This window comes from Vibrio sp. 10N.261.54.A5 (assembly GCF_041471145.1).
Classification (GTDB): domain Bacteria; phylum Pseudomonadota; class Gammaproteobacteria; order Enterobacterales; family Vibrionaceae; genus Vibrio; species Vibrio crassostreae_C.
The window spans coordinates 1,762-50,953 of the sequence record NZ_JBFRNU010000062.1 but is presented as its reverse complement, the minus strand read 5'-3'; the positions used below and the strand labels follow the sequence as shown (position 1 = coordinate 50,953).

Genomic DNA, 49,192 nt, shown 5'->3' with positions numbered 1-49,192 from the left:
ACCTTGCTGACCTTGCTGATTTTGGTCATTCTGGTCTTTGGAGTCAGAATCGCCTTGCTGTTGCTGTTGCTGTTGCTGTTGCTGTTGCTTCTGAGCCTGTTCGACAATCTCTAGGTTCTTCTTCGCATAAGCATGTTCAGGGTTGCTTTCAAGAATACGTTGATACTCTTGGATCGCTTGGTCGTACTTACCTTGTTGGGCTTGAGCGTTAGCAAGGTTGTAGCGAGCATCTTCACTAGAAAGCTCTTGCAGCGTCTGCTCTGCGGCTTCGAAATCACCGGCTTTGTATTGAGCAATGCCTTTCCACTCTTGTTGGGTGAACTGTTCAGCAGCTTGTTGGAAGTCCTCGTCCTGATACAGCTGATAGCCTACTTGATCATTGGTTTTCCACGGGTTCGCAAACGCAGTATTTGGTTGGCTAAAAGAGATAACTCCAGCTAAGGCACACCAAATAACCCCTTTCCTGAATAATCCAAGTGCCGGAAGTAATAGCAAAGGCAGTAACCAGAAACCGTTGTTCACTCTGGTGTTGAGTGAGTTCTTGGTCTTGGTTACTTCCGATGTTGTTGCAACGCGGTCGAGGTAGCTCGCGATGTGTTCAACATCTGAGTTATCAAATTGAACTTCAGTGAACGTGCCACCATAGCTGCGTGTAAGCTCGCGCATGTTCTTCAAGTTGGTTCTTGCCACCACGGCTTGTCCTGAGTCGCTTTGCAGCATCGACCCCGTAGGTAACGAGATTGGCGCACCGTTTTCACTCCCTACAGCTAGAATCGACAATGTCCAATCGTTGCAAGAGAGTAGGGAGTCGATCTGCTTCTTCTCTTGGTCATCGATGTCATCAGCAATCAATACCAAATCACCTTGGTAGATCTTCGCGCGAGTCATCATATCAATCGCAAGCTTAACGGCTGATGCGGCATCACCACCTTGATAAGGCATGATATCTGGCGATAGGTTAGGCACTAGGTTTTTGATGGTGTTGATGTCTGACGTTAGCGGGCTAATGGTGTAAGCATCCCCAGCATACGCCACCATGCCTGTTAGCCCTTCCTTCCATAATGAAAGCAGATCAAGAGCCTTGTATCGCGCTTGAGTTAAGCGATTCGGCTTAATATCGGTGGCATACATTGACATCGACATGTCCATGATCACAACTCGTGCCTGCGTTTTTTCAAAGCTTGGTTGTTCGTTTTTCTCGAAGCTTGGCCCAGCTAACGCAATAACGCCGACCAGCCACCAAATACCGAAGTAAGTACTGCGATTTTTCGATGGCTTGCTTGATTCTGGCGCCAAGTAACGGGCGATGTGTGACGCGAGTAATCCTTGTTTGGACTGTGTCTTGCTCAGCCACCAAATAGCGGGCAGCACGGCAAGCGCCAAGAACCAATATGGGTAGATAAAAGTAAAGTTAGACATTGTTTCTCCTAATGGCTAACAGCATAAATGCGAAGAACATTGCCGCCGACAGTGGCCATACAAACCACTCTTGTTGCGGTCGCCAGATCTTAGTGGCGTTCGTCACGGGCTCTAACTGGTTAATGGTGTCGTAAATCGTCGCTAACTCTTTGCTGTCACGCGCTCGGAAGTACTGACCGCCGGTGCGTTTGGCAATTTCTATTAGTGTACGTTCATCCAAGTCTTGAGCAGTATTGACTTTGCGCGTCATGAAGAACTCTTTGACCATCATCTCGCCTGCACCGACACCCACGGTGTAAATCGTTGCGTCGTATTTCTTTGCAATATCCGCCGCTTCTAATGGGTCTAATACCCCGGCGGTATTACTGCCGTCGCTGAGTAGAATCATTACACGTTGGGGCGCATCGCTATCGACAAAGGTTTTGGTGGCAAGACCAATACCATCACCAATCGCTGTTTGAGTACCAATCAGCTTTAACACCGCTTGATTGAGCTGTTGTGAAAGCGTATCTCTATCTAGCGTAAGCGGGGTCTGCAAGTAGGCGTGATCAGCAAATAACACCAGTCCAACTCGGTCGCCTTTTCGTCGCTCAATAAAGTCACTCAATACGCGTTTCACCGCCGACAAGCGGTCGATGTATTCGCCATTGAACTGCATGTCTTCTTGGCTCATCGAATAGGAGAGGTCGACAACTAACATTAAATCACGATGCTTCGGCTGAAACTCCACCGGTTCGCCATACCATACAGGGCGTGCGCTCGCCGTAACCAGCAGAAGCCAGATAATCACGGACAACGCCTTTGGTAAGCGACTGCTCGGTGTTTTGGTATTGCTGTCTTCTGGCAGAAATGGAAGCCTTAGGACATGGCTTGATTCTGACTTTGGTGAGAACAAGTAAACGAGCAACGGCAGTGGCGCGATGAAGAACATCCACCACCAAACGAACTCGATGTTTAGCAAGTCCCCGCTTAGAAACATAGGGCTTAGAAAATCACTCATAAAGACCTCGCTTAGGAGGAAGGGCTTTACGAAGCCAAGTTTCGCAATCATTAACTAATTGTTGTTGAGCCTTTTTCTGTTCGTCGTTCATAAGGGCTACATCTTGATAGAGCGCTTGTTGCCACTGGGATTGTTTTGCTACAAATAACGGCTTCGCCAATTGCGCATCTAAGAACTTCAACCAATCATCACCAGACAAACCTGCAATTTTTTCACGAGGGAAATAGCTCAGTGCTGCTTGACGAACGATGTCTTGAGCTTTGCTCGGAGACAAGCCATCTTGGGACTGACTATTACTAAAGTAAGACAGTGCTTCTTGCTTCGCCTGTTGATTGTTTTTTCTACGTTTTACAATGAAAAACACCAAAGCAATCAGGGCAATGGCTGTGATAACCACTGCCCACCAACCCCACGCCAAAGGCCACCAAGTCGGTGCATCTGGCGCAATAACCGGACTTAAATCTAAGGGCTGTTTCATGACTGAGCTCCTGATATCTGGCTCATGAGTGACTGCGCACTCGACAGCGAGCTATAAGGTATCGCGAGAGACAGCCCCATCTGTTGCAGCTGCTGTTTCTTAAGCGAAAAAGCATGGTTAAGCTTTTGCTTTTCTTTATTAGAAGAGAAATTAAACCATTGAGTTTTGCTACCATCGGTGACCTGTTTAGAACCTTTATAGGCGGTTTCACCCTGCTCTAGCGGATCGTAGAAATGCACCAGACGTACTCTGTTGTGCCTCCGAATTTGACTGATAAGTGAGTAGTCACTTTCTTGGTAGCGCACAAAATCACTGAGCATAATAATATCGCTTCCTTTAGGGCAAAGCTGGTGCAGAGATTTCAGCCCATGCTCTAAGGTTGTGTCATTATGATTGTCGTGATGAGTCAGCGCTGCATTATTGATTTCTATGACTTTTTGCAAAATACGCAGTGGAGCATGGTTGCTTGCACTTGGCTTAATCTCAATGACCTCTTTGCCAGTATCGATCACCGCGCCAATTCGATCTTTTTGAGCCACAGTAAGCCAGCACAGTTGGCTAGCAAAGTGTGCAAGTTGAACCGATTTCAGCAACAAGGTTGAGCCGAAAATCATACTGCTTGATAGATCCAAGAATAAAATGACAGGCTGTTCTCGTTCTTCAGAGAAAAGTTTGGTATGCGCTTTGCCCGTTCTGGCTGTTACACGCCAATCAATGCTGCGAATGTCATCTCCCGCTTGATATTGACGAACTTCAGAGAAATTCATCCCGCGACCTTTACGGTTGCTCTCGTGTTGGCCGTTAAGCTGTGACCAAAGGCTCTTGGCGGGAGGCAACCAGCGAACAGACTGCGCTTTGTATTGCAGCAGCTCATCCAGATTTAACGTGACGCCGTTACTATGGTTGGGTAGTTGATTATTCATGCGCGTATCCCTATGCGCTGCCAACCAATGAAATAAGGTGTGCGATCACTTGGTTTGCGGTGACACCTTCAGCTTGTGCGTGGTAGCTGCGCAGTAGACGGTGGCGTAACACAGGGAATGCCATCGCTTGAACGTCTTGTGGCGTGACGTAATCTCGTCCTGCAAGCCAAGCGTGAGCGCGGGCACAACGGTCTAACGCAATGGTTGCACGCGGGCTGACACCCATGTCTAACCATTGATCAAGTTGGTCACTGTATTGCTTAGGTTGGCGAGTCGCCATAACCAGTCTGATGATGTACTGCTCAATGGTGTCTGCCATGTGAATGTTGAGCACTTCTTGGCGCGCTTCAAAGATCGTTTGCTGAGATATCTGTTGTGGCTGAGCTGATTCGTTACCTTGAGCCTCACCACGGTTGAGTCGTAAGATCTCAAGCTCGCTTTCCATATCTGGGTATTCAACCTCTAGGTGAAGCAAGAATCGGTCTAACTGAGCTTCCGGTAGCGGGTAAGTCCCTTCTTGTTCAATTGGGTTCTGTGTTGCCATTACCAAGAACAACTCAGGCAGCGCATAGGTTTTTCGACCGGCAGTTACTTGTTTCTCTGCCATTGCTTCCAGCATTGCCGCTTGAACTTTCGCCGGAGCTCGGTTGATCTCATCCGCTAGAATCAGCGAGTTGAAAATCGGGCCTGATTGGAAAGTGAACTCCCCAGTCTCAGGACGGAAGATGTCGGTACCCGTCAAATCAGCAGGTAACAGATCGGGAGTGAATTGAATGCGGTGGAAGTGACCCTCAACACAGTCAGCTAGCGACTTTACGGCGCGGGTTTTTGCCAACCCTGGATGTCCTTCCACAAGGATATGACCATCTGCCAGTAAGGCGATCATCAGTTGCTTAACGAGCTCTTGCTGACCAATGATTTGAGACTCTAAGTAGTTTTGAAGGATTTCGAAGTTGTTTTTATGCATTTTTGGACTCTCTGGGGGCCATTTGATTCTTATTTTGAGTATTGGTCACTTATTAATAGGAAAAAGTTCCAGTACATTTGCGGAATTTATTTTTTCAAAATTGGAAAGATTTACAAGTGTTTAGCGAAAGTAACGTTAAGCTCAACGGTTTTACCATCGTCAGACTTAAAAGGCGTGTTTTAGTGTTAACCAAAAGTTGTCGTCTTCATCGGTATTTATCGCCATGCTCGTTTCTTTAGTAATGTTGTGACCCACTTGAGTGACGAGTTCAAATAAGCGAATCTTTCGTCCATTTACGCTGTAGGTATATTGGGGCACCAAGTTGACGAACCAGTCGTCGGCGATTTGCCAGCGAATAAAGGTATACAAGGTCACAATCGATGTATCTGGAAACAGCATCTTTCGAGCTTGCTTATCGTCTGTCCACGTTTCGCCATATAGAAGGGCAGGGTTAATCCTAAGTTTATCTGAGATAGGGATTATCTGGATGGCGCCAACAGAAGCTCGGTTAACGGGAATCGCATTGGCATTGTTGCGCTGCATATCGACAAACAACCCCGTTCCACTTTGTTTATAGATCGAAAAGTGGCGTAGATGTACGGTTTCAAAATCGTCTTTAAATTGAATGAAGCTGTTGTGACCCAATGCGCTGCCGGGGCTGTTGAATCCAAATTGCGCGATGGCACCATATCCATTGGTCCCTGTTCGTATTCCCAGAAACGAGCTCAGCGCGGTAGGATCGTCTAGGTCTTCTATTTGTTCTTGCTCTGGTTTTAGTTCTTCTGTTTGCGCTGCTTGTGCCGGTATAAGAAAAGACATGAGCGACAACAATGATAGTAGTTTAAGTAGCATGGCAACCTCAGAAAATTGATGGTATTCGGTCATAGATGGCAGGAGGGGAACCTGCCATTTCATAGTTTTATTAATTGGTTATTCAGCTGGAGAGGACTATCCCGAGCAAGGGATCATCAGCTCGAAGTTGTTGGTCGTGGTGTAGAAAGTTCTTGGGTAGTATTCCCCCATCACCGGGGCGATATCTTTATCTTGCTGGATGTTTTGGATGGCGTGGCTAAACTCCGGCGCTGCGAGCATGTGACGGATTTGAACAATCGATGCATCTTCATCAATAATGCCATCACCATCGTCTGCCATTGGTAACCAACCTACACCACATTGGGCAAAAGCGTTACGTGGCCTGTCGGCGGCGCGACTCACGGCGACAGTGTAATACCCGTCTTTGTCCACCGGAATAGCTTCATCGTAAAGGCAGTCGTTGACTTTGGTTACAGCGAAGCCTTTATTCGAGCAGACCGACCAATAACGAAGGTCACCTTTGGTCATCTTTTTAACGCCATGGAAAGTTTTTGGCGTCACAGGTGCTTTCGCTCTGAGGACAAATACAGGGCCATGTTTGCGATTGACGACGGTTCTAATGTAATTGTTATCAAGATTGGGGTAGAAGCCACCTGTGCTACGGCGAGCTTCAGGATTGATTTTCCCAGTGTAGATACCTAACAAGCTCTCTCGGTCGAGTTGAATGTGCCAAGTCGATGGGTTGGTCGCGGGGAAGCCTGCTGGCTTGTTGGGTTGCGATACCAGTTCTCGATATTTCTCTACAGGGATCCCCAATGCATTTAACTGAGCTTTTAACGGTTGTGTACTTTGCAGAGAATCGCACGCTTCTTGCCCGCGAAGTTCCTTCCCTGAAGCTAGAGTGACGACTGGCTGAGGTAATGCTGTATTCCCAGTGCCATCACTGTTTTCGTCTTTTGCGTAGATACGGTAGATGATCACCTGCTGATTAGCTGAAGATTTTGGCGTATGCAGTTCATCCATTTCAGAACCATCACGTATTTGGCCTGCGGTGTAATCTGTTTTTGGTTGAGAGTCGAGAATATTGACTTGATAGTTTCTAAGAACGCTGTCGCGCTGGCTGCCTTCTCTGAAAGGGTTCACGCTGCTTTGGCTAGGTTTTATCATATAGTCAGGTAAAGATTGCACCGGTCTTCCACGGTCATCATAGCTAATGAACGACATGTAGCGAGAATGTGGGAATTGCCCTTCTAACCTGAGCTTGGCACCATCAGGTACAGTAAAAGCTGATCCCCAATACTTAACTGCTGCATCGGGGTAGGCAACGTTGATATACGGGTCAGCAGAGACGGGACCATAACGGAAGAAACACGTTCTTTCTCCTGGGATCCCTTCAAATTTATCATTAGCTGCTGAGACAGAACTCCAGCTAGCGCAGGTAATTAAAACTGTTGCTACAGAGCCTTTAAAGAGCCAACGACTCAATGTATTTACGCATGGCATTTGCATTTTTTAATCCTCGTTTCACGACCTTGTGGTGTTTCCTAATAGTTATGTTTGATTAATTGTTAATTTACCTGTAACAATTGATTAACAAGTTATCAGGAGCGAGTTGAGAACAATGTGTAAAATCTTACATTCTAGTGTCGTTCACTCGATGAGTCGGGAAGATCAGCACTCTATGCTGGTTCGAGTATTAACAGAGGATCCAACCTTATCGCTGCTTGATCAGGACGCGATCGAAGAGATTATCCAAGCCGCTAGAATAGAAGCCTATAGAATTCCGACATTACTGAATTCGGCCTATACCTCGGTTGATACCATGCGTCTTGTGGTTAAGGGGCATATCGAACTGATGAGTTACAGTGAAAGTGGTGATGAGGCGTGCATTGCCATGCTAGGTCCGAGCAGTTGGCTGACGTGGATAGGGTGCTTTGATGATCAACCGACCAACCATAATTTCTATTCTTCTCCTGATGCGATTGTCGTGGCTATTCCGGTGACAAAAATGAGAGATATCGCAGATCGTTATCCTGAACTCTATAAAATAGCGATTCGTGAAATCAGCTTTCGTTTTCGACTTTTGATGGAGTGGACGACGGAGTCCGTGCTGCTAAAAAATGAATTTCGTGTCGCTAAGTTACTTCTATTGGTCAGTCGCTTGAATGGTATGCCTAACGAGTTAAATCCCATTTTGTATACCCAAGATAAGCTGGCACATCTATCGCGATGTACGCGTCAAACGCTAAGTCGCTCTCTCCAGCAACTGGCGAAAGAAGGCATGATTGAAATAGGTTATCGCCGCATTGATATCATCAATGAAAGAAAGTTGAATACATTCATTTCTGAAGGGTTAGCTAGGTGAAACTGGCAAAACAGATAGCAGCAATGAATAATTAAAGGCGCCATATTTATACTGATAATTGATGCATTAGGGGGAATCGATTCAGTTGTTACATCATATTTGCAGTTTTTTGAGAAGAAAGTCTCTAGTTTTATTGGTTGTGGCCGATACATCACTCAGATTGTGCATTGCTTGTTGGAGTGCACTAAAAAAGTCCTGTTCAGGGTATACCAATAACGAGCGATTCTTTTTAAAGGTCCAAATATGTTTAAAACTAACTCTCTGAGTATCAAGCAAAAAGTTGTACTTGGAATTACCTTTGCGGTTCTTGCATCGACAGTGATTGTCGGCGCAATGGCACAACAACAAGCAAGAGATGTATTAAGTCATCGATTGATCGATATTGAACTTCCAGGAATGCTAGAGCGAATCAATGGTGAAATTGACCGAGAAGTCTCTCAGCTATTACTAGCGGCGGAGCAAATTGCTTCAAATGAATTTATTTCTGATGCTATCGAATCGACCGATCGCGATCCCGCACTAGAAAATAAACTGGTGAAACAGCTGAACAATGTTCGTAACCAGTATCAGTTGAACGATGCCTCAGTGGCGAACCGTCAAACTGCTTACTACTGGAACCAAAATGGCTTCCTACGTCAGTTAAACCAACAGCAAGATGGTTGGTTCTTTGGCTTTACGCAATCTGGACAGCCGACCATGGTGAGCATGTTCCAAGAAGCCAATGGCGAAGTGAAGATGTTTGCTAACTACCAACAGCCTTCTGGTTTGGCTATGTCTGGTCTATCAAAGTCGATGGATGACATGGTTAACCTGCTGAACGGTTTCAAGATTGAAAATACCGGTTTTGTCTTCTTAACCGATAGCCAAGGTGATGTTCAAATTCATCGCGAGCGTTCTCGCAGTGACTCTTCACTTCAACAACTTTACGGTCCTCAAGCAAGCCAACTACTGAACAAGTCGGGCTTCAACCTGATTACTACAGAAAGCCAAGGCCAAGAGCTGTTCGTGGCGAGCTTGTATGTGTCTTCAATGGACTGGTTCGTTATTGGTGTGGTACCAACCGGTGAAGTGTTTGCTGAGCTTGATGCGACTGCGCAGAAGATGCTGATCATGACTGCGGTTGTGGCGTTAGTCTTTATCCTAATGGGCGTAGTTCTGGCGAACAGCATTACTCAACCGATCAAGCTTTTGGCTAAGCGTTTCGGCGACTTAGGTGAAGGCGACGGTGACCTTGCACAGCGTATCGAAGTGAAAGGCAACGATGAAATTGCACAGCTTTCAAAAGGCTTCAACGGATTCATTGAAAAGATTCACGAGTCGATGAAAGAGGTGTGTTCGACAAGCCAAGCGCTTCAAGTGGCGGCAGAGAGTGTTTCTAGCAAAGCCCACATCACCCACGACAACAGCCAAGAACAGCGCGACCAAACGCTTCAAGTGGTGGCTGCAATTAACCAAATGGGTATGACCATCAGCGAGATTGCATCGAACGCGGCAACCGCAGCAGAAACGGCAACTCAAGCTTCAGGCAATACGGAAGTAGGCCGCTCTGTGGTGAACAAAGCAAAAGACGCGATCAGTCGTTTGGCGCAAGATATTGAAAGCACGGGTCAGGTAGTAGAGCAACTGGCTTCTACAACTCAAGACATCGGTTCTATTCTGGGTGTTATTCGTGATATTTCAGAGCAAACTAACTTACTCGCATTAAACGCTGCAATTGAAGCCGCCCGTGCTGGTGAGCAAGGTCGTGGTTTTGCGGTTGTAGCGGATGAAGTACGTAACCTAGCAAGCCGTACCGCAGATTCAACGGAAGAGATTCAAAAGATGATCAACCAACTGCAAAGCGATGCTAAAGATGCGGTAACGGCAATGAGTGCGGGTAAGGTGATTACCCTTGAAGGTGTATCGGCTTCGGATGAAGCGGTAGACGTGCTGAGTGGCATTTCAGACCGTATCGTTGATATCACAGACCGTAACACTCAAGTGGCAACGGCAACGGAAGAGCAATCAACCGTAGTTCACACCATCAACCAGAACATTGAAGAGATTAACGCAATCAACGAAGTGACAACGGGCACGGCTGAGCAACTTGCTGAAGCGAGCCAAGAGCTTCGTGATCTATCGTCTCGTCTAGATAAGATGGTTGGTTCATTTAAGCTTTAATTCTTTCAAGCTGTAACATGACTTAGAAAGGGATATAGACGAAGAGCTGGGGTCATTTCATCGTGAATCCGGCTCTTTTTATTAGTGCGCTAATTTGCCTCTAACTGCCTTTAGCTTGATCTGGTTTCGGGCTTTGCTTTTAATCACCCTAGCATCATAGGGCGTAAATGAGTAAAATCTCGTTAGGTTTAATATTTAGGTAAGTATCATGAGCGATTTTGAAAAAGAACTAGAGCAGATGACTCAAGAGATGGGCGATGAGCCTGAGGTGAAACTGCCATCACTTGAAGAGCAAAAAGCAATTGTTGCTGAGTTCAAGCGACTAGAAGCGGAAGGCAAACTGACTCCTGAAGTGTTAGAGAAGCATTTTGGCCAGTTCAACAAACAGAATGATACGCCAATTCACTAAGTTGATTTAGACAGGTTTCATGTCTGAAAGAAGTGATATTAGCGGTTGGGTTCATAGCCTAACTAACAGATAAAGGTCTAGCGCTTGCTAGACCTTTTTTATTGCCGCTAGCGAAAGACCGAGTGGCTGACTCATGAACTATTCAATGTAAGTGAAACTCGTATCCAACACATAAAAATATCCAGCACATAAAAAAATCCCCCTTACTGAGTAAGAGGGATTCGATATGGGCAAGTTATATCCTAAAAGGCTAAGCGATTAGTCTGTGCCGTATTCTTTGTACAAACGACGACATGCGCGGCCATCGCTGTGGAACAGGTGACAACGGTGCGCTGGAATACCAATCGCCAACTTGTCACCTGATTCGATTTTCAACGTGTCTGGCTGGCGATAGATAACATCAGCATCGGCACTTTCAAGGTTTAGGTAAACCTGAGTTTCGTTACCTAGTTTCTCTACCATCATCACGTCAGCTTCAATCGTCGCGTCACCTGATTCAGCAGACATCAAGTGTTCAGGGCGAATACCCAGAGACATACGATCGCCAGCATTGACAGTCGTACCATCAACAGGGATCCAGAAAGTCATGCCATTAGAAAGTTGTACCAATACGCGTTCTGCTTCAGCTTGTTCAATGTGTACCGACATGAAGTTCATCTTCGGTGAGCCAATAAAGCCAGCAACGAAACGGTTTTGAGGGTAGTGGTAAAGGTCAAGCGGCTTACCGACTTGAGATACATAACCACCATCCAGAACAACGATCTTATCCGCCATTGTCATCGCTTCCACTTGGTCGTGGGTAACGTAGATCATGGTACAACCCAGTTGACGCTGTAGCTTGGTGATTTGCGAACGCATTTGAACACGTAGCGCGGCATCTAGGTTTGATAAAGGCTCATCAAGTAGGAATACGTTTGGTTGAGAAACCAGAGTACGACCAATCGCAACACGTTGACGTTGACCACCAGAAAGCGCTTTAGGTTGGCGCTCAAGAAGGTGACCAAGCTGAAGGATTTCTGCAGCATGTTCAACGCGTTTGTCGATCTCAGCTTTATTTGCGTTTGCTAGCTTAAGACCGAAAGACATGTTGTCGTATAGGTTAAGGTGAGGGTAAAGCGCATAAGACTGGAATACCATACCTACGCCACGCTTTGACGGTTCAACGTCATTCATGCGTTGGTCGCCAATGTACAAATCACCAGACGTAATGTCTTCTAGACCTGCGATACAACGTAATAGCGTCGATTTACCACAACCTGATGGTCCAACGAATACTACGAATTCACCTTCGTTGATGTCTAAGGTTACGTCCTTAGAAATCTGTACATCACCATATGATTTATAAACGTTTTTTAACGTGACACTCGCCATCTAGCTTGTCCTCGATCGATCAAATTTTAAGTTTTACTGCTTATCATTATAAGAAATTTTTGGGTCAGCAGTAACTGTAGGAATTGGTAAGTATTGAGTGAGTAAGAAAAAAGTGGGTGAGACTTGGCTTCTTTAACCAAGCCCACCCGTCATAGCCAAACTGATGCCCATTTCCCCCACATCCAGCTAAACCTCCCCCGTGATTCAATCACAGATTTAGCTCGATGCTAATATAAGACACCAGCGGGCAGTGAAGCCAACTAAATGAATAATGCGTCAACGCATAACACTTGCCGGTAAAGGGTTCTTACTATCCACTCTTGGATGAATGCAGTTTCGGTGAATTGGCGTAAGGGTACATCCTCCTAATGGAAAATTAACTAGGGGGAGTAGGAGGGGAGGAGTAGATAAATGGGGTTATTAATAATTGGCGATCCAGTTCAAATAAATCCACCGCGTAACGGTGATGTTGATCACGATGAGTATACGTTTTGTGATTGCAGTCTCTAATCTGACCGGATGGCGATCACGAATTTAAGCCATAATAGCTAGGGCGTAGTGGCTAGGATGATGAGCTAGGGTCTGTTTTCTCAGATCATAACCTCCGAAAACTGGCTCGTCTTGGTAGATGTGCCCTACGTATAAATATAAAAAGGATATTCACATGAAAAACGCTCTAAGCGCTGTAGCTCTAGGTACAATAGTTGCTCTGGGTTCTTTTGGTGCAAATGCTGCTATCGAAGAAGGACAACTAACAATCTGGGTAGGTGGTGACAAAGCTTATGAAGGCATGGCTGAAGTAGGTAAACGCTTCGAAGAAGATACTGGTGTTAAAGTAACCGTCGCTTTCCCTGACAAGCTAGAAGAGAAATTCCCTCAAGTAGCAGCAGCTGGCGATGGCCCAGACATGATCTTCTACGCACATGACCGTTTTGGCGGCTATGCAGAAGCGGGACTTCTTGTTGATATCAAACCTTCTAAAGAAACTAAAGAAGGTATCGTAGACTTCGCATGGGACGCTGTTTCATACGAAGGTAAAACAATCGCATACCCTGTTGCTGTTGAGTCAGTTTCGCTAATTTATAACAAAGCGCTTGTTCCTAACCCACCTAAGTCTTGGGAAGAAATCCCAGCACTTGATGCTGAACTTAAAAAAGACGGCAAGAAAGCGATCATGTGGCCTCTACGTGGCGGCGCTTACTTCACATGGCCTCTACTTGCAGCTGACGGCGGTTACGCATTCAAACAGACTGCAGAAGGTTACGACATTAAAGATGCGGGCGTAGCGACTGATGGTGTTCAGAAGTCTCTAGGTTTCATCGAGAAGATGGTACAAGACAAAGTTATCTCTGCAGACATGGATTACTCAGTAGCTGAGTCTGAATTCGTTGCAGGTAACGTTGCAATGACAATCAACGGCCCTTGGGGTTGGGAAAACATCAAGAAAGCTGGCGTAGATTACGGCGTAACAACTTTACCTAAGTTCAACGGTAAAGCGTCTAAACCTTTCGTTGGTGTATGGGCAGGTGGTATCAGCACTGCGTCTCCAAACCGCGACCTAGCTGTTGAGTTCATGGAAAACTACCTACTAACAGATGAAGGTATGAAGAGCCTGAACGACGACAAGCCACTAGGCGCTGTTGCTCTTAACTCTTTCCAACGTCAACTAGACAGCGATACTCGTATTGCAGCAACAATGGACAACGCGATGAACGGTGAAATCATGCCTAACATCCCTCAGTTCACAACATTCTGGTACAGCATGGAAGAAGCGATCGGCAACGTAGTTGACGGCCGTCAATCAGTAGACCAAGCACTAAAAGCTGCTGAAGGTCGTATGGTTAAGTAACACCCAGGCACTACCTTTTAAGGAGAGGGTAACCTCTCCTTACTTTTCTATTTTTTATCTATATCGCTAGCAGGTTCCTCTATGCAGTCAGTTCAAGGTACAGATGCTATCCCAGCACCATCAAGCCTTCCAGGCAGTAAAAGCGTCTTCATTAAATGGGGGTTGCTTGGTAGCGTTGGCTTAATAAACGGCTACGCTACAATTCTAATGTATTCTCGCGGTGAGCTCGCTTTTGCGCTGCTTACAGTGATCTTAACGGCTTTGGCACTTTACATTTTTGGTAGTAAAAAAACTTACGCCCACCGTTATATTTACCCAGGTATTGCCGGAATGATCTTGTTCATTCTTTTCCCATTGGCATACACCGTAGGGCTTGCGTTTACTAACTACAGCGCGAAAAACCAACTTTCTCTAGAGCGTACTCAAACCGTTCTTTTAGACCGTTCTTTCCAAAGCGGTGAGAGCTACCCATTTACTTTGTACAAGACAGATGACGGTCACCAGATCGTTGTAAAAGATGGCGATCAACTGTTAGCGACTGACGTATTTTCTCTAGACAATATGACAGAAACAGAGATGGACCTATCTGTTATTGAGTCTGCGCAAGGTGAAAAAGAGAAGATCAAAGCGATCATTCAAAACCGAGCAGCAATCAGTGGTGTTGATTTCAATCTACCTGACGGTGGTGACATCCGCATGAGTGGCTTACGTAAGTTTGCTTCTGTTGCTCCGCTTTACACGCTACAAGACGATGAAGAAACGTTAATCAACAATGAAACGGGTGAAGTTCTCAAGCCAAATATGGATGTGGGTTTCTACCAGCCTGTTGATGCAAATGGTGAGTTTACGGGTAATACCATCTCTCCAGGTTTCGTGGTTAGCATTGGTACGCATAACTTTGAGCGTGTATGGAAAGATGACGGCATTAAAGAACCGTTTATCAGCATCTTTATTTGGACGGTTATCTTCTCGGTATGTACCGTAGCGTTCACGCTAGTTATCGGCCTTGTATTGGCTAACATCGTGCAATGGGAAGAGTTGAAAGGTCGTTCTATTTATCGTGTTCTACTGATTCTGCCTTACGCCGTACCCGCGTTTATCTCGATTCTTATCTTTAAGGGTCTATTCAACCAAAGCTTTGGTGAGATCAACATGGTGCTCGAGAATATCTTCGGCTTAAGCCCGAACTGGTTCTCAGACCCTATCTTAGCGAAAACCATGGTGTTGATGGTTAACACATGGCTAGGTTTCCCTTACATGATGATTCTATGTATGGGTCTGCTTAAAGCGATTCCTGATGATTTATACGAAGCGTCAGCAATCGATGGTGCGAACTTCCTTGATAACTTCAAGCGCATTACGTTCCCATTGATGATTAAACCGCTTACACCGCTATTGATTGCAGCGTTTGCCTTTAACTTCAACAACTTCGTAATGATTCAACTATTGACGAACGGTGGCCCGAACATGATTGGTACTTCTGAGCCAGCGGGTTACACAGACTTGCTTGTAAGCTACACGTACCGAATTGCATTCGAAGGCGGCGGCGGTCAAGACTTCGGTCTAGCAAGTGCTATCGCAACGCTTATCTTCCTATTGGTTGGTGCACTAGCGTTACTAAACCTTCGTTTCACTAAACTGTCTCAAGATTAAGGAGCACGACAATGGCTATGGTACAAGGTAAAGGCCTTAAATACCGAGTGTGGGCAACGCATGCAGTGTTGTGGTGCTTCTTGGCAATGATTATCTTCCCACTACTGATGATCATCGCGATCTCGTTCCGTGAAGGTAACTTCGCAACCGGTAGTTTGATTCCAGATAACCCATCATTGGAACACTGGAAGTTAGCATTGGGTATGTCAGTAACGAACGCAGATGGCTCGGTAACGTCACCTCCGTTCCCTGTGCTAACTTGGTTATGGAACTCAGTGAAGGTTGCAGGTATCACATCGATTCTGATTGTGACACTGTCTACGACATCGGCTTACGCGTTCGCTCGTATGCGCTTTAAAGGTAAGAACACAATCCTGAAAGCGATGATGATTTTCCAAATGTTCCCAGCAGTATTGGCTCTAGTAGCAATCTACGCGCTGTTTGACAAACTTGGTCAATACATTCCGTTCTTAGGCTTGAACACACACGGTGGTCTAATCTTCTCTTACCTTGGTGGTATTGCACTGCACGTATGGACGATTAAGGGTTACTTTGAAACGATTGATAACTCTCTGGAAGAGGCAGCAGCCCTTGATGGTGCAACGCCTTGGCAAGCATTCAGACTGGTTCTACTACCGCTGTCTGTACCAATCCTAGCGGTTGTGTTTATCCTATCTTTCATCGCGACAGTGGGTGAGGTGCCAGTAGCGTCTATCCTACTTACAGATGTGAACTCTTACACGCTAGCAGTAGGTATGCAGCAGTACCTATACCCTCAGAACTACCTATGGGGTGACTTTGCGGCAGCGGCTGTACTATCAGCACTTCCGATTACTATCGTGTTCTTACTTGCTCAACGTTGGTTAGTTGGCGGTTTGACGGCAGGTGGTGTAAAAGGATAAGCTGTACTCTATAAGAAAGAAAAAGAGCGACCGTTAGGTCGCTCTATATTGGCATTTTTATTACATCATTTGGTTTGGCCGCCGATCAGTAATAAAAATAACCCTCAGGTTACGCATAGCTGGCTACTAATCAGGTTCCTTACGCTATTAATGATTAGTGGTTTTTGTAACTCTAACCCAGGTATTTACTTGGGTTTTTTTATGCCTGCTACTTTTTGTTTTTTGTGTCAGCGTTACTCGTTAACTATCGCGCTCATATCTACTTTAAAACCCAAAGTTTCGAGTTACTTCTCTCCTAAATACCGACCACTTCATTTTGGTTACTTGTAGAAATGAACTTGTCTCACAAATCAGACACTCAGTATAAGTGGCTGTTGTACTATTGATATGTTGTGAATATTCCAATGCGTGATACTTCAATGATTTGTATGCAACAAAACCTGAAATTGCACTGAAAATGTATGGGTAAGCGAGAGGTAGTTACAGAATATTCAAGTGACATTCATGAGGGTTATGGAGGTAGGTTTATTTATGCTTCTGGTTTTTGGTGGGACTTAGAAGTTAGAACTCTTTACTAGAAGGAGCACAACCTAAGTGTTGCAACAACACATAGATACTTTCTTGATCGAGTGCCACGCGACGAAATAGATCGGCAAATGTCGGATCTCCACCGAAACACGTTTGGATATAGTGGTTGATTTCATTGCTGTCGTAGCCTTCGACGTACAAAGTTCTAACCCATTGGTACTCAACAGCCTTTAAATTGTTCAGTGTAGACTCGCTAAGAGTGGGGCGTATGACGCTCAAGAGTGGCTCCAAGAAATTCAAATGCATCTATTATGATTGGCGGTATTTAATCAGAGCAAAATGACGACTTTATTACAGTCAAAATAAATCAGTGAACAAGTGCCGATTCATTTCAACCTTTGGCTGGGTATCACGCTCTTATCGTCTGTATTGGGTGTGCAGCGGATTTGGCTGTGTAGAGCACGAAGGTATCAAATAGATCAATGCCAAGCAGGCGCTTGGCATTGTAATAAGGTTTTGTAGGGGGAGGGCAGCTGGTGGACCTTACTTAAGGTACTTCACGTGAGCTTCCATCTCTTCACCAATCTGTTTTCGCATGTTCATTAGGCGAATAGCCGAATCTCGTAATTCGATGTCTTCTGGCGTCTCTGGTATCCACTCTGGCACTTTAGTCGGATTACCATTCTCATCGACAGCGACCATAATAACGATACAGTGAGTTGTTAGGCGGTTATTGAGCTCTTTAGGGTCGCTTGCTTGCACGTCGATAGCGATATGCATTGAAGATGAACCTGTGTAAATGACCTTTGCACTTACTTCCACAAGGTTGCCTACATGAATTGGGGCAACGAATCGAATTCCGCCTGCATAGGCTGTTATACAGTATTTACCGCTCCAACCTGCGGAACAAGCGTAGGCTGCTAAATCGATCCACTTCATTGCTGCACCACCATGAACTTTACCACCAAAGTTCACATCCCCGGGTTCAGCTAAAAAACGCAGAGTAACGTCTCGTTTACCATCTTGTCGGCTATTGCTACTGCTCATCTATCTTCCTTCATTATTATTTTGCTGCGTAACATGCTTGTTACTTGCTAGTAACAATATACTTAAGATGACATAAGTTAAAGCGGATAATCTCATGGTTAAGACTATTTTTTTCAAACAGATGATCAGTTGATGAATATTGGTGCTTAAAGGCGTATCAGGCGAATGGCAAACATGGATGAAGTGATATCAAGCAAGAGAATAGAAATACTGATTAAGTCACTAGATAGGTCGATTGCAAAAAAAACACCTAGCGTAATGCTAGGTGTTTCTAAGCCGTGTGGTACTCATGTCGGTACTTTTTTGTGTTAGCCAACCAACCGCTGTTGATTTGGTTTAGTTAAAGTGGCTGTATCTCAGATACCACTAAAGTGGTAGTGATTATTGTTTTCTTATCAGCTCACTTTTACTGTTTTAAAAAGTATAGATCCTTCGCGTAGATATTTCCTTTCGGATTATTGTTTGGGAAGCCTTTTAGTGTATTTCGCACTAATCGTGTGTGATTGTAATGATATAAAGGTATAACTGCTGAAGAATAGTTGAGTAACGACTCATCGTGCTGATATAAAGTAAAGCGTTTAGACTAATCTTCCGTTTTACTCGCTTGCTGTAAGGGCTCATCATAGTATGGATTACAGTAGCCACTCTCATTTGCTGTGTGAAACGTGAGTTTGAATTTTTACCCTAATGTGAGCGTTGGGTAATGCGTTTAGCTTTGTTGAGGGAGAGGAGCCTCAAGCCTTGGTTTTCTTCTGATTTGAGCAAGGATGACACCTGAAATCACCATCACACCACCAATGATGTGGAACTGGTTAATCTCTTCGCCAAGCCATGTCGCGGCTAATACGATCGCTACAACCGGAAGCAAGTTCATGAACATCGCGCTTGAGTCAGCACCAATGGTGTCAATCGCTTTCACCCACATCCAAGGCGCTAAAATTGAAGCGGCAACCGCGGCGTAAGCTATCAATGGGAGCGCTTGTTGTGGTGGTAAAAGCTGTTCGCTGGTAAGCCAAAGTGGCGTAAGCATCGCGACAGCAAACAGACCCTGAATGTAAATCACCACCCAGCTACTGATTGGCATTTTCCAGCGTTTCAGTAGTACACAGTACGAAGCATAAACAAAGGCTGCAATTAGCATATAGCCATCGCCTTGAGTCAATTCTTGATGCATGAAGAATAACGGATCGCCTTTGCCTAACATCAGGGCTAAGCCTGATAGTGACAACACACCGCCAACAATACTCAAACTAGAAATCGACTTGTGCAGCAAAGGGACGCTTAAAAATACACTGACCAATGGAACCAAAGAAGTGATCAATGCCATGTTAGAGGCGGTTGTGGTTAAGCCTGCGTAGTAACCTAGAGATTGGTTCAACACCATGCCCAAAAAGCCGAGGAACGCTAATTTAGATAAGTTTGGCTTAATGACAGCCCACTGCTTCATCACTGGGCGAATACAGAAAGGCGTGAGAATTAACATCGCAAAAAACCAGCGGTAAAAACTCATTGCGCTAGGTTCTATGGTGCTTGCAGCAAGCTTGTTGACGATTGCATTGGCGCCCCAGATACAGACTGTAAAAAATGGTAATAGGTAATGCATGTGAATTCCGTGGCGAATGAGTTGATGCGGCTAGTTTGACAGGTCGTTATACTTACAAGTATCTTTATAAAGACATTAAGCGCGATAGGAAGACAAGTTTGAAAAAACACTCCAGAAACCTTCATCCATCCTTATTAATTGATAAGGCACCATCCAACGTATTTATGAATTTTGAAGCGTTTCTTTCGAACACTGAAACCCGAGTTCATAGCCACTCATGGGGACAGGTTCAATTGATCAGTGGTGGTATATTAGAGATGGAAGCGGAAAGCACTCGATTTCTAGCGCCACCACATCTAGCGATTTGGGTACCGGCCGGGGTGATGCATTGCAGTTATAACCGTAAGCCTTTGGACTACTGTTCACTAAATATCGCCCCAGAACTCACGCAACACCTGCCAGATAAAACCAGCCTTATAAAGATCACGCCGATTGTGTCTTCTATTATCGATGATTTTCGCGATCGTGGGATCAATGTTGCGGAAACCGAGCAAGACCAAAGGCTCGTTCAGGTACTGCTTGACCAACTTGCGCAGCGCGAGGTTGAACACCACTTCTTGCCTTCAACCGATAATAAGTATCTAGCGCCTATATTGGCTTCTGTTGAAGAGAACCCAACCGATGAAGTGACGCTGAAAGATTGGGCTGAACGTGTCCACACCACGGAAAGAACCCTTTCTCGCCACTGCCAGACCGAGCTTGGAATGAGCTTTACCGAGTGGCGACTGCGAGTGCGCTACCTATACTCAATGGACTTGTTGAGAAACGGCCAATCGGTTAAAGAGGTCGCTCTTACATTGGGTTATAACCAAGCAAGCCCATTTATCACCATGTTCAAACGTTACGCGAACCAAACGCCAGAGCAGTATAAGAACCGTTTGTTGTAGCTCGGTCTTGTTGCCAAAAGAACGGATGTTTGTGCTAGTTAGTGCGTAGATAGACCACAAGTGAATAGATAGACCATAAGTGAATACGTGCAGTATGAGCTTATGGAATCGCCCCTAACAGCCCATATATTTCGCTCTGTTGTTCGGTGACATCCTCATAGTGTTGGTTCAATAGAGCACTGTTGCTGCCCACTTTGAACAGTATGTACGTTTCTCCGTCGACCTCGAACCAATTGAAGGTTCCATGCTGGTTATACGTGGTCATTGTTTTGTTTATCTTCATGAGATATACATTAGCAGCGCAAGACATGCAGACGTACATAAGCCAAAGAAAGAAAAGAAAAACCACGAGCCTAATACTGTTTTTTCTTTTCCTACCTCTTCATTACTTTGCTGCCAACCAAGTTCACGAACCTGATCCTTGGTAAGGTTTAAGTCTAGTTTCTCGATGTATCTGTTGAGTTCGTCATTGTGCACTGAGCTAAGCATGTTCTATCTCCTCTAACCATTTGATTGGTATTTTAGGGGAGCCCAGTGTTTGGTTAAATTAGATATTTTTCAACAGGCGTTAAGGTAAATAGAACATATGGAATAACAAAAAACCTCCGTGGTGGAGGTTTTGGTTGAAAGTGTTTTAGTTGATGGTTATCGCGATGTATTTGTTGTTAGATTCCACCTGTATTAATACACAATCTAATACCCAGTCAACTCCATATAGCCAGACCCAGAATGAGAACCTTTGATTTCAATTGGCCCTTCCCAATAAGGAACCGACAGCGGCATTTTGGCATTTGGATTGAGTGCCGAGACGGTCAGTTCTATTTGCTGGCTTGGAATCGAAACTTGCCACTCTGTTGGGTAGTCACGCCCGTCGATTTTAGTTTGCTTGATGGCGGTTAAGCTGATGTCTTGCTGCTTAATCGCGATGCCGGAGCCATCTTGATTCATCAACTTCGCATGGGAATAACTGGCTTTGCCTGTTGTTGAGTTTCGAAGCTGAAATACCACCAAACTGGTTTCATCACTCAGCCTTAGCGCAAACCAATCCCAACCTTGTTGTGAGTCGAGTAAAAACTGAGAGCTCCACTCTCTGTCTATCCAACCTTTACCAGACACCTGATGCGTGATGCCATCAATGGTTACTTCGCCCGATACATCGATGAATGGTTGGCTGTAGTAATAGGAAGCCACTTTGCCATCGCTACTTTTAGTGCTGTAGCCTTGTTCGCCTTGCTTTTGATAAGGCGCGTTGTTGGTTAACTTAAGCGAGTATCCAAATTGACCCGAGTTAGCGACCAATGTAGCTGGGAACAGGTCATCGGTCGTCGACGTCCATTGCCAGTCATCAAGATAGACACGAAATGGTGAAGCGCTTACTCCTGCCAGTTCTGCTTGGTTACGTGACCACTTTTCATCGGCGTAGTGTTTGTCTTTAGTGGTGACAGCGCTGTGTGCCATGTAGATTTGCTGACTTTGCCACGTAGTTTCCTTAGTGCTATTGCCACTTTCCTGTGGTGCAGCCGCGAAGCGGAATTGTGTCCACTGCACGCCTAACGCATTGCCGTCTTCATCAATTAAGTTTGCGGTTAAGTACCACCATTCATGACGAAAATTAGGGTGTGCTTGATGGTCGGCAGGGAAGGTGATCTCGATACCTTTTACTACCGGAGAAAATTGCGCTTGATCGATTGCCGTTTCATTCTCGGTTTGTGTTTCTGCGCCAAGTATCGAACCCATATTTTGAGCTGATGGTTGAGTTGACTCCTCACACCCTAAAAGGAGCAAGATGCCAAGTGTGAGAACGAAAACTCTCATTGATCGATTCATCACAACACCTCACTTTGCAAACTGGATACCACGGGTTTACTGACCAAACGCCACAGTGGGATCAAGGTCGCAATCACAGCCACTAAAATGGTGATGGCTGCGATGCTGAGTGCATCACTCCAATTCCACACATAATTTAAACTCCAACCAAAGGCGCGCAGGGTAACGATGTCCGTCAACACATAACCGACCATAGCGCCGAGTGGTAAGGCGATAACCAGAGTGAAGGCGACCAGAACAACGATTTGCCCGACCACCATCACCATCAATTTTTTCTGACTAACACCGAGCGCGTACAACCTTGCAATGGCGGCTTTGCGTGCATCGAGCAACATGAAACAGGCGCAGAACAACCCAATCACCGCCACCATTAAAGTGACGCCATTAAGCGCCCGAGTGATAGCAAAGGTTTGTGAGAAGATATCTAAAGCGATCGATTTGATCTGTGCTTGATTGTAAAGCTGACCTGGGTGCAGATTGAGTTGTTGGCGTAACTGTTCGTACACCACTTGTGGGTCGCCAGAGACTTTGATTCCCAAGCTGGTGGGTAAGTCAGTAAATCCGCTTTCGATCCACAAATTAGGTGCAAGTAACACTTCGCCATTCGGTGAGCCGTAATCGTGGAAAATCGCCCCGACGATGAGCGCTTTGTCTTGGATCGCGTCGAGCTTGAGTCGGCTTCCAAGCGGCAAGCCGAGCTTCACTGCCGTAGGTTCGCTGATCGCCACGAATTCACCTTGGTAAAAGCGCGTCCAGAAATCATCAAGATGGGATTGAAATACCATGGTTTGCTCAAGTGTGTCTTTGTCTTTGGTGCCGAGCAAAGTAGGTAAGCCCTGCAAGTTATCATCGACATAATATTGCTTATAAACGGTTTCAACATTTTCAAACTGCTCTAACGCACGTTCCACATTCGCGATTTCACCTTGGGCAGGGCTAACGTAAATATCGGCATGTAAGCGCTGTTCAAGCCATTGCTTTAACGTGGATTCAAAGCTGCCGACTAAGGTATTCATTCCGATATTGGCGGTGACAGCGAGAAGCAACGCCATCATGGCAAGGGAGAGAGGGGAAATAAGTTCACGTAGCTCAGCAAACAGATATTGTATTAACCCCGATTGGGTGCGTTTTTCGCTCCAGTTCGCTAGCACGCTTAGCGTTTTGGGCAGGTACAAAGGAATCGATACCACTAACACACCGAGCCATGCCATGGTGAAGCGATGATGTTCGCTCATCCATAAACCTGCTAACGCGAGAATAGTTAATACTGACCCGATAACAAACAGCTGATTTTCGTTAGACGTTTCCGGCGCTTGATAGAAACCGCCATGGGAAGAGAGGGGTTGTCGCACCCGCTGTTTAAAGTGTTGCCAACAAGCGACAAGCGTTGCGGCCAGCGTGAGTAGCAGTGCCTGCATTAACCATTGCCACTGCCATGTACCGGGAAGCAGTGTTGCACCATAAAGTTGCTCAAGTGTTATCGCGACGGTTGGATGCAGCCAATGGCTGAGTTGGATGCCGAGAATGAAACCAAGCGACGCGCCTAGTGTGACTAAAAGAGTCAGCTCGACTAACAGAGCTGAAAACACGATGCTTGGCGCAATGCCGGCTTGTTGAATTTGCACCAATAGCCGATTACGCTTCAGCAAACTGTACTTCACACCATTGTAAGCGATGAATAGGCCAACCAAAAACGCCAACAGACTCATGGCGGTGAGATTGAGGTGAAAGCTATCGGTAATTGAACCCAGATCCGTACTTTGGTTGTTGGAAATCCATCGTCCTTGCTCGCCAATAAGGCTTTGCCATTTATCCTGAGGATTGCTGTTAGTGTCGCTCTTAGTGTCAAAAATAGCGATGTAGCTCAGTTGCCCTTGCTTGTTAAGCAGTTGCTGAGCGAACCCAATATCCATCAACATTCGGCTACCTAGCTGCCATTCATCTGGTAGCACTACCACTTGAGTGAGCACTTCATCCAAAGTGAGTGTGTCTACTCCTCCCAAGTTCTGGTGTTGCGACTGGCTCATCATCACAATGGGTTCACCCGCTAAGAGTTGCGGCAAAGGTAAGGCATTGTCGAACAGGGAAATGTTTGGTTCTTTGGTTTGAGTGTTGCTTTGTTCGTCGACGCGAGCGTGACGAGATCTTGAAGTGAGGGCGGCGATCAACTCACTGCCTTGAACTGACCAACGTCGACCTTGCTCGTCTCTTACTCGCCCTTCTATAACAGGTAGCGCTGCGCTTAATCCACTTTGTCTTAAGCTGAAGTAGAGCGATTCCGGCAAATAGTTTTGCCCTGCTAGTGGAATGATAAGGTTCTGCGCTTGAGCGCTAAGTTGCTCGGTCGATTCTGCATAACTGCGCTTGGCATTGAGGTTGATGGCTTGCACTGCGACAAACAAGGTGACCGCTAACACAATGCCGATCAGAATCGCTGCGGCTTGCAATGGTGATTGACGATAGTGCGCCGCGAATAGATTCAGAGTCAGTTTGGTATGGGTGAGCTGGTTCTGAGCGAAGCCAGTTTGCTTCATTGGATTACTCACAACGCTGCTGCTCTTGGGGTTAGATCGGCGTTCCTTAAACAACCATCATCTAACACCAATTTTGTCTGCATAAAGCTGGCGCATTCTGGGCTGTGCGTAACCAAAAGCACCGCAGTGTTGCCTTGAGTGGTGATTTCACTCAGCAGCTTCATAACCTCTAACCCTGCTTTGTGGTCGAGGTTGCCTGTGGGTTCGTCGGCAAGCAATAGTTTGGGTTTATGGGCTAGCGCGCGCGCTATTGCGACTCGTTGTTGCTGACCGCCAGAGAGTGCGGATACATGTCTTTCGAGTAACTCGTTGATACCCAATGCATCAACTAAATAATCGCACCAGTCGCTCCATTTTTGTTGATTCAAATGGAGCGGGAAGGCGATGTTTTGTTTTACGTTGAGTGGGGTTAGTAAGTTGAACTGTTGAAAGATCACGCCTAGTTTTTGATGGCGGAATCGGCTCCACTGTGGATCTCTCCAATCTGATGTGTTCTCGTTATCGAGCCACAACTCGCCACCAGTTAGAGGTTCAAAGCCCGCGATTAGGTTGAGTAAAGTACTCTTTCCACTGCCACTCGCCCCTGTTAAAGCCACGCTTGCGCTTGTCGCCAAAGCGAAGTCGACATTTTCCAGCACGTGATGGGTATCGTTGCCATCAACAAAGCTTTTGCTGGCATGTGTAAGTGTGACAATTGGGCTTTCCATTTCCTTTCCTTATAACCAAAACTTACCATCAAAAGGTGTCGTTACTTGTGGCAATTATTGAAGCGACAAGCTCTATAAAACTGTAGACAACAATTTCAAACAATAGAGCGATTTATATCGAATTATTAATAACTTGTACTGCAAAAATAGGGGAATAGATCAGTGTGAGATGGAGTACAGGTGTAAGTGGGAGCTTAGAGTCACCTCAGAGGCTTTCGAATTTATCGTCAGACGGTTCGTGCTGTTTCTCTAGTTTGTTCCTGTTCCATTCTTCTAATGCTGTTCATTGTGAATCCTCGCGTTGTATCTCGGGGGAAATTATACCTATCTAGCAGCACTCAAATAACTCTGATCTAGTTGCAATCTTGCACGGTAGCTCTTGAACATATCACTATGTAGAAAAGTTTATACTGGAGGTGCTGAAAACTCGAAAATAGCATAAGAGATTTTAATGAAGTAAGAAATTTTAGTAGAATCAATCTACTACGAAGTGGGATGAAGATTTTACATTCGGTATGGAAATTATCTGTTAGGTAAATTTAGATGAATGAACATTATGTTATCGAGCTATTTCAACGAGTTTTAGAGCAAGCAATATGGTGCGGAAGTGATGAATTAAGAAAGCAAGGTTGGTGTATTACTTCCGAAACTTTAGAAAATGAACTGTTTGATTACATACGGGAACATGAGCTAAGTGAAGTTCAAGCAATAGAAGAGCTATTGACTGAGCGCTTTGAATCATTATTACAAGTTGAGTTAGAAAGAGAAACTCGACTATTGATCCCACCTTACAGTGACATGTTAATCGAATCTATCAAATCGTTTAATTTAGGTTTTTATAATATTTGTATACCGAGTTTATTTAGTATCATCGAATCAGCGTTAATGCATCTTGCAAACAAAGGTGAATACAATAATATTCGCTACGTTTCTGGAATTAGAAAAAGAGAAAGTTCTGAAGCTTTACACTTAGGTCTAAAGAGTAAGCTTTTTCAGATCGCAAACACAACTGAGGAACTGTTTTCACCGATGCGGTTCGATGCTAGTGAATGCGACATTACTTTAAATAGACATGTTTCAGCCCATGGTCGCAGAGAGAGCTCGTACAATAAAACTGATTGCTTGAAATTATTTCTGCTTTTAGCATCCATAAAATCTTGTTACTCAAATTAAACATTTCTAAAAACAGTGACAGGCTGATTTTTAACTCATAGTACTTTACCAACTATGAGTTGGCCTTTGCAGATCATTCATCCAATATTAACCGTTTTACTCAGTACAGATGTGGTGTTGGAAAATGGGAACAAAAACGACCTAACCACGCTCCAAGCGTTGTTAAGTCGTTATTGGTTGAGGTCAGGGGTTAATTGAGCGCTTCAATCAGAGTGATTTCGCGTTTGATTTGCTTACTCTCTTGCTCAGTCGCCTGCGCCAGTTTCTTTTCGCGTGTGGTTATGGCTGCTTGTTTGGCTTCGTCAGATTTGAACATCAGTTCTTTTACGTTGATAGAAGCGATGTTTGTGTAGCGGCCATCATCACTGGTTGGGATTGATATGGTTTTATCATTAATCAATGATTTTACGATCTCACGCTGTTCATTGTAACGACTCTCTAAACCAGAAAGTGCCCATCGTTGTTGAGGCTTACCCTCATACTGGCCGTTCTTTTCTTCTTTAAGATACTTGATAGTCATGTTACGAATCGTGCCTGCTTCTTCTCCATACTCTGCTTCCGTATCAAAGAGTACAGGGAATGATTCACCTTCTAGCACGCCGCCTTTCTTGGTTAGATGACCCATTCGATAGCTATTCATACCAATACGGATCTCTGTTTGATCAGTAACCGGTGTGCCATCAGCAAACGCGAGGTTGGTGATGCGGGTACCTGCAGGTTGAGTGAGGTCGATGGTATAAGTCACGCCCGCGAAGAAGTCATTGGTCGAATATTTTGAAGCTCTACGTTCAGGGTTAAAGCTGTAGGTCACATCGCCAGGTTGTACTGAGTTGAAGTAGCCTGCAGACCATTCCATGTAGGTTCTTAACTCTTTGCCTGTCATCTGATAGACAGTGATTTCGCCACCTGCGTATTGGTAGTTGTACGCGATGTCTTTGGCTTTGATTGGGCCAACATCGAGCTCTGCATTGTCGTTGTCTATTTGAAGTGCAATGACATTGGCTTTGGGTGCATAGAAGAAGCTCGCTTCTTGGAATAGCGCACTGATGCCTGTGTCTTGAACATGGACTTGAGGGATACCGCGGATTTCGTTTTCTGGGACTAAAGCAACGCCGGTAAGTTGAGCGACAGGTCTGTTCGCCATTTCTCGGAGTTGTTTGTGGTAAGGCTGGTATAACTCGTCCATATTCTCATCAGAGTCGATACCTTTAATTTTATAGGTGAAGCTGTCTTTGTTGACGAGAGTGAATGTGCCATCGCGCTCTTCAAATTGAAGATCGATACGAGATAGGGCGCGGCCATATCTGTCGGGTTCAGTAATAATAACGCCATTTACAACGGCTTTATCGATGCGAGTGTGCATGTGGCCAGCGACGATGGCATCAAGCTCTGGGTTTGCATTGGCAATGTCGGTGACACCGGTGTCGGCAATGTCATTCTCGTTCTCAATTCCCATATGGGCAACCAATATGATGGCATCCACTTTATCATCAATCTCTTTGACGATTTTCTTCACTTCCAAGGTTGGATTAGTGAAAGTGACGCCTTCTAAACGGTTGGTACCTTGCGCAAAGACCTCCGTCATTGGGGTATCCATTCCGATCACGCCGATCTTAATGCTACCGCGTTCTAGGATGGTGTAACCAGGCAGGAATGGGTTTCCGTTTTTGTTCTTGATGTTGCCACCGAGAGACTGCCCTTTAAATTGGGTAACGGCCCTGTTGAGGGTTTTGAGGCCAAAGTCGAATTCGTGGTTACCTAAAACCCACACATCGTATTTCATGTGATTAAAGCCAAGCATCATTGGATCAACGGGCTCGTCTTTGAAGGTTTCTACGAAGTTGCCTTGGATGGTATCGCCAGCGTCGACAAGGATAATGTTAGATTGCTCTTTGCGGATCTCACCAACTTTGGTCGCGATTTGGCTCAAGCTACCACGAGTGTTGAGTTTATCTGCCGCGTAATCCCACGCCATAAAATGACCGTGGATATCTGAAGTACCCAGTATCGTGACATCGTGTATATCGCCATCAGCTGCAAAGGTGGGAAAGGCTAGAGAGAGTAGGATGGCGCTTGATAGTATGTGTCTTTTCATAAGTATGTTCACATCGTGGTTTTAAGTATGACGCTACCATATAGAATCGAGGTTATCTTATGGGTGATCAGTATCATATTTCTAATGATATAACTAATTGATGTTTCAAATAAATGTGATTCATGACCATCTCGTAACCACTTAAGTTATGGAGAAATGCACCACAACTCTTCGCTATCTTTTCAATCTTCGATTTCTTTAATCAAACTTCCTAAGCGATGGTGTATTAACAAGCACGCTTGTAAGCTGTTGAACGTCTTGCCTGTTGAAATAAATAAGGTATATATCGTCCAACTCTCACTTACTGTGGCAGTAAGATGATCTTGCCCTCTAGGCGTGTGGTTTTCGATTCAATGAGATCAATCGCGGTTTGCACTTCATCGAATGGTAGATAGCGGTCAACGTCGAGCTGAATGTCGTTTGTGATGAAGTGATCTAGCATGGTCGTGAACTTATCACGGCGAACATCTTTACCTTCTGCTTCCTCCCAATAACGCAAGAAGAAGGTGCTGAAATCGATGTGTTGGTTTTTCGCGTACTCAAAGAAGCGTGGCTCGTAAAAATCCAACGACAGCGTCCCATAGTTGATAAAGCGCCCGTTGTTGCCAAGGGTGTGAACAAGATCGGTTCCGGGTGAGCCGCCAATCGCATCAAAGGCAACGGTTGGCATAGGCAAGCCTAATGCCTTAATTTGAGAAACTAGATCAGCGTTCGCATCTATCACCCAACAGGAAGTGGCAGGGTATTGTGTCTGCTGTGATGTAACGACAATGATGTTGAAGCCGAGTGATGCTGATAACTGGGAGAAGATCTTACCGATGGCTGAACTGCCCGCGTTGATGATCAACACATCCTCTTGGGTCAGCTTGGCTATTTCTGTCGTTAGCACCCATGCGGTTAGCGCATTAATGTACAACTGACAGGCGTAGCCATTGTCTAAATGTTGAGGAATTTGGAACAGATCATCTGGTGATACATCGACATAGTTCTGCCATGTTCCACTGGTTGCCACAAGCACTCGTTGATTCACTATAAACTTAGCACTGCTGGATTCTACAATCCTTCCTACCGCTTCAAATCCCGGTACTCTCGGCGGCTGATGGCTATGTTTGTATTGGCCCACACCATAAATCGACAACAGATCACTAGGGTTGATGTTAGTCGCTTCAATTTGTACGCGAACTTTATCTTTGTCTAGTACCCCTAAAGCGACATGTTCTAACTTGAGAGATTCTTTTGGCTGACCGAAACGGAACTGGCTAATTCGGGTATTTTGCTTAGTGTCAGTCATAGTTTGGGCACCTTTATGGATTATGAGTACTGCATTGATTTTAAGTGTAGCGTGTTCATAAACAACCTTGGGTCGCTAATATTGCTTAACATAGCTGGCGTCGGTAAACAGTCGTCATCAACGTAGTCGACATAGTCTGTCGCCGAATCGAAGATCAAAATATCCAAAGCCAAACGATCCAAGCCATATCGGCCTCGGTGGATCATATCCGCTGAAAACACCAATAAGTCACCTGCGGCTAACGGTATCTGCTTACCACCAGAGATGTCATCGCTGCTCACTTTGCCGTTTTCTTCTTGGCGAACATTGTACTCTTCTTCGTTATCCCAACGTTTGTGCGTGCCGGGGATAAGTTCCATGCCGGGCTCATCAAAAAGGGGCACTCGCAGATGCAATACTTGGGTTTCCATGATGACTTTCATCTGGTCATCAATGTCGTAGTCGTATTGACAGTCACGATGCCAGAAGTCTTTTTGCTGCGGGTTTACTGGGTTGAAGAACAGCTGTGTATTCATGAATGCCGGCTTGTTCGGAATCACCGCATCAACCACATCCATCACTTGTTTCGAGCTTATGAAGTCGAAAAGCACGCTTCTATCGTCGGCAGGCAAATACTCGCTTCCCGTAATTAAAGACGAGTTAAATGCTTCTTCTTTATAGAATTCTTCGTTGTCTGCTTTCCATGATTCATGAAATTTCAGCACGACTTTTCTAAGCGATGCAATTTGAGCTTCATTGAAATAATTTCTGATAACAAAGTAACCATGTTCGTCGTAACGGTCACTTAATTGTTGGCTGTTTTCTACCACTGACTACCTTCGTTCATTCTTTGCTGTATAATAACTAAGGTCAACAGCCCTAGAGATTTCTTGGGCGCATAATGCCAGACAGTCGTCATTCAACCAAGTAACGAGTGCAGAAGCCTGTAGATTCAGTGATGCGATAAAACTCTATGGGGGCGAGTGTTACATGCCTATCCATATCATGGACTCATGCGATAAAAATCTCCGCATATGTGATCTACCCCCTTTTTTTATAAAATAAAAAGATTCACATGGTGAATGTTTTTGTGGTTTGCATGATTATTGACCATGTTGAAATTTGGTTGCGTATGGAAGATAGAAAATCATGGATGGTTTTTCGCTGGATATGAGAACACTTAATTTTATTATTATTTTGTTCTCTTTCATTTACTGTATTGGCTTGTTGTTATTTCAATTCACTCAACAGTCCATTAAAGGGCTTTCAATCTTTTCCATTTCAATATTTGTTATCGGAACTGGGCCGTTGATGTTGAGCCTAAGAGGGGAGTTCCCTGATTGGGTCACCGTTATTGGTGCCAATATGGTCATTGCGCTTGGTTTTCATCTCGCCTTGTATAGCTTATGTCTGTTTCGAGAATACTCTCTCAAATGCACCTACCTCAGTAGTCTAATGATGTTGGCTCTTTTGCCATGTTTTATTTACATCACGTTCTATGAGCCTTCCATAAAGGCTCGAATTATCCTCATTAGTTTATATCTGGCTTTTGTGACTCTTTGCACTGCCTTTGCGGTATTAAAGGGCCGGCGTGATGACTTGACTCTAGGTATTCGGATGATGGCCTTGTCATTTACGATATATGGCGGGTTTATGGTTTTTCGAGTTGTGGTGACACTATTTTCCGCTGAGCTCCAGGATTTCATGGCGGCCACTCTCATTCATCAACTTGCCTTTTTAGTGAGCATCGTTCTTATTGTGTCGATGAGCTTTACAATGCTTTGGCTGATTAACGCAAGGTTGCTTAGTTCTATTCACGAGCTGTCCTACAGCGATCCTCTAACGGTACTGGGAAACCGCAGAGCATTAGATGAGATGGTTCCAGTTATCATGAAGCAGGCGGAAACTGCACCTGTTAGTGCCATTATGATGGATATTGATAATTTTAAGTCGATCAATGACCAACACGGACACATTGTAGGTGACCTCGTGATCAAGTCTTTTGCTGAAATGGTTCAAAGTGCGATAAAAACATCGCCTAAAGCCAGTGCGTTTCGTTTTGGCGGAGACGAGATAATGATTTTATTGCCTAATGTCGATTTCCAACAAGCTCAGGTTATTGCCTGCAAGTTACGATTGTCTATTTCAGAGGTATCAGCAGTACAAGAACATGAGATGTTTCTGACATCGAGTTTTGGTGTTGCTCAGCTTCACCCGCATGAGAGTTGGAATGGGTTTATTAGCCGAGCCGACAAAGCGTTATATCAAGCGAAAAAAAACGGTCGCAATATGACTTCAATTTGTCCTAGTCATATTAACGAGCTCGTCACTGCCACATAACCAATACTGCTGCGATAGAAAGCAAGATGAGCGCAAGAATGTCTTTGCGCGCGATGCTTTGCCCTAACCAGAAATAGGATATCAACACCATGAAGATCACTTCGACTTGCCCGAGTGTCTTTACGTACGGCACGGCTTGAAGCGACATCGCGCTAAACCAACCCAGAGAACCGATAACACTCGCTAAGCTTGTCATGATGACTAGTTTCGACTTCTTGAATATCAGGCGCAGCGTGTCGCGTTCTCTGAAAAAGAGATACGTACAGATAATCACTGTCTGAAGGGAAATGACGAGGAACAGCACCCAAGCAGCGCTATGAGGGAAGGGCAACCCTATGCTCAAACTTGCTTCCCGTACCCAAAGAGACGTTAAAGCAAAGGCGGTGCTACACGCCATACCTAATAAGAACACTTTCGGGGACAAGCTTCGCCAGCCAGAAGCGCTACTCATGATTAGCACGCCTAAAGTACCAATAAGTACGCCGACCCAACCTGTTAGTGTCAAAGCAGTACCAAAAAACAATACGGATAGCACAGCAGATACGGGGGCTTCACACTTGGCTAAGCCTGCGCCTATCGCATAGTTTTCGAGCTTGAACAGCATCACCATTAAGCCGGTCGCGAGGATCTGCATGATGGCGGCAGCAACAATATAGAAAACAAACTCACCCGAAAAATCCGGTGCGGATACGGGCTGCCATTGATAGAGGGCGCAGAGGTAAATAAGGGCGATAGGGCTAGCCCAAATAAATCGCGCTAACGTTACGCCAGCCACGCTCATGGTGCCACTTAATTTACTTTGAAAGGCATTGCGCCAAGATTGGCTAAAGGCAGCAAGGAGAGTAAAGGCTATCCAACTAAAAGACATGACGCGTCCATGTGTTATGTATTTTGCTGATTATATTAACAAATAAAACCAATATAAGAAGCGACTTGTTCTTTTAATAAGCAATAGTCAGTTGCGTGAATCGCTCGGTTTTGAAGAATATTCGGTCTTTAAAACTTGCGCTGTAAACCTTAACGGCTTCATTTACTTGTCACTCGACATCAATCGATTGTTTAGAAAATCGCTTCTTTTCTGTTCTTGAAGTAGAACAGCGCGCTGATCAAAACGAACAGTAAGGTGAAGTAATAGAAAAAAGAAGACAGTGAGGCCAAGAAGGCAAGGTTCTGTTCTATTTCTTGTTCGGTGTAGCCCTGAGACACCAACTTATAGTAGTAAGCGTACAAGATACCGATCAGACCGTATCCGAGGTTAAACATCAAACCTTTGAAACTAAGAACGGTGGCTCTGTTGTGTGATTCGGTTTTTTTATTCAGGTGGTAGCTGATGAAAATGTTCATCGTCATGATGATAAAGATTAATACTAGTGCCGGAATGACTCCGTAAATCGACCAACCTAAACTGATCCAGTAATAAGTCGCCATGCTTGCCAATCCCATAACCACAATGAAGGTTTTAGCCTCCATACTCTCTGCTAATCTTCGGCTTTGTCCTGCCAATATAATCTTAAGCAAGCTGATACCCGCACCAATAAAACCAAAGTAGATAATTGGAATATCAATGGCCAGATAGTATTGGCTGTTCATGGTTAGGAACATGCGTGAGGTGTGTTCGAATAGGCTGTAGTAGAGCAAGATGAACAGCACGTAAGGCGTAGCGAATACCCATTTACCCGCATCGATCGTCAATTTAAGACTTGAGATGGTGGTTGCCAATTTGGTTTGGTCGCTTGGCATCACCTTTTTCTCTTCGCGCATATTAATCGCGGCATAGATGGCGATCATCGCTACAAATAGGGTGGCGAACACAGGAATACGCATCAGGTCTTTAGTGCTTTCTGGTTCGGCTAGTCCAAGGAAATGAAAGATGTTCGTCATAAAGTTCACGTCGTACATCGCCGCACCAATCAGCGTGACAAAGATACCGACCGTTGAGGCGACACGAAGCTGGATTTGCAGCACTCGCGGCCACAACTCTTCATTACCTTGTTCTTTTAAGGTGTCGTAAGCCAATGCCTCGTCGGCGCCGCTGGCCAGTGCCATCGCTAAGCCACTGAGAATCCGGTTAATCAGAAAGACTATGAACACCAAGTCGGGGTTTCCGGTTGGCACTAAGGCGATCATTGCGATCTCAACAAACATCACGATCGAAGACAGCACCACCAGTTTCTTGCGGCCTAAGGTATCAGCGAATGCACCCGACGGTACTTCAGCAAGCACAATGGTGGCCGCCCAAACTACATTGAGCATCGCGAATTGAGAAAGGGTTAGCCCGTAATCTAAGTAGAGTAGAGTGAATACTGGGTAATAAAAACGCGCAAAGTAGCTGCTTCTAAACATTAAGAAGTAGCGGACATTGGGAATTTTAAGGATCTCTTTGAGCGTCATGATAATTTCAGTAATTTAGATAACACATTATTATGTATAACCCTTTTACTCTTTTAAATCATGAATTGTTGTCAAATCCCTACAATATCTGGTTTGGGTGATCTTCGAGAGCATGGTTCATGGTGGGTTATAGGCTTCTGTTCTCCAAATCACTTCCCCCCATTCATTTAGTTTGTGGTGCTCGTTTCACTTGTTCGACTGATTTTGGTGCAAGATCGAAATTCTACAACGTCGCCCTCGCATTTACATCTTATTGTATGATTTAATTGTTGGTGGTAATGATACGCAATGAATCCAATGTAATTGAGGAAGCGAGCATGATCTTAGAGTCATTCAGTCTGGAAGGTAAAGTAGCGATAGTGACTGGCTGCAATACGGGTCTTGGGCAAGGCATAGCATTAGGCCTAGCGGAAGCTGGTTGTATGGTTGTCGGTGTTAACCGAACAGAACCTGAAGAGACTATTGAAAAAATGAGTGCAGCAGGCCATTCGTTCTTAAACGTGAGTGCTGATCTTCTCGATCAAGCGTGCATTCCAGGGGTTATAGAGCGCACTTTGGCTGAGTTTGGCCAAGTCGACATTCTCGTGAACAATGCAGGGATTATTCGCCGCCAAGATGCTATTGAGTTCTCAGAGCAAGATTGGGATGACGTAATGAACGTGAACACCAAGACAGTGTTCTTTATGTCTCAGGCTGTTGCAAAGCAGTTTAAGGCTCAAGGTACTGGCGGAAAGATCATTAACATTGCATCGATGCTCTCATTCCAAGGTGGCATTCGAGTTCCTTCCTATACGGCTTCAAAAAGCGCTGTGATGGGAGTGACACGTGCGATGGCGAACGAATGGGCGCGCGACAATATCAATGTGAATGCGATAGCACCCGGTTATATGGAAACGAACAATACTCAAGCTCTGCGTGAAGATGCTGAGCGCAATCAAGCGATTCTTGAGCGTATTCCGGCTGAGCGTTGGGGTAAACCGCAAGATATCGCAGGTCCTTGTGTGTTCTTAGCATCATCAGCATCGGATTACATTAATGGCTATACCATTGCTGTTGACGGTGGTTGGTTAGCACGCTAGTTGGTTTTTTATTCTAAATTTTGAGTTTGCAGCAATCTTGCAGGAGAAGATAAATGAAAATCGCTTTAATGATGGAAAACAGTCAGGCAGGTAAAAATGCCATGGTTGCAGCTGAGCTAGAGTCAGTGGCGGGTGGCATTGGTCACGATGTTTTCAACTTAGGTATGACCGACGAGAATGATCACCACTTAACGTATATCCACTTAGGTATCATGGCCAGTATTCTGATCAACTCAAAGGCTGTGGACTTTGTTGTGACGGGATGTGGAACAGGGCAAGGTGCTTTGATGTCACTGAACCTGCACCCGGGTGTGGTTTGTGGTTACTGCCTAGAGCCATCAGATGCTTTCTTGTTTAACCAAATCAACAACGGCAATGCTCTCGCTCTCGCTTTTGCTAAAGGCTTTGGCTGGGCAGGTGAACTCAACATTCGTTATATCTTTGAAAAAGCATTCACAGGCGAGCGTGGTAATGGGTATCCACTAGAACGTGCAGAACCACAGCAACGTAATGCAGCAATTTTGAATGAAGTGAAAGCGGCGGTGGTAAAAGATAACTTTATTGATTCTCTGAGAGCTATCGACCAAGATCTAGTGAAAACAGCGGTTGGCAGCGAGCGTTTCCAACAATGCTTCTTTGAGCATTGCCAAAACCAAGAAATCGCTGATTATGTTCGTTCACTTTTAGATTAATTAGAGCGTTTAGTTCTGATAGAGCCAGCCTTGTTCGGCTGGCTTTTTGATGAATAATTAAAGCAATGTAATGAGACAAACAGTAATCAACTGGCTAAATTGCGATTCGTGTTTTCCTGCATCTACTCTTCATCTTCGGTTTCTTTGGAAGCATTCGAGGCACAGCCTTTCTCTAGCCAGTTGTTCAGTACGTGTTGCAGTGCCTTCAAAGAGGTTGGCTTCTCTAGGCGACCATCCATCAGTTTGCTGATCATATCTAACTCGTGTTGTCCTGATTCGCCAGACAAAGCAATGATTGGCGTTTGAGGAGAGCGTGCCTTGATAATTTGGCTTGCGTCAAAACCATTCATTATCGGCATTTGTACGTCCATTAAGATCAAATCGACCTTGTGTGTTTTGAACAGTTCGACGGCATTCTCACCGTTTTTGGCTTGTAAGCTATTGACGCCAAGTCGACTCAAGTACATTTGAACAAGCGTGCGTTGTACTTCTTTATCATCGACGATCAGTACGGTTGGAGCCAAATGATTCCCTGGGGTTAGCGTGCTTGTTGGTTCTGAATTTTGCGTTGCCGCTTGGTTGTCTGGCTTAGCTTCAGCGTTGGTTTTGTTTTCAGTTGCAGTTTGATTACCTTTCCAATCATCGAAGTAAGGCGTACGAAGTGCGTCTGCTTTGGGGGCATTGGGTACCACCGGGAAGTACAGGTGGAACTCAGTAAACTCCCCAAGTTTAGAGTGGCACTCAACTCGGCCGCCAAATGAACGCATCACTCGTTGGCAATAACCGAGCCCTAGGCCGCTACCACCGCTTTTTTGGTAAGAGAAGAAATCATCAAAAATTTTATGTGTAATGGCTTCGTCAATGCCGGGGCCGGTATCTCGGAATATTAGAACGTTCTCGTACGGTCCGGTGTTGGTGCTGATCTCAATTTGGCTGTCTGGATAAGAATCAAAGTAGTAGATCGCGTTACGTATCAGGTTGAAAATAACGAAGTTGAATAGGGTTTCATTCAGTTTTGCCACAAAATCAGCATGTTGTGGTAAACGAATTCGCTCAATGATCTTCTCGTTCTCAAAGCCATAATGGCTGACGGCTTGATCCACGGCCTTGTGGATAGAGGTCATGGTGATTGGTCCATGCTCAGGTGAGCTGTCACTGACTTCTCGCAAGATGATATCAATCAGCTGTCGACCACGTTGAATCGCAGCTTGGCCGTTCTCAATATCAAGTAAGATCTGTTTCGCTGGTGCTTGATTATCAATGTGCTGTTTTAGTAGTTCAAATTGCAATTGCACTTGAGCCAGTGGATTACGCATTTCATGAGCGATTGAGTTAGCAAGGGCACGACTTTGGCGGATGCGTCTATCGGCTTCGATAGTGCTTTGTACTCGAGTTAACAAGGTTTGCAGGGCAGAGATCTCTTCGTTAGAGAACATCTGATCGTTGCTCTTGTGTGACGATACTAACAAGTGCGTGACCGATTTCCCCTGACCAAATAAAGGCATCACCAAGGCGGTATCGTTGGAGCTCATCTTGTCATACAGGGCTTTGATTGATCGCTTGGCTGGTGCAGTGTAATCAAGCTCCTGAGACAACTCATCGAACACTAAAACAGACTTGTTAGTAGACAGATAATCTTCGTAGAAGGTTTCGTTGTAGTTGCTATTCACTAGACGTAGCTTATCTTCTGGAATTTGCAGTAGGCTACCCAAACGACGCATTGCATCATCAATTGATAGCTTGAAATCCTCTTCTAGCGCGAGGATCTGTTGTACTGGCGTTTTCTTGTTTCCGTAGATAAAGAAGGAGGCGTAGTCGCTCACACGTTTGTAGAGTAAATGCCAAGTGATGCCGATAACCGCGCAGATAGGGATAGCAATGAGCCATTGGTTATCGTCTGTCAGTGGGATAAATATCGCGCCAAAAGGTATCACCAAAATTGCACACACCAACAACGTATTTAGGCTCATATACGCAAGGTATTTCACGCTATAGAAGCGAGAGGTCAGTAGAGCATAGCCAACGAACAACATCTCACTGATCGACAAGGCTGGTGGTAGCCAAGTGAGTGAGAAGTCACGCAAGAAGTAGGTCATACCTAGATGGATCGTCGCAGTAGACAGCATGAACACTAAGATGCCCGCGATCATGTAGTTGGTTTTGGCTAAGGTAAGCTTGCTGCTGTTGGCGCGCATGGCCACGAGGTTGAATAGCGTCAGGACAACGAAGCTGATCATCCCGATAAAGAAGTACGGCGTGTGTGTGCCAAACTCGATCACGAACTGGCTTGGGCCAGCAATCGTGACATGTTCAACGGTTAACCCCGGACTTAAATTGATAAAGAAGGAGTAGACAGTCAGTGTGACAAAAATGGCTTGCTGCCATGCATGAACCTTACCATTACGTTGTTCGGCTGCGAGTTTGCACGAGAAGTAATAGGCAAAGGCAAACGCAAAGAACGAGGCGAGGTTGGCAAACTTTGCGGCGAACACGGCGGCCGAGGCCCCAAGTTCCGGTAATAAGTCGGTATGGAAATAAGCGTTACTGCTGATCCACGCAACAATGCAGATCGAATACGCGATGTAAGGGGCATGGTGTGTCCCTGCGATCACTTCGTTCTTCTGTTTCAGGCGATAGCAGTAATAGAACAACCACATGACAACCACAGCCACGGTTGCAAGCAGTGTGATTGCTTTTGCATAGATGATCGCCTCTAGGCCGAAATCAAACATGTTCATCCTTTTTCACCGAGCTAGTTTTTCCTGCCGAGCGCGACTTTTCTAATGACTTTCTGCTTTCTCGCACTGCGCGTTTGTAGCTTCGAAAATCGACATTATTGAACGCTTTTACCATTATCTCGAAATTCCAAAACCCGCGATAAATTGTTGTGCCATCATCATTTAATTCGCAATACCCAGCATGGAAGTATGCATTGGAATCAATGGTTTGATAAAACTGAAGCATGAAAGGTTGTTCAATGATGGTGAAACCAATTTTGTAGCCAACTTGATGTAAGACGCTCATTAGCTCTTTTTGAGCGAGATAGAGGAAGTAGAGTTTTTGTTGGGTATTTCCACTGACGGTTAAGCGCAGAACTTCACATATGGCTCGAGATTCGGACAATTGTAACTGGAATTGTTGGTCAAATTCTGGGAGAGAGTAACATTTTGACAGTGTAGGCGGTGTGAAAAGTTGTAACTCTGCGAGTTCATCGCAGCCGTAATCGGGTAAACAGTATTGCCATTGCTCATTGCTGAACGGCGGTGCGTAACTTAGCCAAGTGTCATTCTTAGACCAGTCTTGAATCAGCGCAGAGGAAGCCAGTGTCGGAAAGGCTTCATCGACTGGATGTTTGAGCAGAATAAAATGCTTGCCTGCCTGAGAAAGGTGTAATAAAGGAAGCATCTCAAACCATTTTTCACCCTTGATGAACACCTCAAGATTGCTTAAAGCAATGGCATCGCTGATTGGCATTCCTTGTGGGTGACTCGGTGTTTGTACCAAAAGTGGCTCATGTTCTATCTGTTCGATGATCGCACCGTAATAAGCACTGTCATTGATAGGGAGGTCGAAATGAGAAATGGAGCTTGGATTTAATGGAGATTTTGCTTTGATCGCAGCAATTTCACACTCACACCAGAAATCTAGCCAATGCATATAGCACTGCCCTACAGCCTGCTCTAGAAGAGCAATCTCTGCAGATAGTGTATTTGGATAGCGCAGAATCAGATCGCGGTAGTCCATCACCTCAAACAATACAGAGTAGCTTTTGTTTTGATGCTCTGGGAAAAGCAATTCTAATTGGCTTCTACGATATTCAGTCACGCTTTGAAAAAGCTCAGTGCGCTCATGTGGCTGATAAGTGCTGATGACGAGCTCTATCAGCGCTCGCTGTTTTATTTCGATAGACAGACTGCTAGCCAACAGTGAGCCTAAAGACGACGTTAATTTCATGTTTAACCTAGCCTAGGTTTATATAATTATTTTTATTTGATCTGCACTATCTATAGGACACTGATTTTAGGTATGTGTTTGAAGTTACGTTACTTTGAGAGAGCTAATCGTAACTTTACTTGTGTCCATGTTGTGAGAAGTAAGTTGCATAATCGGGTGAGATTTTACTACTTGCACCCACCCTTAACAATAAAGATTTTCCATATTTGAATGAATTCACAGATGAACAAAGTACATTATTATCAACAACTTGTAGGGCTGGAACACAGTTTTAAAATCAGACATGATTAAGCCGAGCATAAACTTTTGAATTTATAAAATAATCTCAAATATCTATTTTTTGAACCAATATCATAATCCAAATCAACATGAGCTCATCTTATTAATTACAGCGTGAATGTATTTGGTGTGAGATATGTAATTAACTGATTAATTATGTCTGTATTATTACTCGCTTATTCTCTCGCTACTCATTTTAATGATTTAAATATCAGGTGGATAAAAGCAGAGCTCCAGTGCTCGGCTTGTTTTCCTGACAATCTCCTGTGTTTATAGAGTAGTTACACCATAATCTCTGATGAAGTGATGACATTCGAGGTTTAAGCTTGCCTGCATATGAAACATTATTGCGAGTAATCCCTCGTAAATGATTGAGGTAGAGAGAATTTATGAAGAACGTACGATTAACATCATTACTTGGAACAGCAACCTTGTTTAGTGTCGTGGCGTTAGCTGGGTGTAGTCAGAAATCAGAGGTACCAACTCAACCGCAAGAGAATGCGAACCCCATCTGCAGCACTAAAAACCTGACGGGTGGTTGGTCGAAAAGTGAGATAACACCAGAAGCCAAGCAAGCTTTAAACGCAGTTCTTAGCCAAATGAACACTTCAGCTGATCTCAAGCAGATCTTGAGTGTTCGAACTCAGGTTGTCGCGGGTTTGAATTACGCTATTGAGTTTGAAATGGATAATGGTGAAGTGTGGAACACCATCGTTTACCGTTCTCTACAAGGTGACATCGAAATGACGCAACCTGCACAGAAAGGTCTTCTGTGCTCATAATCTAGATGCGTCTGTATCTTGTGAGATAGGCTTATAGCAAATAAAAATGGCTCCGTATTGGGAGCCATTTTTGTTTTTAAGAAGACTGATTTGTTGAACGTTTTCAGTCGGCCAACTCGGGCTCGGCTAACTCCTGAACACAAGCTCGGCTGATGTCTTCATCAATGTAGGCCATACCGAGTTTATTGAGGTAGTCCATGCGATCGGCAGTGCGAAGCTCGATGTCGGGGCCTGCAATGTTGTTGGCTTGATAAATTTCAGTGAGATGAGACATGAATTGCTCGCCCACACTCATCATCAATAGACTCATTGCGCCTACGTCCGGTCTTACTTTGGTGCGTTGCTTTTCAGATAGGTTTACCGCTAGTACGATAGGTTGTTCTTCACCTTCGAATCGAACGCCTCGCTCACGAACGGTTTGTTGAGCCCAGTAGTACGCCAGTTCTTTACTCTGAGTGAGAAACACTGGCTCAACCGATTCGGTATAGTTGTTGCCGATGGTTGCCATAGTTTTTGAAGCTGCTTCGTTGAGCGCTTTGTCTCCAGAACGTTTTAAACCTTGGCCTTGAATCGAAGCCAATAAAGCTGAAGATGTGCCGTGATACCAAGTATCACCCGTCGCGAAACCATTCTCTGATAACAGTGTTTTTGCATCTTGTAGGTGTGTAGGTATTGAAGTCATAGGCACTCTCAACAAATAGGAATCTGAACAAATATGTATACAGTTAGCTTAAACAGAAGTTGTTCGGTTAACCGTGGTGTGGAACACAAATCTGAGGCTTTGAGATAAAGCTGGCAGTACAAGCTTTATCTCAAAGCCTTCCCCCGGATCTTACCTAAGTAAGAGAGAAGGACGGGGGAGGCTTTAGCGTTAGCGATTAATCAAATTGGTTCGATGTATTCGCTTCACCTGCAGCTTTTAGTGCGTTCTCACCAGCAAAGTACTCTTTGTGGTCATCACCCATGTCAGAACCAGACATGTTTTGGTGTTTAACACATGCGATGCCTTGGCGGATTTCTTTACGCTGAACATTCGCAACGTAACCTAACATGCCTTGGTCGCCGAAGTACTCTTTCGCTAGGTTGTCAGTAGACAGCGCAGCAGTGTGGTAAGTCGGTAGCGTAATCAAGTGGTGGAAAATACCCGCTTCACGTGATGCGTCTGCTTGGAATGTACGGATCTTCTCGTCAGCGCTTGCAGACAGTTCAGTTTCATCGTATTCCGCGCTCATTAGGCTTGCACGGTCGTAAGCTGAAACATCTTTACCTTCTGCTACCATCGCATCGTAAGCTTGCTGACGGAAGTTTAGCGTCCAGTTGAATGATGGAGAGTTGTTGTAAACCAGTTTCGCATTAGGGTGTACTTCACGTACGCCGTCCATCATCTCTTTGATTTGACCGATGTGTGGTTTCTCAGTCTCAATCCAAAGTAGGTCAGCACCTGCATTGATTGCTTCGATACAGTCAAATACACAACGATCTTCACCAGTACCTTGGCGGAATTGGTATAAACCTGAAGGTAGACGCTTAGGTCGAACTAGCTTGCCGTCACGGTTGAAACAAACATCGCCTTCAGCCATATCAGCAACATCAATCTCTTCAACATCTAGGTATGAGTTGTAGATGTCACCTTGGTCGCCCGGCTCTTTCACTACGGCGATTTCTTTTGTTAGGCCAGCACCTTGTGAATCGGTACGAGCAACGATGATGCCGTTGTCGATGCCTAGCTCAAGGAAAGCGTAACGAAGCGCACGAAGTTTTGCGTGGAAGTCAGCGTGTGGAACCGTTACTTTGCCGTCTTGGTGACCACATTGTTTCTCATCGGCTACTTGGTTTTCGATTTGTAGACAACAAGCTCCCGCTTCAATCATCTGCTTAGCCATTAGGTAAGTCGCTTCTGCGTTACCGAAACCAGCATCGATATCGGCAATGATTGGCACTACGTGTGTCACGTGGTTGTCGATTTTGTCTTGAATACGGTCTTGTAGGTTCACATCGCCTGCTTCACGCGCAGCGTCTAGCTCACGGAATAAACCACCCAGTTCACGAGCATCGGCTTGGCGTAGGAATGTGTATAGCTCTTCTACTAGGCCAGCAACGGATGTTTTCTCATGCATAGATTGGTCTGGAAGTGGACCAAAGTCAGAGCGAAGTGCAGCAACCATCCAACCAGAAAGGTATAGGTAACGACGGTCAGTCTTGCCATCAAAGTGCTTCTTAATAGAAATCAGCTTTTGTTGGCCGATGAAACCATGCCAGCAACCCAGAGACTGAGTGTATTGAGAGCTGTCTTCGTCGTAAGCCGCCATGTCTGCACGCATGATATCTGCCGTGTATTGCGCAATATCCAGACCTGTTTTGAATTTGTTTTGAGCTCGCATACGAGCAGCAGATTCAGGGTTAATTGCATCCCATGGAGCACCAGCAGCGCTTTTTGCAACTTCAATCATTTCGATATCTTGTGTAATTTGCGACATAACTATTCCTTAGTTTCACGTGGACATGTTGGCCAATTTGGCGAGGTCATTTGATTTGGATTAAATCTAACCATGGACAAATAATAATCATGTATGTGATAATTTTGTTAATTTATAGTTATTATATTCGGTATTTTTCTTATGAATATTGCTCGTATAGACCTTAATTTACTTGTGTATTTAGACATGTTGCTACGTGAGAGAAACGTTACACGAGCAGCAAATCAATTGGGTATTACTCAGCCTGCCATGAGTAATGGCCTTCGCCGATTGCGTGATCTGTTTGAAGACCCGCTATTAGTAAGAACAAGTGAAGGGATGATACCGACCGAACGCGCGCATAAGTTGCAGCCACTGATTCGAAACATCTTGGCGAATGTAGAGAAGACACTGCAACCGACCACAGAGTTTAATGCAGAAGACAGTGAACGCGTGTTTCGTATCATGGCGAGTGACTATGCAGAGTCGACCATTATTCAACCTCTTCTGAAAAGGTTAAGTGAGATAGCACCGAAAATACGACTGGATATCATGACGCCAAGTGACGTGAGTTATCAGGATGTAGAGCAAGGTACCGTTGATATAATTATCAACCGATTTGACGATATTCCTCAGTCGTTTCACCAGATGAGCCTCTGGCACGACGGGTTTTCTTGCCTATTTAGTTGTGACAACCCGATCGCCGACAACTTCGATATTTTGTCTTATTTAAAGGCACAACATATTTGGGTAAGTAAGACAGGTATGGGAACGGGAGTGGGAATAAACCCAAGTGAAGCACAAAAGCTTGGTTGGATAGATGAGGCATTAATGCGCATCGGTAAAACCCGTAACATCACGGTGTTTACTCGACACTATTTGTCGGCGATTCTCTTCGCTCAGCAGAAGAACCTTATCCTGACTATTCCTACCAAAGCAGCTCAACTGCAGCGCAATAATCCTAGATTGTTGATCAAGCCTGCGCCATTTGCGATTGAACCCTTTGAGGTGAAGATGGCGTGGAGTCCATTGTTACAAACCAATCCAGACCATCAGTGGATGCGTCGTTTGATTAAAAGTGTCGCTAACGAAATCGAGAGTGGAGTGACGGAATAACATAGTTTGTAGGGTATTTTTTATATGAATATCCAATATAACCGGCATAAATTAGCTAAATTCATGTCCGTTAAGTAAGTTTAAATCAGTAAAGTAAATTTGAGCTAGTCACGAAAATTTATTGAGTAGCCATCAATTAGTTTGAGAGAGATTTTATGAGCAGTCGTATTCAACAGGGAAGCTTGAACATTGATAGCACCCTCTACCAATTAATTAATGAGCAGGTGATTCCTGGAACAGGCATTGTCGCTGAAGACTTTTGGCAATCATTTGCAACCATTCTTGAAGATTTGGCGCCAAAAAATCGCGCATTGCTTATCAAGCGTGAAGATCTTCAACATCAAATTGACGTTTGGCACCAAGAGCGTGCCGGGCAAACGCTAGATCCTGTAGAGTACAAACAGTTCTTACAGCTGATCGGTTATTTGGTTCCTGAAGGCGATGACTTTCAAGTGACGACAGCCAGCGTAGAACCTGAGATCGCAACACAAGCAGGGCCGCAGCTTGTGGTGCCAATCATGAACGCACGCTTTGCACTTAACGCAGCCAATGCGCGTTGGGGCAGTCTATATGATGCGCTCTACGGAACGGACGTGATCAGTGAAAGTGATGGCGCGGAAAAGGGCGGAAGCTTTAACCCTGCTCGTGGCGCTAAAGTAGTGACTTATGCTCGTGAGTTCCTTGATGATGCAGCGCCATTAAACGGTGTCTCTCATAAAGACGTGACCAAATACAGCATCAGTAACGCTAGCATCGGCAATAAGCTCATAGCGACACTCGATAACGGCGAAGAAGTCACTCTCATTGATAGCGACCAGTTCATTGGCTATCAAGGTGACGCAAGTTCCCCTTCGTGCATTCTTCTTAAACACAATAATCTGCACATCGAAATTCAAATTGACCCAAGCGCACCGATTGGTAGCGTTGATGTGGCGGGTATTAAAGATGTGTTGGTCGAAGCTGCCCTAACAACCATTATGGATTGCGAAGACTCGGTTGCTGCAGTTGATGGTGAAGACAAAGCATTGGCTTACCGTAACTGGTTAGGCTTGATGAAAGGTGATCTGCAAGAATCACTAGAGAAAAACGGCAAAACTATTGTTCGTAACCTTAATCCCGATCGCCAATACACCAGCGTGACGGGTGGTGAGATTTCACTAAAAGGCCGCAGCATGTTGTTCATCCGTAATGTCGGCCACTTGATGACTAACCCTGCGATTATTGATGCCGAAGGTAATGAAGTGCCTGAAGGCATTATGGATGGCATGATCACTTCGTTAATTGCGATGCATGATTTAAAAGGCAACAGCGCGTACCAAAACTCGACTGCGAACAGTATCAACATCGTAAAACCTAAGATGCATGGCCCTGAAGAAGTCGCCTTTACTAATGAATTGTTTGGCCGTATTGAAGATGCATTAGGGCTAGATCGATTCACGATAAAAGTCGGCATCATGGACGAAGAGCGTCGTACTTCGGTTAACCTTAAAGAATGTATTCGTGCAGCTAAAGATCGTGTTGTGTTTATCAACACAGGTTTCTTAGACCGAACGGGTGATGAGATTCACACCAGTATGGAAGCGGGGCCTTTTGCTCCTAAAACACAGCTGAAAACCATGACTTGGATTGGCGCATACGAAGATCAAAACGTTGATCTTGGCTTAGCTTGTGGCCTGCAAGGTAAAGCCCAGATTGGTAAAGGTATGTGGCCAGAGCCGGATAATATGGCGAAGATGATGGACGCGAAAATCGGACATCCACAAGCGGGTGCCAATACCGCTTGGGTTCCTTCTCCAACCGCCGCGACTTTGCACGCGCTGCACTATCATAAGGTGAGTGTACCAAGCCGTCAGAAAGAGCTTCGTGAGCGAGTGAGAGCCAATGTCGATGATATTCTTACTATCCCGTTACTGGGCGATCAAAAGCTTACCGCGCAAGATATTCAAAGTGAACTGGATAACAACACCCAAGGTATTTTGGGTTATGTGGTTCGTTGGATTGACCAAGGCGTTGGTTGTTCGAAGGTACCTGATATTAACGATGTAGGGTTAATGGAAGACCGAGCGACGCTGCGTATTTCAAGCCAGCATATTGCGAACTGGTTACGTCACGGCATTTGCGAGGAAGCTCAGGTAATGAAAACCATGAAGCGTATGGCCGCAGTGGTGGATGAGCAAAACGCTGGCGACCCGAGCTACCGTAATATGGCACCTGACTTTGAAAACAGCATCGCATTTTCAGCAGCGTGTCAGTTGGTATTCGAAGGCTGCGCTCAGCCTAGTGGTTACACCGAGCCAGTGCTGCATGCTATGCGTCTAAAACTGAAAGCGCAGGGATAGAGAAGCAACCCAATAACAAAAACAGAGAATGTAAAATACTAAAAAAAAGAAACCCCCTTTAACCGAGCCCAAGGTGCCGCGCTTTTATAGCGCGGCTTTTTTTTGCTGTTTTTTTTGGTGTGTGGGGGAACCTCAGAAGAGAGGTGTTAGTAGGGCTATTCGATGTTTAAGCTTGCTGATGTCTAAGAGTCAGGCTTAGTTACGACCAAGCCTAACTACTTCCGAAACCTAGTTACTACCAAAACACAGATACTTAATATCCATGTACTCATCGATGCCTTCTTTTGCGCCTTCACGGCCAATACCTGATTGCTTAACACCGCCGAAGGGCGCGACCTCGGTTGAGATGAGGCCATCATTAATACCGACCATACCGTACTCAAGTGCCTCTGCGATGTTCCATACTCGATGAATGTTCTGACTGTAGAAGTACGACGCTAATCCATAAATGGTGTCGTTTGCCATCTCAATAAGCTCTTCGTCTGTCTCGAATTGCATCACAGGAGCGACAGGACCAAAGATCTCTTGCTGAACAATGTCCATGCTGTGTTTCACATTTTTAAGAATGACAGGCTGAAGGAAAAGCCCATCAAGCTCTTGAGTTGGCGTCGCAGGTGTCGCGCCTTGTTCTACCGCTCTGTCTATTAATGCTTGGATGTTGTTCTTCGCATTCTGACTGACAACAGGACCAATGGTGACACCCTCATCTAAACCGTTACCAATTTTAAGCTGTTGAACCGCTTGATCGAATTTAGCCACGAACTCATCGTATACTTTACTGTGAACATAGAAACGGTTTGCACAGACACATGTTTGTCCCGCATTACGGAATTTCGACGCCATTGCGCCTTGAACGGCCGCGTCGATATCGGCATCGTCAAACACAATAAAAGGTGCGTTGCCACCGAGCTCCATTGAGGTGCGCTTGATGCCTTGTGCGGCTTGAGCCATCAAGATACTGCCCACTCGAGTCGAGCCTGTGAAAGAGATTTTTTTGATCAGTGGATGAGAAGTGAATAGGGTGCCAACTTGCTCAGGGCTTTCACCAAGAACGACTTGAAGTAGATCTTTCGGGATACCCGCTTGATAAGCCAGTTCAACCACAGCAAACGCAGAAAGCGGTGTTTCATCTGAAGGTTTTACGACGAAGCTACAACCAGCGGCTAGGGCAGGTGCTGCTTTACGAGTGATCATTGCAATAGGGAAGTTCCATGGCGTAATTGCACACGCGACTCCAATAGGCTGCTTGATGGTCACCAAGCGTTTGCCAGCGACTGTGCTAGGAATAGAATCACCATAAGTACGCTTGGCTTCTTCTGCAAACCACTCAATAAAGCTCGCGCCATACAAGACTTCGCCTGTCGCTTCTGCTAACGGTTTACCCTGCTCAATCGTCATGATTCGAGCCAGATCTTCTTTGTTTTCAAGGATCAGTTGGTGCCAACGGTGCAGTGATGCAGCACGAGATTTAGCTGGAACCTTGGCCCACTCTTTCTGTGCAACATGAGCACGTTCAATCGCGTTTGCTAACTCTGCTTGTGATGAAATAGGTGCGTGTCCGACGAGTTCACCTGTCGCTGGGTTTGTGACTGCAACTGCGTTGTTCGCTTCTGTCACCATAAAAGAGAGTAAGTGCTGGTTCTTAATGTTTAGCATCGTGATTCCTTTGTTGTGATTACTTTAGACGTGTTGCTTATATGCGGGTTGGCGAGTGTTCAAATGACTTCGACCAACCGTTGATTGGTCGAAGATTGTGGTCGTTAGTTCGTTAGCTCGTTAGCTCG

General features: G+C 45.1%; 40 protein-coding genes and 1 pseudogene. 14 read left to right on the top strand and 27 right to left on the bottom strand.

Annotated features, from left to right (window positions below; genetic code table 11):
* The 7 genes from AB4329_RS19085 to AB4329_RS19055 all read right to left on the bottom strand — a co-directional run.
* The coding region (locus AB4329_RS19085; protein WP_372139033.1) for a VWA domain-containing protein at window positions 1–1,419 on the bottom strand (1,419 nt) is incomplete at its 3' end.
* A complete protein-coding gene (locus tag AB4329_RS19080; protein WP_017060042.1) occupies window positions 1,412–2,419 on the bottom strand; it encodes a VWA domain-containing protein in 1,008 nt (335 codons plus the stop codon). The genes AB4329_RS19085 and AB4329_RS19080, both read right to left, overlap by 8 nt.
* Window positions 2,412–2,897 carry a DUF4381 domain-containing protein gene (locus AB4329_RS19075; protein WP_372139031.1) on the bottom strand — a complete coding sequence of 162 codons (486 nt, stop codon included), beginning with the start codon at window positions 2,895–2,897 and terminating at the stop codon, window positions 2,412–2,414. The genes AB4329_RS19080 and AB4329_RS19075 overlap by 8 nt, the downstream gene beginning before the upstream one ends.
* Window positions 2,894–3,820 (bottom strand): DUF58 domain-containing protein, encoded by a 927-nt coding sequence (locus AB4329_RS19070; RefSeq protein WP_372139029.1) that lies wholly within the window; start codon window positions 3,818–3,820, stop codon window positions 2,894–2,896. Before AB4329_RS19070 ends, AB4329_RS19075 begins: the two co-directional genes overlap by 4 nt.
* 10 nt (window positions 3,821–3,830) lie before the next feature.
* The gene (locus AB4329_RS19065; protein WP_372139027.1) at window positions 3,831–4,787 is read right to left on the bottom strand and encodes an AAA family ATPase; all 957 of its coding nucleotides are present in this window, start codon (window positions 4,785–4,787) and stop codon (window positions 3,831–3,833) included.
* A gap of 165 nt (window positions 4,788–4,952) precedes the next feature.
* Window positions 4,953–5,606 (bottom strand): hypothetical protein, encoded by a 654-nt coding sequence (locus tag AB4329_RS19060; protein WP_372139025.1) that lies wholly within the window; start codon window positions 5,604–5,606, stop codon window positions 4,953–4,955.
* Between the two features lie 129 nt (window positions 5,607–5,735).
* A complete protein-coding gene (locus AB4329_RS19055; RefSeq protein ID WP_102557284.1) occupies window positions 5,736–7,109 on the bottom strand; it encodes a hypothetical protein in 1,374 nt (457 codons plus the stop codon).
* Between the two features lie 172 nt (window positions 7,110–7,281).
* Between AB4329_RS19055 and AB4329_RS19050 the strand changes: the two genes are divergently transcribed.
* The 3 genes from AB4329_RS19050 to AB4329_RS19040 all read left to right on the top strand — a co-directional run bounded on the left by AB4329_RS19050 (window position 7,282) and on the right by AB4329_RS19040 (window position 10,534).
* Complete coding sequence (locus AB4329_RS19050) at window positions 7,282–7,965, top strand: Crp/Fnr family transcriptional regulator (RefSeq protein WP_372139023.1); 684 nt, start codon at window positions 7,282–7,284, stop codon at window positions 7,963–7,965.
* Window positions 7,966–8,208: 243 nt separating this feature from the next.
* A complete protein-coding gene (locus AB4329_RS19045) occupies window positions 8,209–10,125 on the top strand; it encodes a methyl-accepting chemotaxis protein (protein WP_017060046.1) in 1,917 nt (638 codons plus the stop codon).
* A 208-nt stretch (window positions 10,126–10,333) separates the two neighbouring features.
* Entirely contained in the window at window positions 10,334–10,534 is a 201-nt protein-coding gene (locus tag AB4329_RS19040) for a hypothetical protein (RefSeq protein ID WP_010431457.1), read from the top strand.
* Between the two features lie 258 nt (window positions 10,535–10,792).
* On the opposite strand, the gene malK is transcribed toward AB4329_RS19040, so the two are convergent.
* Window positions 10,793–11,905 (bottom strand): maltose/maltodextrin ABC transporter ATP-binding protein MalK, encoded by a 1,113-nt coding sequence (gene malK, locus AB4329_RS19035; protein ID WP_017060047.1) that lies wholly within the window; start codon window positions 11,903–11,905, stop codon window positions 10,793–10,795.
* A gap of 664 nt (window positions 11,906–12,569) precedes the next feature.
* On the opposite strand from malK, the gene malE reads away from it, so the two are divergent.
* The 3 genes from malE to malG all read left to right on the top strand — a co-directional run bounded on the left by malE (window position 12,570) and on the right by malG (window position 16,309).
* Window positions 12,570–13,754 (top strand): maltose/maltodextrin ABC transporter substrate-binding protein MalE, encoded by a 1,185-nt coding sequence (gene malE, locus AB4329_RS19030; protein ID WP_017060048.1) that lies wholly within the window; start codon window positions 12,570–12,572, stop codon window positions 13,752–13,754.
* A gap of 81 nt (window positions 13,755–13,835) precedes the next feature.
* Window positions 13,836–15,407, top strand: coding sequence for a maltose ABC transporter permease MalF (malF, locus tag AB4329_RS19025; protein ID WP_017060049.1), 1,572 nt, complete (start codon window positions 13,836–13,838; stop codon window positions 15,405–15,407).
* Window positions 15,408–15,418: 11 nt separating this feature from the next.
* Window positions 15,419–16,309 (top strand): maltose ABC transporter permease MalG, encoded by an 891-nt coding sequence (gene malG / locus AB4329_RS19020; protein ID WP_017060050.1) that lies wholly within the window; start codon window positions 15,419–15,421, stop codon window positions 16,307–16,309.
* Window positions 16,310–16,870: 561 nt separating this feature from the next.
* On the opposite strand, the gene AB4329_RS19015 is transcribed toward malG, so the two are convergent.
* The 4 genes and pseudogenes from AB4329_RS19015 to AB4329_RS19000 all read right to left on the bottom strand — a co-directional run bounded on the left by AB4329_RS19015 (window position 16,871) and on the right by AB4329_RS19000 (window position 19,487).
* Window positions 16,871–17,143, bottom strand: coding sequence for a hypothetical protein (locus tag AB4329_RS19015; protein ID WP_019822928.1), 273 nt, complete (start codon window positions 17,141–17,143; stop codon window positions 16,871–16,873).
* A 237-nt stretch (window positions 17,144–17,380) separates the two neighbouring features.
* Window positions 17,381–17,884 (bottom strand): acyl-CoA thioesterase, encoded by a 504-nt coding sequence (locus AB4329_RS19010; protein ID WP_019822926.1) that lies wholly within the window; start codon window positions 17,882–17,884, stop codon window positions 17,381–17,383.
* A gap of 406 nt (window positions 17,885–18,290) precedes the next feature.
* Window positions 18,291–18,545, bottom strand: a pseudogene (locus AB4329_RS19005) (peptide ABC transporter substrate-binding protein); the annotation flags it as partial.
* 48 nt (window positions 18,546–18,593) lie between these two features.
* Entirely contained in the window at window positions 18,594–19,487 is an 894-nt protein-coding gene (locus AB4329_RS19000; protein WP_017065645.1) for a DMT family transporter, read from the bottom strand.
* 98 nt (window positions 19,488–19,585) lie between these two features.
* Here AB4329_RS19000 and AB4329_RS18995 point away from each other — a divergent pair, with 98 nt between their 5' ends.
* The gene (locus AB4329_RS18995; RefSeq protein ID WP_029235520.1) at window positions 19,586–20,374 is read left to right on the top strand and encodes a helix-turn-helix domain-containing protein; all 789 of its coding nucleotides are present in this window, start codon (window positions 19,586–19,588) and stop codon (window positions 20,372–20,374) included.
* A 100-nt stretch (window positions 20,375–20,474) separates the two neighbouring features.
* Here AB4329_RS18995 and AB4329_RS18990 read toward each other — a convergent pair whose 3' ends face one another.
* From AB4329_RS18990 to AB4329_RS18970, 5 genes are all read right to left on the bottom strand, one after another.
* Window positions 20,475–20,657, bottom strand: coding sequence for a hypothetical protein (locus tag AB4329_RS18990; RefSeq protein WP_017060054.1), 183 nt, complete (start codon window positions 20,655–20,657; stop codon window positions 20,475–20,477).
* Window positions 20,654–20,863 (bottom strand): hypothetical protein, encoded by a 210-nt coding sequence (locus tag AB4329_RS18985; protein WP_048609786.1) that lies wholly within the window; start codon window positions 20,861–20,863, stop codon window positions 20,654–20,656. Before AB4329_RS18985 ends, AB4329_RS18990 begins: the two co-directional genes overlap by 4 nt.
* 204 nt (window positions 20,864–21,067) lie before the next feature.
* Window positions 21,068–22,201, bottom strand: a complete 1,134-nt coding sequence (locus AB4329_RS18980; RefSeq protein WP_372139021.1) for a lipocalin-like domain-containing protein — start codon at window positions 22,199–22,201, stop codon at window positions 21,068–21,070.
* Window positions 22,201–24,735, bottom strand: a complete 2,535-nt coding sequence (locus AB4329_RS18975; protein WP_372139035.1) for an ABC transporter permease — start codon at window positions 24,733–24,735, stop codon at window positions 22,201–22,203. The genes AB4329_RS18980 and AB4329_RS18975 overlap by 1 nt, the downstream gene beginning before the upstream one ends.
* Window positions 24,736–24,743: 8 nt before the next feature.
* Window positions 24,744–25,442 carry an ABC transporter ATP-binding protein gene (locus AB4329_RS18970; protein WP_017072425.1) on the bottom strand — a complete coding sequence of 233 codons (699 nt, stop codon included), beginning with the start codon at window positions 25,440–25,442 and terminating at the stop codon, window positions 24,744–24,746.
* 543 nt (window positions 25,443–25,985) lie between these two features.
* On the opposite strand from AB4329_RS18970, the gene AB4329_RS18965 reads away from it, so the two are divergent.
* Entirely contained in the window at window positions 25,986–26,615 is a 630-nt protein-coding gene (locus tag AB4329_RS18965; protein ID WP_372139020.1) for a hypothetical protein, read from the top strand.
* Between the two features lie 190 nt (window positions 26,616–26,805).
* Here AB4329_RS18965 and AB4329_RS18960 read toward each other — a convergent pair whose 3' ends face one another.
* The 3 genes from AB4329_RS18960 to AB4329_RS18950 form a co-directional block, all read right to left on the bottom strand.
* The gene (locus tag AB4329_RS18960) at window positions 26,806–28,710 is read right to left on the bottom strand and encodes a bifunctional UDP-sugar hydrolase/5'-nucleotidase (protein WP_372139018.1); all 1,905 of its coding nucleotides are present in this window, start codon (window positions 28,708–28,710) and stop codon (window positions 26,806–26,808) included.
* 301 nt (window positions 28,711–29,011) lie between these two features.
* On the bottom strand, window positions 29,012–30,001 hold the full coding sequence (locus AB4329_RS18955; RefSeq protein WP_017067922.1) for a zinc-dependent alcohol dehydrogenase family protein: 990 nt from the start codon (window positions 29,999–30,001) through the stop codon (window positions 29,012–29,014).
* A gap of 20 nt (window positions 30,002–30,021) precedes the next feature.
* Entirely contained in the window at window positions 30,022–30,810 is a 789-nt protein-coding gene (locus tag AB4329_RS18950) for a phytanoyl-CoA dioxygenase family protein (protein ID WP_372139016.1), read from the bottom strand.
* A gap of 319 nt (window positions 30,811–31,129) precedes the next feature.
* On the opposite strand from AB4329_RS18950, the gene AB4329_RS18945 reads away from it, so the two are divergent.
* The gene (locus AB4329_RS18945; protein ID WP_372139014.1) at window positions 31,130–32,320 is read left to right on the top strand and encodes a GGDEF domain-containing protein; all 1,191 of its coding nucleotides are present in this window, start codon (window positions 31,130–31,132) and stop codon (window positions 32,318–32,320) included.
* Here the strand turns inward: AB4329_RS18945 and AB4329_RS18940 are convergent.
* Window positions 32,307–33,188, bottom strand: a complete 882-nt coding sequence (locus tag AB4329_RS18940; protein ID WP_372099890.1) for a multidrug transporter — start codon at window positions 33,186–33,188, stop codon at window positions 32,307–32,309. The two genes, AB4329_RS18945 and AB4329_RS18940, sit on opposite strands and share 14 nt — an antisense overlap.
* Before the next feature lie 191 nt (window positions 33,189–33,379).
* Window positions 33,380–34,711, bottom strand: a complete 1,332-nt coding sequence (locus AB4329_RS18935) for an MFS transporter (RefSeq protein ID WP_372139012.1) — start codon at window positions 34,709–34,711, stop codon at window positions 33,380–33,382.
* Between the two features lie 317 nt (window positions 34,712–35,028).
* Between AB4329_RS18935 and kduD the strand changes: the two genes are divergently transcribed.
* The gene (gene kduD / locus AB4329_RS18930) at window positions 35,029–35,790 is read left to right on the top strand and encodes a 2-dehydro-3-deoxy-D-gluconate 5-dehydrogenase KduD (RefSeq protein ID WP_017059987.1); all 762 of its coding nucleotides are present in this window, start codon (window positions 35,029–35,031) and stop codon (window positions 35,788–35,790) included.
* Window positions 35,791–35,843: 53 nt separating this feature from the next.
* On the top strand, window positions 35,844–36,482 hold the full coding sequence (locus tag AB4329_RS18925) for an RpiB/LacA/LacB family sugar-phosphate isomerase (protein ID WP_017059986.1): 639 nt from the start codon (window positions 35,844–35,846) through the stop codon (window positions 36,480–36,482).
* A gap of 122 nt (window positions 36,483–36,604) precedes the next feature.
* On the opposite strand, the gene AB4329_RS18920 is transcribed toward AB4329_RS18925, so the two are convergent.
* Both AB4329_RS18920 and AB4329_RS18915 read right to left on the bottom strand, forming a co-directional pair.
* Window positions 36,605–39,214 (bottom strand): response regulator, encoded by a 2,610-nt coding sequence (locus AB4329_RS18920; protein ID WP_372139011.1) that lies wholly within the window; start codon window positions 39,212–39,214, stop codon window positions 36,605–36,607.
* Window positions 39,207–40,436: an acyl-homoserine-lactone synthase gene (locus tag AB4329_RS18915; RefSeq protein WP_372139010.1), complete on the bottom strand. Its 1,230-nt coding sequence runs from the start codon at window positions 40,434–40,436 to the stop codon at window positions 39,207–39,209. The genes AB4329_RS18920 and AB4329_RS18915 overlap by 8 nt, the downstream gene beginning before the upstream one ends.
* A 668-nt stretch (window positions 40,437–41,104) precedes the next feature.
* Between AB4329_RS18915 and AB4329_RS18910 the strand changes: the two genes are divergently transcribed.
* A complete protein-coding gene (locus tag AB4329_RS18910) occupies window positions 41,105–41,497 on the top strand; it encodes a cystatin domain-containing protein (RefSeq protein WP_017059983.1) in 393 nt (130 codons plus the stop codon).
* A 103-nt stretch (window positions 41,498–41,600) separates the two neighbouring features.
* On the opposite strand, the gene AB4329_RS18905 is transcribed toward AB4329_RS18910, so the two are convergent.
* Together AB4329_RS18905 and AB4329_RS18900 are read right to left on the bottom strand one after the other, a co-directional pair.
* A complete protein-coding gene (locus tag AB4329_RS18905) occupies window positions 41,601–42,179 on the bottom strand; it encodes a hypothetical protein (protein ID WP_017059982.1) in 579 nt (192 codons plus the stop codon).
* Between the two features lie 196 nt (window positions 42,180–42,375).
* Window positions 42,376–43,974, bottom strand: coding sequence for an isocitrate lyase (locus AB4329_RS18900; RefSeq protein WP_012600243.1), 1,599 nt, complete (start codon window positions 43,972–43,974; stop codon window positions 42,376–42,378).
* A gap of 141 nt (window positions 43,975–44,115) precedes the next feature.
* On the opposite strand from AB4329_RS18900, the gene AB4329_RS18895 reads away from it, so the two are divergent.
* Both AB4329_RS18895 and AB4329_RS18890 read left to right on the top strand, forming a co-directional pair.
* Window positions 44,116–45,069, top strand: a complete 954-nt coding sequence (locus tag AB4329_RS18895) for a LysR family transcriptional regulator (RefSeq protein ID WP_012600244.1) — start codon at window positions 44,116–44,118, stop codon at window positions 45,067–45,069.
* Window positions 45,070–45,224: 155 nt separating this feature from the next.
* Window positions 45,225–47,408 carry a malate synthase G gene (locus tag AB4329_RS18890; protein WP_372139008.1) on the top strand — a complete coding sequence of 728 codons (2,184 nt, stop codon included), beginning with the start codon at window positions 45,225–45,227 and terminating at the stop codon, window positions 47,406–47,408.
* A gap of 228 nt (window positions 47,409–47,636) precedes the next feature.
* Here AB4329_RS18890 and AB4329_RS18885 read toward each other — a convergent pair whose 3' ends face one another.
* Window positions 47,637–49,064 carry an NAD-dependent succinate-semialdehyde dehydrogenase gene (locus AB4329_RS18885; RefSeq protein WP_372139007.1) on the bottom strand — a complete coding sequence of 476 codons (1,428 nt, stop codon included), beginning with the start codon at window positions 49,062–49,064 and terminating at the stop codon, window positions 47,637–47,639.
* Between the last annotated feature and the right edge of the window lie 128 nt (window positions 49,065–49,192).

What these genes read in the sequence shown, in the direction of transcription:
- AB4329_RS18905 (WP_017059982.1), bottom strand. Translation starts at nt 42,179, where the DNA reads ATGACTTCAATACCTACACACCTACAAGATGCAAAAACACTGTTATCA.
- AB4329_RS19015 (WP_019822928.1), bottom strand. Translation starts at nt 17,143, where the DNA reads ATGCATTTGAATTTCTTGGAGCCACTCTTGAGCGTCATACGCCCCACT.
- AB4329_RS18985 (WP_048609786.1), bottom strand. Translation starts at nt 20,863, where the DNA reads ATGCTTAGCTCAGTGCACAATGACGAACTCAACAGATACATCGAGAAA.
- AB4329_RS18910 (WP_017059983.1), top strand. Translation starts at nt 41,105, where the DNA reads ATGAAGAACGTACGATTAACATCATTACTTGGAACAGCAACCTTGTTT.
- AB4329_RS19010 (WP_019822926.1), bottom strand. Translation starts at nt 17,884, where the DNA reads ATGAGCAGTAGCAATAGCCGACAAGATGGTAAACGAGACGTTACTCTG.
- AB4329_RS19055 (WP_102557284.1), bottom strand. Translation starts at nt 7,109, where the DNA reads ATGCAAATGCCATGCGTAAATACATTGAGTCGTTGGCTCTTTAAAGGC.
- AB4329_RS18920 (WP_372139011.1), bottom strand. Translation starts at nt 39,214, where the DNA reads ATGTTTGATTTCGGCCTAGAGGCGATCATCTATGCAAAAGCAATCACA.
- AB4329_RS19070 (WP_372139029.1), bottom strand. Translation starts at nt 3,820, where the DNA reads ATGAATAATCAACTACCCAACCATAGTAACGGCGTCACGTTAAATCTG.
- malE (WP_017060048.1), top strand. Translation starts at nt 12,570, where the DNA reads ATGAAAAACGCTCTAAGCGCTGTAGCTCTAGGTACAATAGTTGCTCTG.
- AB4329_RS18990 (WP_017060054.1), bottom strand. Translation starts at nt 20,657, where the DNA reads ATGAAGATAAACAAAACAATGACCACGTATAACCAGCATGGAACCTTC.
- AB4329_RS18975 (WP_372139035.1), bottom strand. Translation starts at nt 24,735, where the DNA reads ATGAAGCAAACTGGCTTCGCTCAGAACCAGCTCACCCATACCAAACTG.
- AB4329_RS18935 (WP_372139012.1), bottom strand. Translation starts at nt 34,711, where the DNA reads ATGACGCTCAAAGAGATCCTTAAAATTCCCAATGTCCGCTACTTCTTA.
- AB4329_RS19000 (WP_017065645.1), bottom strand. Translation starts at nt 19,487, where the DNA reads ATGCATTACCTATTACCATTTTTTACAGTCTGTATCTGGGGCGCCAAT.
- AB4329_RS18970 (WP_017072425.1), bottom strand. Translation starts at nt 25,442, where the DNA reads ATGGAAAGCCCAATTGTCACACTTACACATGCCAGCAAAAGCTTTGTT.
- AB4329_RS18915 (WP_372139010.1), bottom strand. Translation starts at nt 40,436, where the DNA reads ATGAAATTAACGTCGTCTTTAGGCTCACTGTTGGCTAGCAGTCTGTCT.
- AB4329_RS19075 (WP_372139031.1), bottom strand. Translation starts at nt 2,897, where the DNA reads ATGAAACAGCCCTTAGATTTAAGTCCGGTTATTGCGCCAGATGCACCG.
- malF (WP_017060049.1), top strand. Translation starts at nt 13,836, where the DNA reads ATGCAGTCAGTTCAAGGTACAGATGCTATCCCAGCACCATCAAGCCTT.
- AB4329_RS18895 (WP_012600244.1), top strand. Translation starts at nt 44,116, where the DNA reads ATGAATATTGCTCGTATAGACCTTAATTTACTTGTGTATTTAGACATG.
- AB4329_RS19080 (WP_017060042.1), bottom strand. Translation starts at nt 2,419, where the DNA reads ATGAGTGATTTTCTAAGCCCTATGTTTCTAAGCGGGGACTTGCTAAAC.
- AB4329_RS19050 (WP_372139023.1), top strand. Translation starts at nt 7,282, where the DNA reads ATGCTGGTTCGAGTATTAACAGAGGATCCAACCTTATCGCTGCTTGAT.
- kduD (WP_017059987.1), top strand. Translation starts at nt 35,029, where the DNA reads ATGATCTTAGAGTCATTCAGTCTGGAAGGTAAAGTAGCGATAGTGACT.
- AB4329_RS18960 (WP_372139018.1), bottom strand. Translation starts at nt 28,710, where the DNA reads ATGAAAAGACACATACTATCAAGCGCCATCCTACTCTCTCTAGCCTTT.
- malK (WP_017060047.1), bottom strand. Translation starts at nt 11,905, where the DNA reads ATGGCGAGTGTCACGTTAAAAAACGTTTATAAATCATATGGTGATGTA.
- AB4329_RS19040 (WP_010431457.1), top strand. Translation starts at nt 10,334, where the DNA reads ATGAGCGATTTTGAAAAAGAACTAGAGCAGATGACTCAAGAGATGGGC.
- AB4329_RS19045 (WP_017060046.1), top strand. Translation starts at nt 8,209, where the DNA reads ATGTTTAAAACTAACTCTCTGAGTATCAAGCAAAAAGTTGTACTTGGA.
- AB4329_RS18885 (WP_372139007.1), bottom strand. Translation starts at nt 49,064, where the DNA reads ATGCTAAACATTAAGAACCAGCACTTACTCTCTTTTATGGTGACAGAA.
- AB4329_RS18965 (WP_372139020.1), top strand. Translation starts at nt 25,986, where the DNA reads ATGAATGAACATTATGTTATCGAGCTATTTCAACGAGTTTTAGAGCAA.
- AB4329_RS18980 (WP_372139021.1), bottom strand. Translation starts at nt 22,201, where the DNA reads ATGAATCGATCAATGAGAGTTTTCGTTCTCACACTTGGCATCTTGCTC.
- AB4329_RS18955 (WP_017067922.1), bottom strand. Translation starts at nt 30,001, where the DNA reads ATGACTGACACTAAGCAAAATACCCGAATTAGCCAGTTCCGTTTCGGT.
- AB4329_RS18940 (WP_372099890.1), bottom strand. Translation starts at nt 33,188, where the DNA reads ATGTCTTTTAGTTGGATAGCCTTTACTCTCCTTGCTGCCTTTAGCCAA.
- AB4329_RS18900 (WP_012600243.1), bottom strand. Translation starts at nt 43,974, where the DNA reads ATGTCGCAAATTACACAAGATATCGAAATGATTGAAGTTGCAAAAAGC.
- malG (WP_017060050.1), top strand. Translation starts at nt 15,419, where the DNA reads ATGGCTATGGTACAAGGTAAAGGCCTTAAATACCGAGTGTGGGCAACG.
- AB4329_RS18890 (WP_372139008.1), top strand. Translation starts at nt 45,225, where the DNA reads ATGAGCAGTCGTATTCAACAGGGAAGCTTGAACATTGATAGCACCCTC.
- AB4329_RS19065 (WP_372139027.1), bottom strand. Translation starts at nt 4,787, where the DNA reads ATGCATAAAAACAACTTCGAAATCCTTCAAAACTACTTAGAGTCTCAA.
- AB4329_RS18925 (WP_017059986.1), top strand. Translation starts at nt 35,844, where the DNA reads ATGAAAATCGCTTTAATGATGGAAAACAGTCAGGCAGGTAAAAATGCC.
- AB4329_RS19060 (WP_372139025.1), bottom strand. Translation starts at nt 5,606, where the DNA reads ATGTCTTTTCTTATACCGGCACAAGCAGCGCAAACAGAAGAACTAAAA.
- AB4329_RS18945 (WP_372139014.1), top strand. Translation starts at nt 31,130, where the DNA reads ATGGATGGTTTTTCGCTGGATATGAGAACACTTAATTTTATTATTATT.